Genomic DNA, 57,671 nt, shown 5'->3' with positions numbered 1-57,671 from the left:
GGTGAGCATTCACCAACTTATCAAGCAGCCGATAGAGCGCGAGAGTTTGCCCATGAACAGAGGCTTTTCCATTGTGTGTGGGCTGAACCAGCTCTCGGTTCATATCCCACTTCACGTATTCAATATTGTTTTCGGTTAGCAACGTATCTAGGCACTGGTAGAGGTAGTCAAAACACTCTGTGATTTGCAGGTTCAATACGTATTGGTAACGGCCTGTTGGCTGTGTATAGCCATTGGTACGCAGCATCCAATCAGGGTGCGAACGAAACAGTTCTGACTCTTCGTTCACCATCTCTGGCTCCACCCAGATACCAAAAGACATACCCAATCGATTCACTTGCTCAATCACTGGCGTGAGCCCATTGGGGTACTTATCAGTATCGAGTGTCCAATCGCCCAATGAGGTTTTGTCGTCATTTCGGCCCTTGAACCAACCATCGTCGATGATGAAACGTTCCACACCGATGCTGGCCGCTTCTATTGCCATCTCACTAATATAGTCAGGATCATGATCGAAATAGATGCCTTCCCAAGTATTGAGGTGAACCGGGCGAGGCTTGTTTCGTTCAAAAGGAATGATGTTTTCACGCACGAACTGGTGACTGTGGCGACGAATGCCATTAATACCCTTGGCGCTGTAACTGGCAAACAATTCAGGCGTAGAGTAACGCTCACCTTGACCGAGAATCACCTCGCCAGGTAGCAGTAACTCTCCAGCTTGAACAAATCGACGACCGTCACTTTTCACGTCTGCTCTCAGCTGATGGTTACCACTCCAACCTAAGTGGAATGCCCAAATTTCTCCGGTTTGCTCTTTGAAGCCTTGTTGGCCAACCAGACACCCAGGAAAATACTCATGAGACGTGCGCCCACGGCGGTTTTCTACCTGCCATGCATTATGTGTTAAACGCTGACGCTGAGCCTGAAACTCTCGACTCCAGCGGCCATGGTAGCTTTCCAGCTCAGTCGCGCGCTGCGGGACCGGTAAAGTCAGTACAAGCTTGTTTAAGCAGTAATTCGCTTTGGCTTGGTTCTCAATGGTCAGTTTTTTGCGCAGAACCCCAGACGAAGCGTTAAGAGTGAGCGAGATGGTCAGCCTTAACTGCGCTTGGGTATCTTCACAACGAATCTCGGTGCGGCTATCGAGAGAGTCCAGTTCAACGCTATGTGACACATAACTGAATCGAGGCATACTATTCAGACCATCATGATGGCCCTCTATGCCCGATGAACCAAAACTACCTCGACCCAGATCAGGGCAAAGCGTTAATGGAACATCATGATCCAAACGCGCTTGAGGCACGGCTCGAACCTGGCTGATAAGCAAGGCATCAAATCGCTCATTATTCAGTGGGGCAATCGCTTTTCCCCAATAAATGATCTCAGGTGCAGGCGTGAGTTTAATCACGACAGAAACAGGCTGACTGTGCAGTTGAATAAATGGTGTCATGTAGAATTCGTCCTTTAAGCCTTAAATTGCAAACTCAATTCATAGCGATAGCGTTGCGCGTTCAATAGGTATTCTTCATGAACGCTTGGTGTCCAAGAATCATCACCACCAACCCCCATGTGGAAACCATCAATACGAACATAGACGGCGCCATCTTTAACGAGGTCGCATGTGTGCTTCGCTTGAGCCAAGTTATGTTGGCTGTACTCACTGACAGAGAAATGCACATTGCCATGTACGTTCAGTTCGCCAACTTGAAGGTGAGACACATCGCAACGAAGGCCATTGTCTGCAGGGAAGATGTAGTCTGTATGCATTTGATTCAGGCTTGATTGGTACAGACCGAGATGCGCTGACTCTTTTCGATCGGGGTAATTCTCGTGGGGCCCGCGTCCATGCCATTGCACATAACTGACATCATCGCTCAGTTGTGCATTCACAACTGGGCTCAGAACTGGACTCAGAGCCAGCTCCATGCCGATTCTTGGCAATGACGGTAAACCTTTCGCCAGTTTTACATCGACGTCGATGGATACTTTTCCTTCAGCATCAATGTGATACTGCCATGCCGATGTCAGCAGCACTCGCCCTTCAAACAGATACGCCGTGCGCGTGTGGATGTCGACGCCCGTTGAATCGGTTTGCCATTGGAATTCAATCGATTCACGTTCAAGTTTAGCCAAGCCAATGGCCTGCCATCGAGCAAACCACGAATTCGGGTCCAACTTATTAGCTTCACTGGTACCAATGTCGTTATCCAATGGCGCGCGGTAGAAGTTATCAAACAGTGGCAACTTGAGCTTTTCCGTGCCATTCAATTGCCAACTCGACAACGTGCCCAGTGATTTATCAAACTGAATTTGAAAATCGTCACCACACACCACGAGAAAATCATGGCTGTCAGAGATCTCGGCTTGCCACAACGGCGCCGATTCTGGCAGCCGCAACTCTGGCAGAGATTCAATCTCAAACTGTTCCGTTGCCGTGACGTGCCCCGCCTCAGCCCAAGGCGTTGATTCGCCAAGCTCCACAGCAATGTTAAGGTGATAATCACTCCCTGATACCGTCGAGAATTGGGTAGAGAGCTGGGTATTTTCAAGCGTTAATTCAATCGACTGGTTTGGCTTAATCAACAGCTCTATCTCACCAGCTTCAACGGAATGTCCGTCTTGCAACACACACCACTTCAGCACCTCGGCCGTGTTCGATTCGAACACATTTTCATTGGTGATTTTTAACGTTAATGGCGACTGTGATACCAGCTCAAATTGATAAAACTGCTGGGCTTTTTTGACTTCATAAATGGTTGGATGAACCGTTCGATCAGGGAAAATCAGTCCATTGATACAGAATTGACGATCATTGATTTCATCACCGAAATCGCCGCCGTAAGCCCAGTATTGTTCACCTGAGTCACTTATCTTCGTTAGGCCTTGATCGACCCAATCCCAGATAAACCCGCCTTGTAAACGTGGATTGTCTCGAAAGGCCTTCCAGTAATGAGTAAAGCTCCCCAAACTGTTGCCCATCGCATGCGCATACTCACACAAGATCAATGGGCGATCTTCATTTGGCAGTGCAATAGACTTTCGAATGCCCACCCTTGGCGTCACGTCTGGTTGATGCGCAATGACGGGGAGATCCCAGTCAACGCGAGCGTACATTGGGCAAATGATATCGGTGGCAGCGGTCATTGCGCCGCCCCCTTCATACTGGACGGGGCGAGAAGGATCGCGCTGTTTCACCCATTGGTACATGGCATGGTGATTCGTCCCTATGCCCGACTCGTTACCCAATGACCAAATAATGATGCTTGGGTGATTCTTATCTCTCTCTACCAAACGAGTCATTCTTCTCATGTAGCTATTGAGCCATTCGGCATCGTCTGAGAGCCGACACATAGGAAACTGCCCATGCGTTTCAATATTGGCTTCATCGACTAGATACAAACCGTACTCGTCACAGAGCTGATACCACAGAGGATGATTGGGGTAATGCGCGGTTCGGACTGCATTAAAGTTGTTCTGCTTTAACAGTTTAATGTCGCGAATCATATCCTCGCGTGTCATCACATGCCCAAGCTCAGGGTGATGCTCATGGCGGTTTACACCACGGATCAACAGCGGTTGGCCATTCACTTTCAGCTGCCCATCACTGATTTCAACACTGCGGAAACCGACCGAATAGGCTTCACAATCCACCAACTCCCCCGCGTCGTTGATGAGACTCACGACCGCACGATACAGGTACGGAGACTCAGAGCTCCAACGCTTAGGTTCGGTTATTTTAAGGCTGTGAAGTGTCCTATCGCTCCAAGGGCCTTTTTCATCGACAAACTGAACGCCTGATTGCGTCTCTTGCTCTGCAACCAATCGTTGTTTCGCGTCATAGAGCCGAACTCTGACACGATAAGGAAGGTTTTTAAGCGATAGAGTGGTCGTCACCTTTAGCACGGCATCTCGATAGCTCGCATCCAGTTCTGTGTTTACCTCAACATCTCGAATATGGATCGCCGGTTTTCGCGTTAGTGTCACGTCGCGGAAGATACCACTGAGCCACCACATATCTTGATCTTCTAAGTACGAGCCATCACTCCATCGAATCACCATCGCCGTGAGTTGGTTTTCACCGCGGACAAGATATTGGGTTAGGTCGAACTCGGCGGGCAATCTCGAGTCTTGCGAGTATCCGACCCATTTCCCGTTGCACCACAAATGAAAGGCGCTGTTCACACCATCAAAGGTAATGCTCGTGCGTTTATCGTTAAGCTCTTGCTCGGAAAGCTGAAAGGCCGTGCGGTAGACCCCAGTTGGGTTTTCACTTGGCACGGTCGGTGGCGTGTCCGGAAATGGGTATTTCACATTGGTGTAGATTGGCTTGTCAAAACCTTGCAGCTGCCAGTTACTTGGAACGGTTATAGCGCTCCAGACGCTGTCATCAAAACTCTTATCAACACTCTCTGCTGGTACGCTTTCTGGTTTATCAAACAACTGAAACTGCCACTGGCCATTCAAGCTGGTTTGATTCATCGAAGAAGAGGCTCCTCCGAGGTTAAAGAAATTTAACGCGTTCTCTTCACTTTGAAAGGCATGAAGAGGAGCATGAGCAGGCTCAACATTATGGTGAACAACATGTTGGTTTTCCCACTCACGCGCAGCAATGATTTGTGCAAAAGTTCTCATCAAAGCACCCTATGAGATTGTACGGAAAGGAGATTAAGGTTGAATGTGACTGGGCGACTTTCGTTCGCCCAGCCTGATTAGAGTTGAACCCAGTAACTACTTAAAGGTTCGCTTGCTGACTTTATCCAGTCTCTTCAAGATCTTCTCAATACGATCAGGGTGAACCATGAACTCTTGGAAGCCTTTCATGCCCTCTTTCGCCATTGCAGGATCGGTATCACGGTCATAGAACTGAGCCGTACCCTGAGCTTCTGCTAGCATCTTCACGCCGGTATTTAGGAACGGGTCATCGGCAGCTTTCGCTTTATTGTTGGTCGGAATCTGAAGAATAGACCCGTTGATCTTCTCTTGAATATCGGCTCGCGCGACAAATTTTAGGAACTTGCGTGCGTCTTCTTTGTTCTTCGCTTTAGATGGGATGTGGATAGTATCCATCGGCGCATCTTCCGCGACAGGTACCGCTGGGTCGATGATTGGGAATTGGAAGAAGCCCATGTCGCTTTTCACACTGTCAGGGAAGTTAGGCGCAATGAAGTTACCAATCAGGTACATTGCCGCTTCGCCGTTATACAGGAACGGTTGCGCTTCTTGCCATGAGTATGAGGCGTGGTTTTCAAGGAAGTAGCCTGGCTCAACAAGTTGGGCCCAGTTAGCAAAAGTTTTTTTAACGCGCTCATCGCTGTATGGCACCTTGCCGTCCATCAGGTCAATATGGAAGTCTAGGCCGTTAGTACGTAGGTTGATGTAATCAAACCAACCCGCTGCGGTCCAAAGGTACTTAGTTCCGATAGCAAATGGAGCAACACCATTCTCTTTTAGTGTTGCGGAAGCGGCGAGTAACTCATCCCACGTTTTCGGCTCTGAGATACCGTATTGAGCAAAGATATCAGAACGGTAGTAGATACCCCATTGGTAATACGTGTAAGGCACACCGTATTGTTTATCATTGACGGTCATCGCCGGTGCGGCAGTCGAGAAGTCTTGCTTCATGTTGTTCTCGTTCCACAGATCGCTGACATCTTCAAATAAGCCGCGGTCAACGAAGGTCTTCATACGGTTACCCGCATACCAGAAAACAACATCGGGTGGCGAAGTCACCAGCCAGTTACGAATCGTGGTTTTATACGCCTCTTTATCATAGAGGTTATATTCCACCGTTATATCCGGATTCTCAGCCTCAAACTGCTTGACGATTTCAGCCCAAGCCGCTTTTGGTGCAGGGTCAGCTTGGTCAGAGTTAATGACCAATGTTCCCGCCCAAGCAGAGGTGGAGAGTGCTGCCCCTAATACAGCAGTAGCAGCAAGATGTTTCACGTATTTCATAGTCAGGTCCTTATTAGTGAGCTTTCACTCATGAGTCCAATTGTTGTTTTTCTAGTTGCCTTACTAAAAGCGCTGTTTAGCCTAAGGTGGGGACCTAAGGACAAACAACGAAAGTGAATATGTTTAACCTTTTGTCGCCCCAAGCGTTAAGCCCGCAATAAAATGTCGTTGCATAGTGAAGAACAGCACAACCGGTGGGATCGCTGCGACAACGGCCCCTGCAGACATCAACTGCCACGATGCAAGCCACTGCCCTTGCAGAGAGCTTAATCCAGCAGTCACCGGACGCACTTCATCGCTTTGAACCAATACCAGTGCCCAGAAAAAGTCATTCCAGATAAAGGTGAAGACAAGAACAGCCAATGCCGCCAATGCAGGTCGCACTAAAGGCAATACGATATGCCAGAAAATCTTCCACTCTGACACCCCTTCGACTCGCGCCGCTTCTATTAGGGCATCTGGAATGCCGACAATGAAGTTCCGCATGAACAAGGTACAAAACCCGGCCTGGAACGCGATATGGAACAAGATAAGCGCCAGATGTGTGTCGTACAAACCAAAGGTAATCGTTAAATCTCGAACAGGAATCATCAAGATTTGAAACGGAACAAAGTTACCCGCGATGAACATCGCGAAGATCCAAATGTTCGCTTTAAAGTTGTATTTCGCCAGCGCAAAGCCCGCTAAAGTAGACAATGCAACCGCGCCAGCAACCGCAGGTAGGGTAATCATCAAACTGTTGACGAGGTATTGCCCCATCGATGTAGAGGTAAAGACCTGAGTGTAGTTTTCGAAAAACTTAATCTCAGTTGGCCACCCCCAGTAGTTACCGGTGTTAATGTCTTCCATGCCTCGGATGGACGTCATCATCACGGCGATCAGTGGCAGTAGCCACATCACGATAGAAATAGGCAGCGCGACGCGATAGCTGATATTGGTAAAGCGTCCTGATTTTTGAATCGGTTGCGGAAACATTATTTTTCACTCCTTAACATACGCCACAAGAAGTACGCGATATAGATATCCATGATTAAGAACAGCACAACTGACACCGCAGCACCGTAACCCATTCGGTAGTTGAAAATTGACTCTTCATACATTTGGTAGGCAAGAACTGTTGAGCTACCCCAAGGGCCACCCGCCGTCATGGTGGCAACCAAATCGAAGGAACGAAGTGCGCCAATGACCGTAACAACAACGGCAATGAATGTGGCAGGGCGCAATTGAGGTAACACGACATACCAAAGCATGCGCCACTTCTTCGCGCCATCGAGGCGTGCCGCTTCTAACTGCTCTGGGTCTAGGTTATTCAATCCTGTTAAATACAAGATCATGCAGTAAGAAATCTGCGGCCATAAGCCGGCGACGATGATGCCGAAGGTGACGTAATCTTCGTTTGCGAGTATCGAAATAGGCTCAACGCCAAACCCACCTAAGACAATGTTGAATAAGCCAAATGAAGGGTCATAGAACCAGGCAAACACCAAGCCGACCACCACTTGCGAGATAACAAATGGGAAGAAGAATAAGGATTTAACAACACGAATCCCACGAACTTGTTGATTGAGAAACAGCGCAATGGCGAGTCCGATAGGTGGCGCGAGCATAAAGAAAATCAGCCATAAGAAGTTATTCTTTAGTGACGTATAGAATGCTTCTGACTCGAACAGCTCTCTATAGTTACCAAGCCCAACCCACTCTTTCTCGCCCAAACCATCCCATTCAAAGAAACTTAACCAAATACTGTCGAGAATTGGGTAAACCACATAAATGGAAAAAATGACAATGGCAGGGGCTAAAAACAGCCATGGGGAAAGCTTCGCACTGACCCGCGATTTACGTCTGGTAGAGGGGAGACGATTTTCTGGGTATATCGTTTTCACAGATTGCTCCATTTCGTGTGACTCCTTGTCACATCCTGTTCATTCATTTATTCGGATACGTTCAACAAATGTAGACCAAATAAATTGAAAAGATGATGTTCTATCTATCATACGAGTAAATACTAATAACTATGACGAATAAATACACAGCTGAACAATCATTTTGTAAACGTTTCCACAAAAATAGTTAAATTTTGGTTAAAATGCATGATCAAGATCTACATTTGCTCGTTATCTGGTAACAAAAAACAATTTAGAGCGTATCTTTTATGTACAAAGTTCTCGAATTCATAATCGAGTCATCATCTCGATAGAAATCTATCCGTTTAGCAAGCCACATTGGCAAGGAGTTCATATGGCTGATATCAGCTTAAAACAGGTCATCAAGCGTTTTGGTGATGTTCAAACCATTCATGGTGTCGATCTCGAGATCGAAAATGGAGAGTTTGTTGTTTTTGTTGGGCCATCAGGTTGTGGTAAGTCAACATTGCTGCGTCTAATCGCGGGGTTAGAAGAGATAACGGATGGGGAAATATCGATTGGTGATGAGGTCGTCAATGAGGCCGACCCTGCTGAACGCGGCGTGGCAATGGTATTTCAGTCTTATGCGCTTTACCCGCACATGACCGTTGAAGAGAACATGGGCTTCGGCCTCAAAATGAATGGCGTGGCGAAAGAGATCATTGATAAACAGGTCCACGGCGCAGCCAAAACACTGCAACTAGATAAGCTATTGGATCGCAAACCTAAAGAGCTATCTGGTGGTCAACGTCAACGTGTTGCTATCGGACGTGCGATCGTTCGTAACCCGAAAGTCTTCTTGTTTGATGAGCCACTGTCTAACCTTGATGCGGAACTTCGTGTCGATATGCGCCTGCAAATTGCTAAGCTGCACCAAGATCTGCAAAACACCATGGTCTACGTAACCCACGATCAAATTGAAGCGATGACACTGGCCGACAAAATTGTCGTATTGCGCGATGGTCGAATTGAGCAAGTAGGCTCGCCACTCGAGTTGTACCATAAACCACAAAATGAGTTTGTTGCTGGGTTCATCGGTTCGCCAAAGATGAACTTCATTCCAACTCAAGTGGAAACCAGCAATGAGTCATCTCTGGTGCTAGTAGGTGTAGACGGTACGTTATTCAATTTGCCACCAGTGAAAAAATCTCTGACTTCTGGCGCAACGGTTGTACTGGGTATTCGACCTGAGCATTTAGAGTTTAACCATGATCAACCAGTGAAGCTGACCTTCCAAAGCGAAGTGGTTGAGCGATTGGGCAACAGTACTTACATGTATGGTCAAGCGTGTGGCATTGATGGCTTCAAGGTTCATTTACCGGGTGATCAAGAAGTCACTCGATTCCAGACCGTTGAGCTAAGCAGTCGCCAAGAAGATTGCCATCTTTTTGATGAAGACGGTTTGCGCATCGAGTAGTTATGCTCCATGAATAGCCGATAATTAGTTTCACCATCAGGCATCTAGATTTGATCTAGGTGCCTTTTTCACCGTTAAGAATAGACAAATAAGGTTATTCGAGCGTTAGCAGTGTCTCTCCTCTATCTCATCCTTTAAAATGGCGCGTTCCCTTTCTTTGAGCGATTTACATGCCAAACACCGACTCTACAATGAACAAGCGAATGGGTATTGTTGCCTTAACTTGGCCAATATTCATCGAGATATTACTGCGGACGGCTCTCAACACCAGTGATGTGTTCATGCTCAGTGGATACTCAGATAAAGCCGTATCGGCCGTTGGCGTGATTGGGCAAATCTCTTTCTTCTTGATCATCGTATCGTCAATGATCAGCAGTGGTACTGGCATCCTCATTGCGCAGTACAATGGGTCTTCTCGTCAGCAAGACGCGGCTTATGTCGGTGTCGCCAGTATTGCTTTGTCCATCGTTCTTGGCATTGCGTTGAGCCTCATTGCCCTACTGGGTGCCGAGTATTTTCTTCCTCTCTATAAGCTGGAAGCGCAAGTCGAGCAGTATGGGCATGAGTACCTTGTCATCAGTGGAGCCATGACGTTCAATTTAACGATTGGCATCGTACTGGCCACGATTTTACGCAGTCACGGTTATTCACGTTCTCCCATGATCATCAACCTGATTGCGGGTGCGATCAATGTCTTGGGTAACTACATTGCCCTCTATCAGCCATTTGGGTTGCCCGTCTATGGGGTCGAAGGGGTAGCCATAGCTACCGTGACGAGTCAGGTCATTGCTACCCTCATGTTATGGGTCGTATTAAAGCAAAAAAGCATCGACCTACCGCTGAATCAATATCGTCAAATTCCAAGCACCATCTACTCGAAAATCATCAAGATTGGTGGCATGAACGCTGGTGAAGTGCTGTCGTATAACATGGCGCAAATGGCGATTGTCTATTTTGTGGTGCAGATGGGCACCTCCTCACTCGCCGCGTTTACTTATGCGCAAAATATTGCGCGTGTGGCGTTCGCTTTTTCGCTCGCACTGGGTCAAGCCACACAAATTCAAACAGGCTACTACGTTGGAAAAGGCTGGGCGGACAACATTCTTGTTATGGTGCAAAAATACTTTGTCGTCGGCTTCATCGCCTCAACAACATTAATGATGATCATCTATGCCTTTCGATTCGATCTGATTGACCTTTTCACCTCAGAGCCCGAGATCGTCGTCATTACAGCAAGTTTGCTTACCGGATCAATTTTTCTGGAAGCTGGACGTGTCTTTAATCTTATCTTTATCTCGGCGCTAAAAGCCGCTGGCGATATAAAATTCCCTGTTCAAATGGGGATATTAAGTATGTGGGGAATTGGCGTAGGATTTAGCTATTTATTCGGTGTTCACTGGGGGTATGGTGTCCTAGGGGCTTGGATGGCCATTGCACTCGATGAGTGGTTCAGAGGCGTGATCATGGCAAGACGATGGCGTAAAAAAGGCTGGGTGAAATTTGCTCTTTAAGGAAACGTAAATGAGGTTTTATTTTTCTAACCCTAACCTAATGACAAAAACATCAATTAAATTCAACTCCTTATAACACGGGCGTTCAATGGCTTAATTTGGTCTACACTTTGTAGTAAAGACCACCTACTTAAACGTGTATGAATCAAATACAACTTCCGAATAGAATATTGCTCTCGGCGATATTCATCGGCTGTCTATTTTTTAGTTTTAACACCGTGATGACTCGTGGCGATTCATTGTGGATGTACGATTCTAAACGCCTTTTTGTCTGCGCGATCATCGTTGTTTTCTGTTTGGGGCTAGCCTTATTCAAAGAGCATCGGCTTCAATTCTGGTCCAGTTTCAAGACTATCTCGCCCTTATGCGGCATCTTGGTCATGAGCCTTCTTACGTTTGCTGCTATCGCGAACTGGCAACGGGTGTATGTTTGGACCTCTCAGGAAAACCTATTTTACATAATCGGTCTCTCCCTCGTTTCCGCGTGTTTAGTGCCTATCGTTCGCCACCATAGAGTGTTGGTTTATCAGTATTTTTCATGGATATCCATTTTCCTGTTTCTCTCTATTGGCTCGGTATTTTGGTTTCGAGCGTACATGCAACTTCCCGAATCGATTCATACCATTTTAAACCCTCGATTTATCAATCAAGTTCAGATTTGGCTTCTGATCCCTATTTTTTATCTCACGATCATCTGCACGAGAAAACACTACTACCACTATGCGATGCAAGCCGTCTGCGCCCTGAATGTCACCACTATTTTAGCCACCGACGCACAAGGTGTGGCGACTGTCGGCGTACTCGCCATACTCTTATGGGCATGGTTAGAAGCCAATTGGCGTAGAGAGATCATTGTACTACTGGTGCAGTCGATCATTTTCGGCTCGATCTTCAAACTCCTTCTCCTCTCTCCGGTTCCTGAATGGCTTTTGTATGGCAATGCCTTTACATGGAACACATTGAAAACAGAATCGTCTGGTCAAATTGAAATCTGGTTGGAAGCGTTTTCTCTGACGAGCTTTTGGGGGCTAGGCGGTGATTCATTTTTATGTATGAAAGAGAGTTTTTCACAACCGCAAAAATGGCCACAATGGACCCAAATCAGCTGGGGTGTTATCCCGCTATTCGCGTACATGACATTGTTGCTCTATGGTTTCTATTCGGTCATGAGAACGAAGAATCAAGTCGTCCGAGTGACAGGGCTAAGCTTAATGATTGGCCTTAGTTATGGTCTCGTGTCTGGAGTGTTAGATTCACCAATCAGTCAATTGCTGGCCGCTTTCAGTCTTTCTATGTTCTGGGCCAGCATAAAACCCGAGCCAAAGCTCATCTCTCACACCTCGTATTTTCAACACTTTGTTATCATGACTCTGTCACTCTTGTGCATCTTCTTTGTCACGAACAAGGTGAAACAGCGCGTCGATATCTACCCTCAAATAGAACAAGCCAGCCAATTAAAAACCCAATTGTGGTTGGGTTATCAATGTCTACTTCCTGAGACCCCGAACTCCTAATTAGGCTTTTATTTAGCGACTTTTGAGCCTTATTTTGCCCCTTCTTTTTAGACTTAGCTTCACGCTTATTTTCAGGCTTGGCTTCTCTAAACGAGCGTCATCACGACCTGATGAATGCCGTCGATGCTGAGTAATGTGGTCTATGCTAAATAGTACAGGGGCAGTTTGGCAGCAAAGGAGTGAGTCATACTATGGACGCAACGCCATCTAGAATAGATTGGAGAAGTCAATGGTCTGATATTAAGCTCGCACTGAGACAAGATAGAATTATCTACTGCTACGTGTTATTCACCTGTGTCAGCCTGTACCTGCTCTCACGATTCACGGATCATGACCTTGATATCAAGTACGACATTTTTTCCTATTTAAGAAGCTTGCTCAACATGTGCTACGTCTCCTTCCTAACCTGGAGCGTCTATTATTACTGTTACCTGCTTTATCACCGCGCCTCTCACCCTTTGGTCAAATACGTTAAAAAGATCTTTTCGTTTTTTCAGCCAATTTCGAAGGCTCTCTCTTTTATTTTACTGATCTTAGTGCTGAATTTTACGCTCTCTAGCTACACCTATTTAAAGACTATCATCCCCGACTTGCACCCATTTGAGTACGACCTTGCCTTCTATGAATTTGATAAGTGGTTGCATTTTGGCGTATCGCCTTGGGAGCTCACTCATGCCGTTTTTTCTCATCACTACGCGACTTTTGTGATCAACTTTTTTTACCACCTGTGGTTTTTACTCATGTGGGGCGCTCTGCTCTTTTTTATCATCGATAGAAAGTCCAAACGACTGCGAGACCAATACCTCTTGAGCTTTCTTTCTAGCTGGCTCATTGTCGGAGGGCTGTTGGCAACGATACTCTCTTCTGCAGGGCCATGTTACATGCACCTGCTCAACCCTGAACACACCTACTTTCTTCCATTGATTGACACGCTGAGAATACAAAGCCGAGAGTTAATGGAAGTGGGGTTTCCTCCTGTCTGGGCAATTGATGTACAAGACAGTTTGTGGCTGAGGCATCTCAATCGTGAGGGCGGTGTGGGAGTGGGAATATCAGCCATGCCAAGCATGCATGTTTCCATCGCGGTGTTGATGGCGCTCGGCGCCAGTCGAAAGAATAAATGGTTAGGGAGAGTGATGTGGGCCAATGTGGTGATGATTCAAATTGGTTCGGTGCATCTTGCCTGGCACTACGCGATTGATGGGTATGTCAGCGCCTTCGCGACCGTCTTAATATGGAAAGGCACAGGCATATTGCTGGATAAGATCGATAGCTTTTCTTCTCGCCATTAGACGCCAATGTACTCTCTGAACAGCGACGGCCTAAACGACTGCTGTGAGAGTGGCTACCACCTAAAACTGTTGCCTGACGACATTATCTTCGGCCTTTGCTCACCACCTCATAGACGAGTGTTCGTAACCAACGATTTTTTTCGTCTTGCTGTTTGCTGCTTTTCCAGAGCACAGAAATGTCAAAATCTGGCACCTCTATCGGTGGTGGTGTTGTCGTAAGATGATCGCGAAAGGCCTCACTTCTCGCCATAAGCTCAGGCACAATGGCAATCAAGCGTCGGGTATTCAACAAGCTGCGAATGGTTAAAAAATTCCTTGAAGCAACCGTCACTTGGCGTGTCATCCCTTGCTCTTTCAAACGCTTATCCACTTGAGTTGAAAGCCGACCATCAGCGCTCACTAGGGCATGGTCAATATTCGCAAATTGTTCTATGGTCAGCCGCCCCTTCACTTTGACTTGCTGCGGATCAAACAGGCAAACATGCTTTTCGGTGTAAATCTTCTTGGCTTCAAACGCATCATCGACCAGAGCAATACTGCCAATCACGGCATCCAGCTTTTCTTGCTCGGCAACACTCACGTAATTGTTTCTGTTCACATTGATAAAGCTCACTTGTGCTTTGGGTGCAAGGCGGCGAATCGAATCGTACAGCAGAGGCGCAAAAATAAACTCTGCGTAATCCGTTAAGCCAATTCGGCAAACGCCCGAATACATCTCAGGGTTAAAAGGCTCTTTAGAGAGCAACTGAGTTGAAATGGCATCAAGCAAGTGGTGTACGACGGGGGCGATTTGGTGCGCGTGTTCTGTCGCCTCCATACTGTGGCCTTTGCGCTCAAATAAGGGATCATCAAGCAACTGTCTCAATCGCGCTAGGCTATGGCTCATTGCTGATTGGCTGACGTGACTCTTTTCTGCCGCGACACTCACACTTCGATATCGATAAAGCTGAGAAAAAGTCACGAGCAAATTTAAATCGATGTTCTTCCAGTTGATCTCATTCATGCTCTGTTTACCCACTGATGCATCAAGTAATCCTATTTTATTCATAGATTAGATTAAATCTATCAATTTGAATCATTTTAGTTCATTTCGTACAGTAGCGACGAATTCAATCAATGAACACGCATGTAGAGAAAAGCGATGCTATCTATTTTTAAAATATTCTTTGCCTTAGGCTGGATAAGCTTTGGTGGGCCAGCCGCACACATTGGCTACTTCCGCAGTACCTTTGTTGAAAAAAAGAAATGGCTTGATGACAATGAATACGGTCAAATTGTTGCGCTCAGTCAGTTTCTTCCTGGCCCAGGTTCGAGCCAGGTCGGGTTCGCCATTGGCTATAAACGAGGTGGACTAGGCGGAGCCTGCATGGCTTTTTTTGGTTTTACCTTACCGTCTATTCTTATCATGCTTGCGCTTGCCGCATTAAGTAGCCAACTCACTGACAATTCCGTGTTCCAAAGTGTGATTCATGGTCTAAAGTTGCTCGCTGTGGTCGTGGTGGCGGATGCCGCGTGGGGAATGTATAAGAATTTTTGCAAACAGACTTTAACCGTCGGTTTATGCGTAGTGACCGCTATAGCACTCCTATTGCTACCCAGTATTTCAACCCAAATTGCAGTCCTTCTTATTGCCGGCGCGATTGGCATGCGTTTTTTAGCGAACACATCAGAACAACCGAGCAACACACCGTTTAAACCGGCTTTGTGGCCTCTGTTGCTTTTCGTGGGCTTGCTGTTCGGGCTTCCACTATTAAGCAACATGGCTCCGAGCATTGGCTTGTTTAGTGATTTCTTTCAAGCCGGTAGCCTCGTCTTTGGTGGCGGTCATGTCGTTCTGCCTTTGCTGCAAAACATCGTTGGCGACCAGATAACACCAGACGCCTTTCTAACCGGTTATGCCGCAGCGCAAGCCGTTCCAGGGCCAATGTTTACCTTTGCAACCTACATTGGCTACGAAATGCTGCCTGGAGCCCCTTTGCTTGGTGCAGTGATCGCGACGATTGGCGTGTTCTTACCAGGGTTTTTGTTGCTACTCGGCGTACTCAAAAACTGGCAACAACTGGCCAATAAGCCTCGTGTCGCAGGAGCCATCTCTGGGGTAAACGCCTCGGTTGTTGGATTGTTGATGGCAGCGCTGTACCAACCTGTTTTTACCAGTGCCGTCGTCAATGCGCTGGATATTTCATTGGTACTGATTGGCTTCTTTCTATTGAAGCAACTTAAATTGCCTATTGTTTGGATGGTCGCTTTCTTTATGCTCGCTGCCACTGCCACTGGGTTTCTCTAGTTTTTAGTTTCTTGTTTGTTCCTTTCCATCGCACTAAAAAGGAGAGCCTTGGCTCTCCTTTTTCTTTGAATAGACGTTAACCGCTATTCAGCTTTAACATCTATCGGCTCTTGCACCGTGTTCGCTCTCACCTCGGCTAACGCCCTCTCTAGGTTTTCATTCGCCACTTTGTAATACGAAGGCTTTTTATCGATAGCCTGCTGCAAGTAAGGAATGGCCTTGTCTGGCTTGCCTTGAAGAATCAAAAAGTAGCCAACGTTGTTGAGCGCTTCTGCCGCTTCCATTTGTCGCATAAACACATTGATGGCGCGTTTTATTTCCCCTCGGCTCAGATAAATAAGAGCCAAGTTGTTCTGTGCTTTTTCATTATTGGGCTCTTGCTCTAAGGCGGAAAGGGTGTACTTCAGCGCGGTTTTATAATCACCCGACATGTAATACGAGTAACCCGTATTGATTTGCACTTTCACCGAGCGAGGCTCAATGAGTAGTGCTTTTTTATAAAAGGCCTGAGCTAGGGTGTGATTGGCTTTAACATCGGTTAATACCCCTAGTCCCATATACGCAGTCACGGGAGAGTCATTATCAATCTGCAGTGATTCCACCTCTTCTGGTTTCACAAGATCATCTGGGTTGAGCGTGTTGCTGCTATTAAGTCGAACTTGATCGGCATTCAAAGCACGCAGAAAGTAACTGTACCCTAGCTCGACATCGCCCGACTTTGCGTATATGCCACCTAGATGCTCTAACACTTGAACATTATTAGGGTTCTCTTCCAGTGCAATGGAATAGGCTTTCTGAGCTAACGGTAAATTGCCTCGTGATTCATGTATGCGACCAATGTTGTAGAGTGACTTGTCATGATACTGCCCATCTGGAAACGATAGAGAGCGAATGTACTCGTAAAGGGCCAAATCTATATTGTTCTTGCTGAGGGCGATATCTCCTCGCATGATGGCTTCTTTTTCATTCAGTGGCGGGGCATCTGAGGTCAGCGTGTCCACAGGAAGACCATCATACAAAGCAGAATCAAAGCCTGGCTTTTCTGGCTCAGTAGCGCACGCTGTCAACATGAGTGATAACGTCATAACAACGAATCGCTTGTATCCTTTCATAAATACTCCTTATTTTCCTAACGTTGCAGTCAGACTCAGCATGGATGGCCCGATAGCAACGATAAAAAAGCATGGCCAGATAAAAAGTAGCAGAGGGAAGATCATCTTGGTCGGAATTTTTGCAGCGATCTCTTCGACTTCCTGATTGCGTCGATCCCTAAAGTCTTCGGTGTACTCTCTCAACGTCTGGGAGATACTGCCCCCAATACGAGATGAGTGCGCAAGCATCTTAACGAGACCGGTAATTTCAACCACACCAGTCCGTTCTACGAGATCTTCAAACGCATCTGACATTTCAACACCCGCTTTTATTTTCGCGCACACTGTATCAAGCTCATCAGCAAATTCAGGGTGAGAAATCATAAGTTCATCAGCGACCCTTCTCAGCGCCGAGTTAAACCCAAGACCAGATTCGGTACAAACCACCAACAGATCGAGTGCATCAGGCACTCCTCCTCGAATCTTGGATTGGCGTTTTTTCACAATACGGTTGAGCACAATATTCGGTAAGAATAACCCCGTGGCAATGCTCCCGATTATTGCCAACCTTAGATTTTTCAAATCTGGTGCGAAGTAATAGAAAGCCGCCGCCGCCATGAGTCCAATGATAAAACTGAAGATTTTTAACGCATAGAAAATCGTTAAGGCATCGGCATCATGGTAACCCGCATGCATCAATTGATGACGGACACTCTCACGCTCTTTTGAGCTTTTGGGCGTCATCATTGGCGCGAGCGACTCTAGAGTATTATCAATCTTGCTGTTCTTTTTCAGCTTATGGGAGTCGGCCCCTTTTCTTATCTCGTCCAGTTTTCTTTTTAGCGGCGACTTCACACCAAATACAATAAACGCAACCGTCATGACCGCCAGACTCGTTGAGACCATAATGAAACCCAAGAAGAAAAGCTGCTCATTCACTTCAAATTGGTTAAGTAGTTCTAGAAGGTGCTCCATGCTACACCTCGAAATTAATGATGTTTCTGATCCATATAGAACCAAAAAATAAGCTGACAATACCACCACTCACGAGTGTCATTCCTCGGGGGTCTTCGTAAAGTGGCTCCACATAAGTGGGATTGATGACCGACATAAAAATAAACAAAATGAACGGAGACAAAACCAGAATCCATGCCGATAAACGGCTTTCTGCTGAAATGGTTTTGATCTTCCGCTGCAATTTAAAACGTGCTCTTAATACGTGCGATACTTTTTCTAAGTTCTCTGAAAGGTTCCCGCCCGTTTCTTTTTGAAGTAGCACCGCACTCGAAAAGGCCAGCATTGACACTGTTGGTGTGCGGTCGGCCATTTGCATGATCGCCAAACGCATATCGTAGCCATAGTTCAGAAGGTTAAAGGTATTTTTAAACTCAATACCAATGGGCGCAGGCATTTCATTGCCCACCTCGTTAAAGGCTTGTGTGACGGGTTGCCCGGCTTGCAACATTCGACGCATGATATCGAGCGCGTCAGGTAACTGCTCTTCAAACGCGGATAGCCTTTGAGATATTTTACGTTGAATCATCATGTGCATGAGCACCCAGGTACCACAGAAAGAGGCAATTTCAACGAACCAAGGCTGACCAATAACAAGCAGTATCAACGTGGAGATAGTGGCGATTAAGAAAGTCACGGTCAGCGTTTGAGTCAGAGACCAGTCATAGCCCGATAACTCAATGTTCTTTTTCAGACTGGAAAAAATCTTTATCTGAACCAGTTTCCTATCCGTTGGCGTCAGGCTTTTCAGATAATGCTCATGTAACAGTGAACGGGTTTCTTCATCTAAATTGGATTGTGACTCTTTCAACCTTTGTGAAAGCTCTTTGTGTTTCGCTTTGCTACCTGCGGCGGGCAGTATCAATGCCTGGGAGATAAACACCACGGCAAAAAAGAGCAGTACATAAAAGAGCGTCGGATCTTGTCCCATGACTTGCCACTCCTATTGGTATGTCTCGTTAAAAATCTCGAAGGGCATATGCAGCCCTTTTTTTGACAATTGATCATGGCACGCGGGCACAACACCGGTTGCGGTGAAATAGCCGATGACTTTGCCATCTTCATCCATTCCTTGTCGTTGAAACTTAAATATTTCCGACATGGTGATGACTTCACCCTCCATGCCATTGATTTCAGTAATGCTGGTCATTCGACGCCCACCATCTTCTTGACGTTCCATTTGCACAACCAAATGGATAGCCGAGGCGATTTGAGAGCGTAGGTTTTTGGTCGAAATATTCCACCCCGCCATCGAGAACATGTTCTCAACTCGGCTCAGCGCATCTCGTGGAGTATTGGCGTGTATGGTGGCTAGAGATCCATCATGCCCCGTATTCATGGCGGCTAGCATGTCGACGGCTTCACTGCCCCGCACCTCTCCAAGAACGATTCGATCTGGCCTCATACGGAGCGAGTTTTTCACCAGATCCCGCTGAGTAATTTCACCTTTGCCTTCCAGGTTTGCTGGGCGAGTTTCCAACCTCACAACATGGGGCTGTTGCAACTGAAGCTCGGCGGAATCTTCTATGGTGATGATTCGTGCGTCACTAGGAATAAATCCAGAGAATATGTTTAATGTGGTGGTTTTTCCTGAGCCTGTCCCGCCAGAAATCAAAATATTTAGCTCACCATGAACGGCGGCTTCAACAAACTTCGCCATCGGTTCCGATATTGAGTTATAACCGAGTAGGTTTTCCATATTAAGTTTATCAACGGCAAATCGACGAATAGAAACAGAAGGCCCATCTAGCGCTAAGGGAGGAATAATCGCATTAACACGCGAACCATCGGCCAGTCGTGCATCTACCATTGGCGAGGCTTCATCAATACGACGCCCAACCTGGCTAACAATTCTATCGATTATATTTCTAAGGTGACGATCATCGAGAAAGGTATAAGGAGTGGATTCAAGCTTGCCTCGACGTTCAACAAAAACACTTTTCGGCCCATTGACCAGAATATCAGACACCGTTGAATCATGAAGCAGCGGCTCGAGTGGACCAAGGCCAAAGACCTCATCTTCAATTTGTACAATGACACGTTTTCGACCTTCAGCACTCAATGCATGCGTTTGATCATCCGCCATCAATTGAACAATGGCGTCATGCAAATCTTTCTTTGCACGCTCTTTTTCTAGGCTGGCTAATAATCCTAAATCTAAGGTTTCGAGCAGACGTTGATGATAGTAATGCTTGGTTTCTAATTCTTGTTCGAGCTGCTTTTTCGCATCATCAACCGCTTTGTCTCTGTCTTGTATCTCTCTGGCTTTGCGCTCAGCAATATTACCCGAGGCGTCATCATGTATCGCGTCGCCATACTCATCGGTAAGCGCTTGTTCACCTACGGATTCATCAAAATTATGCTCTGCATTCGCCAACTTTTCTTGCAATTCAGGGTTAATATTTTTTCTTTTAAAAAACATCCTAGTTCCCTATTCCATTAAGAAAACAGACTCTTAAACCAACCTTTCTTTTGCTCTGGTTCTGGCATCATGGTCAACGTAAATTCCACCACGGATTTGGCTAAAGCAGTCTTTCTTTTCGATTCAATAAATGGTCGACCTAAATTGGCACTTTCAATCGCCACTTTGAAATCGTTTGGAACCATATGCACTTTGACTCCCACTATGGTTCCTTCAATATCTTTTAGCTTGATCGACTGACGTTTTTCATAACGATTGACTACGACCTCTAACTGCTCTTTGCCTATACCGAAATCTAATGCCAATAACTTAGCAATTCGAGTGGTATTTTTTATCGACACCAAGTTTTGCTGAGTCACCAAAAACACTTTAGTGACAGGTGCTAACACCGGAGCAAACAGTCGGTCTATTCCCCTTGAAAGGTCGACAATCACATATGGATAAAACTCTCTAAGTATAGGTAGCAATTTATTTAGGTGCTTCGCTTTATCGTAATTATCATGGGTGTTTTCATGCTTAAAACCGAGCACATGCAGCCCTGAAGCGTGCTTCGTGACAAGACTTGCAAGAGAGACTTCATCCAAGTCAGAGACACTGGCTATCGCATCAGAAAGGCTGTACGGGGAAGAGACGTTAAGGTAGTCCTCGATCACTCCAAACTGCAAATCAAGATCGAGAAGTAAGACTTTGTCTGGAAATTCTTTTGCTATGGTCATCGCGGAATTTAATGCCAACGTGGAGGCACCTGCACCACCTTTAGAGTTAACAAACGCATACATCTCACCAAGATCGCGATTGGCGATCTTCTCTTCCGCCACGTTTTTCAACATAGGAATAAGAGAATCAATTTCTGACTTATCAGACACAAAATCCGCGGCGCCGATTCGAAGCGCAATTTTGAGCGCACCGTTATCACTTTCATTACCGAAAACAATCAGTGACGCTTCGTAGCCATCGGCAACCGGGCCTTCGTACTGCTGAAGTTCGACAATCTTCTGAGCCCAATTTGGCCCTGTTTCAACAAAGATAAGATCGGGTGCGGTAAATTGAGCGAGGTTTGCTACCACAAGGCTATGTAGAGATATGGTCTCGAAACTAATACTTTGGCATTTCGCCAGCTCTTGACTTATATGCAATTGAAATCGATCACTGGAATAAAAAACCCAGACATTAAGGCTGGTTTTCAACCTGATCTGTTCGCCATCGTTTCTGGTTAGCTTCACAGCTTCTCCCATAGATTGTCCCTCTAACAGTCTGTGTCTGTCGTCGAACCTCTAATTTCTCCTAAGTTCTCTCTTGGCAAAATCGTTTCAAAGCTTGGTACGGCAATCACACCCTGCATAAACGACAGTAAGCCAGAGAACTGGTAGTCAAAATCAACCACTTCCGCTCGAACATACCGAATAGTTAAAAATACATCCTCATCCGCAGTAGGATCACCAACGATGGGCGTGCCCGTGCTGTCTAAATAATCTAACGACAAGTTAGTAGCAGTAAAGCCACCCGGTGCGTTGCTAGGTACTGCTAACGCAGGTATGTCGTCCTGATCACTCACGTTGCACACCACACCAAGCCTAGCGGCAACTCGGGTCATTTCATTGATCAGTTGGAGAGAATACATATAGCGTCCAACTTCAATGACCCCCAATATTAAAACCAGTAACGCCGTTGAAATGAGGGTGAACTCGATAATAGTGATCCCCGAATCTCTTCTCATGGCGCCGTCCTCATCATGGCTGACGTATTCAGCGGCACACCAAAATTAAAACCTGAAGAAAACAAGCTCGTTATAGGAGTATAGGTATGATTTATCGTTACTGTGACATATTGATTTGCATGGACGATCGAAATGTCACTTGGGGATAAGCCATTGATTAATGCGCTGCTTGAGTCACCAATGGCTGTGGTGCCATACACCACCATATTTTTAATCTCAGTTTCGTCCGCGATTTGATCATAGGTAGCCGTTCCCGTGACTTCCGTGGTCGCGTACCTCGCGCCATTTCGGGCCATCTTATTAAGCGTGTTGTATTCAATCAATGCATTACCAAACTCAGTGACCGCACCAATAATTAGCAATAAAACAGGCACGGTAATAAGAAACTCAACCGCCGCTATCCCTCTTTGTTTCATAGGCTTATTCATATTAAGACTCCGTACTCAAAGGGTCTTTATAAAGCACTATTTTGTAAGGCCCATCAGTATCATCTCCCTGACCCGGTACGCCACCGGTGACTGTACAATCTTCTATGAACTCACCAAATACAGGTTGTTTACTACCATTGCTGGTTGGCGCTTCTTGTAGCAAGAAAAAGCAGCCAATGGCTTCAATGTTAAAGCTTGTTGTACCACCACTCGCGGTGCTGCAATCAACAACAGGAATCGGCAATATTCGACGCCCAACTTGACCGCCTTGATCGATTCGACAATCCGCATCTCCAGAGCAATCTGGTAGCGCTGCTTCATAATCTGTGTAGCCCCACGGTTGCCCGCTATCACCGGAAGTATCGTCATAGGTAATCACACCCGCATTGTCCATTGTGGCGGGGTTCACGGGCTGCCTGATGTAGACATCTGAAGGATGGTCGGTGGAACTTACGCCACCACCACTGTATTGATCAAAACGAGTATTCAACCCCTGTCCAACTGGCCCAACAGAGTTACCCGGCTTGGTTGTTACGGGATCATTGATGTTGATGGTCTCATCAAAGCCGCCTGCGAGCGCGTCTCTCACCGTATTGGCACCGGAGCCAAAATCCAAAAGCTGGAAGTTCCCTGCTCCCATTTCACTCTGGTTTTGATCTGCTAATTTGAGCGCATACACCTCCCCTTCGTCGTAGCCATTGGTTCCAGTGTCATCGCCTTCACACACAGCAATGGGGACAATGTTTGCTAATAACGGTTCAGGAGGACTCGGGCCCGCGACTGCACTGGCTGAGATTTCTTTTGACATACCAAACATTTGAACAAAAAATTCTTCAAGCTCGTAGCCGGAAACCGATATTCGAACGAACGTATCTTCCGTTGCAGTATATCCAGCATCTGGGAATGTCGTCGGGTCATTGGAGTATTCAACCGTTATGGTTGCAGAAGAAAAATCCATCTCAGCGTTGCCTGTCGCACTCGCGACATTGGTGAATGTGGTATTGGCGACGGCCGTTGCTTCAGTCGTCGTTCCATCATTGTCGATGACCAAGGCAGCCGCTAAAACGGCGGCATCCACCCCGTTCTGTAAACGTGTCTTGTTCATCAATGAGTGGTTAACATCGATCGACAACGCGGCAACACCAATCAAAGCGGCCATCGCTACGGTGACCATGACTAACACTAACCCTGACTGGTTCCCCCTATTTCTAATAATTCCATTACGTACAACCATCTTGCAGTCCTTAAGGGCTATTGCGCGAACCCATCTAAAACTTGACTATTGGTGCCTTTCAAACTGTCACTTTGTATCCCTGTATAGGTTTGATAAGCCCCTTCCATTCTTTCACCACTGCCTAAAGGTATGACTGATTCGTTTTCTTTCGTTGCATTCGGGTTATACACTTGCTCTGAGCGCACACTGGCAACGTGATGCCCGAGTCGCGCTTCATTGGCACAACCGATTAATACTCCGACGCCCAAAAGGATGATCGTTATTCTTATCGTATTCATGTTGCTCCCCTATAAACTGTGTCCAAATGAACCTTCAGATCCACCTTGTGAGTGCTCCATAAACTCAGCGGCATTATCTGGCGTGGAGTCACGGTGTTGATCGGGTTCGGCGATATAGGCTCCTTGCCCCAACAGGTAATATTTGACGTCGTTTGGTTCGACAAATGAATCGGTTGGTAGCGAGACTTTGTTTCTATCAATCGGTTTCGCAAGCCTTGGGGTCACCAAAATGACCAGCTCAGTTTCACCCGAGACATACTCTTGGCTATTGAAGAGCTGCCCTAGTACAGGAATGTCTCCGAAGCCAGGCATTTTAGTCGCAACATCACGAACATTTTCACTTAATAGGCCTGCAATCCCAATGGTTTGGCCATCCGCTAATTCAAGGGTCGATGACGCACTTCTTCGAGTGATCGGCGGAATAACATAGGTACCGTTGGTTTCACCCGGGCTTAAAGTCAGTGAGCTTGAATTGGCTATTTCACTGACATCCACCGCGAGGTTAAGGTTGATTTTTTTATCGCTGAGAACCGTCGGTATGAACTTCAGCCCCACACCATACTCTTTGTATTCAATGGTAATGCCATTTTCATCGGGAACAGGAATAGGAAATTCACCACCGGCTAGGAACTCAGCTCTTGCGCCACTTAAAGCGGTAAGATTTGGCTCGGCGAGTACTTTTGCTGCGCCCGTTTGCTTAGCGACATCGAGAGCAAAACTGAACAAGGTGTTACCGTCAGCGAACGCCCCTAGCAGCCCATAATCACCACTACTTGGGAGTTCGAAGATCGGGGTTGTTCCTGAAATCGCACTTCCTACAGACGCGCCCCCCCAACCAAATTCCGAACCGCTACTTTGGAAGAAATGGAAATTAGCATCAAACTTTCTCACCAAGCTTCGCTGAACTTCCGCCACTGTGACTTCAAGCATGACCTGTTGAGCACCGCCAATCGACATCAGGTTTATCACCCCTGTCTTCTTCACTTGCTCGCTTAGAGATTCTTTCGCTTCATCGGCTTCTTGGCCTACGGCATACGTTTCCGCAACGCGTAACGCCACATTCATTTTGTCTTGTGAGCTGATTTGGCCACTGAGTATCAAGCGATTTTGCGCACTGTGAACTTTGACATTTTCATCGGGCAAAAACTCATACAGCTTCGCTTTTAGGCTGTTGAGATCATGGGTGACTTCAATATTGATTGACTCAATAAGTTGCCCTCGACTGTCCCAGGCCATCAGGTTGGTTGAACCGAGCTTTTTACCTATCAAAAAGAGCTCATCAGACTTCAGCATGACGATGTCTAACACCTCTGGGTCTCCCAACGAGACGCGTTTTGCTTTCGCCGAGAGATTCACATGTGTCGATTTGTGATGAGGAACTTTGACGATTTTCCCAGTTTGAGTCGACGCGGTCACCACTGCGGTCGAACTCATTAGGATAAGCGTGAATAGTATTATTATTCTCATAATGGCCCCTTAATCCTTCACTCTAATATTGGAAGATTCCGTCCCTTTGATGATCGTGACACTTGGAGCAGCGCGTCGTTTGACGACTTTCTCCTCGGGCTCATGTGGGTTTCGCAGCGCTAACTGAATAATACCCTTGCTCTTCGCTGTTAGTAGTTTCTCCGCGTCCTTAGGGCTGACTTCTAGCGTCACAGCACGCACGACGACGGGAGAATTTTCTTGGGTTTTAGCGGTCTGGTCTACGGCCAGCACTTTGATGTCTTTTAAAACCGTCGAGGTATTCGTATAGGTACCGCTGTATTTAACCGTACTGAGGATATCGACCCGATTGCCCGGCAATAGAAAGCCGGCTACCCCAATGACATCATCGACTCGAATGGTTACTGCTCGCATGTTTTCAGAAATCAACGCAGCCAGAGTTGAACCCACCGCACCTGAAGTCACTCGCAGGGGATTGATTAACTCTCCTTGAAAGATGTCACTTTCCGCAATGAGGCCAACGACTAAAGCTTCATCGACATATTGCGTATCCTCTCTCCAATCGACTTCGAGCAACTTAGAGGTGATATGCTGCTCTTCGATGGTGGTTCCAGCTGGAATAGGTTGTGCGGCAATGACGACAGGCTCCCGCTCGACCACCTCAGTTTCAATGGTCGGTTGCACCTGACTGTCCATCCATTGCTTAGCGAAAAAGACAGCGCCTAAGCCAAAAATTATGGACAACATGAAAAACAATATGACTTGTTGCTTGCTCATCTAGCTCCTCCCCCTTTACCGTCTGCGGTAAAGTAGACTTCCCATGCCCGTGATAAGACTTCTGGCGTAATAACGGGCTCTATGTCTTCAAATGCTATGATATCTCGGCTGATGCCCACCATATCCTTGGGCAAGCAGGGATAAAAACCCACGCTATGTTGACGATGTAAACTGAACAGATTTTCAAACACAGAAGGGGCAATGGTTAGTTCCCTACCCTGCGCAATTTTTTCCCACAACGCTTGATACTCACTGTCTTTCAAAGGATAAAACTGAATCTTATAGCCGAGGCGTCGTAGGAAGGCGGGATCACTGATTTTTTCAGGATCCAAATTACTCGAAAAGGCGAGCGTTAAAATGAATGGAATTGTTATCTGCTGGCCATTTGGCAGAGATAAGTGATCAAAGAAATACTCCATTGGCACGATCCAACGGTTGAGTAAGGTATCGACAGGCATGGGTTGGCGACCTAAGTCATCAATGATGAAAATGCCATTGTTCGCCATCATTTGAAGGGGGGCCATCCATACCCGATTGTGTTCACTGTGGTTAACCTCAAGCATATCCATGGTTAACTCACCACCGACCTGAATATTAGGGCGTTCACTCAGTACCCACCGGCGATCATATTGCTCTTTAAACAGTAAGCTCTGCTGTTGAAGGTGGCCATCCACACGCCGATGGTGCTGTGGGGAAAAGACTTTAATGATGTTCCCGGCGGCATAGACAGAATAGGGAATGTAAACCGAGGTGTTGAGAGAGTTGAGTATTCGAGTCGCCACAAAGGTTTTACCTGTCCCTGCATCCCCATAGAGCAACAATGCCCGACCAGAGTTAATCGCAGGACCCAGCACGGATATCATGCGCTCAGCACCATACACATCGCTAAGCGCATGAGTGACATCGGCTTTGGTCACGACCTTGGCGCGAACATCTTGATCTTTTACCATCTGATCATAATCACGAAGCGAAACAGGAGTTGGGCCAAGGTAAGCATCTTTCGCAAAGGCAGCGTCAGCCTCTTGCATACCCGTTTCCGATAAGCCATAGCGCACTGTTCCAGAGGCCTCTTGAGACATAAACCCTTCACTGGCCGCTTGGAACACTTCAACTAGGGATTTTTTACGCAGATTTGCAATCATGTCTTCAATCAAATGACTGTTAATGCACATGAGTTTTGTGAGATTAAGAATGTCGGATTTAGGAAAGGCAGAGATATGCTTAATCAATAAGTTTTCGACAACCGCTCTAGGGACTCCGATGTCTTCAAAGGAAGTGGGTACTTTCGGTGCTTCCGCCTGAGGCGTGAGTTCTTCTCTATGTAGACCGTCACTTGATGTCGTGTTCACAGAGACCCCTTATTCTCACTCCGTTGAGTGAGTCCTTGATTTCGTAAGAATGATCTAGAAATAGTTCTGCATGGCCAACCCAATAACGACCACGGGGGCAAATGGCATTCTAAGCATGTCTGAACGCTCTTTTGTTATAGCGCTTACCGCTGGCTTAGCACCCTTACCGTATGCAAAGATCATCGTGTATTTTTTCGCCATAAGCTGTAGTGTCTCAGGCTCTTCTGCAAATCGAATTGCACCGTACAACCCACCAACCAAAACCGTCGAAATGGCTATCCAGAAAGTCGTGCTCAAAAGCTGCCCCCAGCCGACAATGAAACCCACTACACCCAACAATTTGACGTCGCCAGGCGCCATCGCACCGGCGATATGCATGATCAGTGAAATGACAAACATGATTAAACCCGCGAGCAAGGAAGTGCCCACAAGTGCCAAAGGATCAGCAGATAAAGAATGGTGGATTAAGGTGACAATAAGCAGATAAAGAAGTGCCAAATTTGGAATGCGATTCTCTCGCGCATCGGTGGTTGCAACAGCAAGCAAGCCTGCCCAAATTAGATACTCCATGATGTCCATTCCTAGAAGCGTTATTGACTAGTCAAATATAGAATCGAACTCGTCGGTCAATATTCCGTAAACGACTGTAAATAAACCAGAAAGCCCTATAATCATGGCCCCTGCGCCTACTACATATTCAACAATCGTTAGTCCTTCCTCATTTTTAAAAAAATCTTTCGAATAATTGAGAAAATGATTCATATTAGCCTCCTAGCAATAATACTGACTATTTATCAACAATCGAATGCATAAAAAAAGTCAGTATTATATAGCGTAGACGGCAATTTTAACTCTTGCTTACTTTTATAATAGTGAGGTTACTTCCTAGTTAAATACACTAGATAGCTCATCTTCAAGTATACTACTGAATGCGCCAAATATACCCGCAAGTCCAGCAACCAATAAGCCTGCACCCACAACATATTCGACAACCGTTAGGCCTTCTTCATCCTGCATAAAGTTCTTAACATTATTAATTAAATTGTTCATCATTTGGTCTCCTTCCAAAAAAGCAATGTCTATCTAATTGCTAACTAATAATTTAGTTAGTTATAAAGTCAACAGTTAGGACTTTCTTGCTTCATTTTGGTACTTTTTTGTCCAATTAAAATAGATTTATTATTCTAATTTATAAGTAAAATACCCCTAATTAGACGACAACTGCGATAATCTGTAATTTATGTAAACAATGTTATTCCCTCTAACTCTCTATTAATAAAGCGCTTCATAAAAACCAAATAAACGGGAACCGCTTTACTACCAATAAAGCACTCAAGTCTCAATGTTGATACTTGACGACGGATTTTAAGCGACTATTTGTGAACTAACATCACAATAACGCACGCATACTAAAAACACATCTATCAGTAAAAATGAAAATCTGATCGAAATCTTGACGTTCATAGATCAGCGTCTAGCCTTAAACTAGTTATTTAGATTGAGTGTCACTAAGTCTGAAGAGTTAGGATAAAATCGGTTTACGCTATGGAAGTACTGCATACAGGCCACTGGATTGGTCAATCGATCTCATATATTAATAGAGATACTCTTTTCACCATTGGACAATATTTCAAAGTTATTGAAGATGGTCATGACGTGTCCATTATTAGTGATCCTAATGTTCAGTTCTGTTTCTTTTTTTACGATAAGAATAGTAATCATTCTCTTCTAATTACAGCCATTAAATTATGTCAAAACCTACATAAACAACTCATTATTATATACAAAGTTAATATAGATGAAGACATTATTAATTTAGATGTGGTATTTGACCATTACAACCTATCCAGTTTTGATATTAGTAATTGGTGTGAACAGCTGAGTAAAAATATTTATTTTAGATTTACTGATCACCAGTCTGTTTTAGATATATACAAGATGGAATTGGATCTTACAGAGCATAAAATAAGTAAGGATATCGTTGAGATATTAAAGTATATCGATGCAAATATAGCAAAGACAATACGCGAAGAAGACATAGCCGACTACTGCCACTATTCCGTCAGTTACTTTTCTAAGCTTTTCCATAAATCCGTTGGTATTAGCTTTCGAGACTATCTGACGACCAAACGAATCGAACTGGCGAAGAAACTGTTGCAAGATGATAAGAAAAACAAAATTGCCGTCATCGCCTACCAATGTGGGTACAACGATGTTTCCTACTTTTCACGTATTTTTAAGAAGAAGACCGGGATTTCTCCCGGTGTTTTCAGGCAGTTCCATTAGATAGATCACTCTAATTAACTAAAAATACATCGTTAGCTTTTCACTCTCCCGGTGAACATGCTAGTGTTAACATGTGATTAACAATAAGCCAACATAATAATAAATATGTCATTTGTTTTACATGGAGTTAGAGAATGATTCAGCCTAATCAAACAACCAATTCAACGTGTACCCTCCCCCCTCCTAATGAGTTGATTTTAAAGTGGGCCCAAGAGCGCCCTGATGAAGTCTACTTAAAGCAGATCATTAATAGAGAATTTGTCGAGTTCACTTATTCAGAGGTGGCCGACAAAGCCTTGCGACTAGTTAGTGCACTCAATAAGCTCGGCGCAGCCCCTGGTGATAAAGTCGCTCTGGTTTCTAAGAATTGTGCAGAATGGTTCATCTGCGATCTCGCAATGACACTGGGCGACTTTATTAGTGTCCCTATTTTCCCAACCGCAGGCGCTGAAACCATTGAGTACTGTGCAACTCACAGTGAAAGTAAGTTCCTCATTGCAGGCAAGCTAGATGATGCCACAGCCACTCAACAGGTCTTGGATAGATTAGATAGCGTAATCAGCATCGCACTCCCTTACGACAGTGCGCCAAACTGCCAATATCTATTCGATGACATTATTGAAGAAGCAGAGCCTTCAACTTTTCGTCCTGAACATTATGACGATAAGCTGATGTCTCTGGTATACACATCAGGTACATCTGGCCAGCCTAAAGGGGCGATGCTCACGTATGGCTCATTTAGCTGGTCTGTTCAAATGCTGATTGAACTCATTAGCATTAAATCCGATGACCGTCTGTTCTCGTATCTTCCACTCGCTCACATTACTGAACGTGTCTATATATACGGATCTTCCATTGCAGGAGGCGTGCTCACCGCTTTCCCTGAGTCTTTAGATACCTTTATTGAAGATGTGAAAATGCATCGTCCGACCCTATTCATTTCTGTTCCAAGGCTTTGGACGTTATTCCAACAGCGCATTCAAGACAAACTGCCACAGAAGAAGCTCAACATCTTGCTCAAGATTCCGTTCGTTAACTCGCTAATCAAGAAAAAGTTGGCGGATGGACTCGGGCTTGATCAAGCGCGTGTACTTGGTTGCGGTTCAGCGCCAGTTTCACCAGCTTTACTCAATTGGTACCACAGTGTGGGTCTGAACATTACCGAAGCTTGGGGCATGACCGAATCCTTCGCTTACAGCACGTTGAACTACCCATTCCGTGAAGACAAAATAGGAAGTGTGGGTAATGCAGGCCCTGGAATACAGCTTAAAATTGCCTCTGATGACGAAATTATGGTTCGTGGTAAAGGGCTATTTTCTGGCTATTACAAGAATGACATTGCAACGCAAGAATCTTTTGATAATGACGGATGGTTGCACACGGGTGACATCGGTGCCATCGACAGCGAAGGCTACTTAACAATACAAGGGCGTAAGAAAGACACATTCAAAACCGCGAAAGGGAAATTTGTTGCCCCTGTTCCGATTGAGAAAAAGTTGTTCGAATACAGCCGTGTTGAGATGATGTGCTTGATTGGACTAGGATTGCCTGGGCCAATTCTCTTAGTGGTTCCACACGACTTCCCTAACTTTGATCGTGCTCGCTATGAGCGAACAACGAAGCGTGTCGTTGAGAAGATGAATAGCCAACTCGCATCTCACGAGAAGATAAAAGGGGTATTGATGATTAAGGAACCTTGGAGCATCGAGAACAATGTTCTAACCCCTACCTTAAAGATCAAGCGACATATTCTTGAGCAGAAATACCATGAAATCGGTCATAACTGGCCTAAAGATAAGTTGGTTGTTTGGGAAGACTAAAACCTGATCAATTTTAATAAAGGCATGCAATTACTGGTTAAAAGTAATGCATGCTTTTTTGTTCCGGCTGCTTCTTACCTTCTGAATGCCAATAAAAAACCTCAGCGCAAATAAAGAACGCTGAGGTGCTGCCAGACAGGAAGGTTAGCAAGTAAATCTGTTCGTTTGATTATCAATCCCAGAAAGGGCGTTCGCTCTCGATCAGTGCTTCTCTATCACTCACACCAATATCATTCAGTAAGTGTTTTGGTAATGATGCAAGCTGCTTTCTAGAACGCGATTTCGCCAACCATTGTTTCATTAAAGGAAAGATTGTCTTAATCCAACTGATTGAAACACTTCGATTGGTCATTGGGGTGCTAATGATTGAAGTCGCCATATCTCTTTCTCTCCCTTGGTTAACTCTGTTGACAAGATTGATAATCAACCATTATGGTTAACTCTACAAACGATACGATTTGTCATTGAGTTAAGGAAAACTAATGTGAAAGATCGAATGCCGCCTTTCTTAGGAATCTACTATTTTTACACCGCAGCCGAGCTAGGCAGCTTTAAAGCCGCGGCGAGTCATTTGTATGTCACCGCCGCCGCAATCAGCCAGCAAATTCGTTTTCTCGAAGAATGGATAGGCACAGATCTGTTTATCCGCCAACATAGACAGGTTGTATTAACCCATGAAGGTGAAACCCTCTATGAGCAAGCTAAAAAAGGGTTTGCACATCTTCAAGATGGTATAAGGCAGATAAATCAAGATCCCAACCCCAATCAACTGTCTATATCAACCCTACCGTCCTTTGCTCAACATTGGCTTGTCCCTCGCATTGGACAATTTAAAGAAGCGCATCCAGAGTTGGGCATGCTTATCGAACCGACCAATCAGGTCGTCTCTTTTCAAGACTCGAGTGTCGATATTTGCATTCGCTACGGTGAAGGGAACTATAAGAATGTAGAAAGTCGCTGGTTAATGGACGATGTTATTTACCCCGTCTGCCACCCTCTCTACCAGGAGAAACACGGCATCTATTGCGTTGATGACCTGCATAAGGCGGAGCTCATCGAGGATCGCTGGCCAGACATGGATTGGCAACTCTGGTTAGACTGTGTCGGCGCTAAGGCGGGTAACTCCACGCTTCAGTATGATGGCTCTCACTTTGTTTTAGAAGGCGCGTTAGCAGTACAAGGGGTCGCTCTTGTCAAACACAGTTTGGCTTTGCGTTATATTAATGAAGGCAAACTTGTGCGCATCAGCAACATTGCCCTCAAACCTCGCTATAGCTACTACCTATGTGCACCGTCAGGTTACTTTCGCCGTGAAAAGATAATCATGTTTGAGCATTGGATGAAGCAGCAGGTTGATCTTTTCTCGCCATTAGGAAAGGAAGGCTTAGATATTCGAGAAAGTGATTATTCATTAAAATGGCAAAGGTCGAAGTAGCGGAGAGTTGCTATAATACTGGCAATACCCAACTGTGATATTCACTGAGAACACATGACACAAGAAAATAACCCGCTTCACGGCATCACCCTACAAAAACTGCTCACTGAACTTGTTGAGCACTATGGGTGGGAAGAGTTAAGCCGCATGGTTAATATTAACTGCTTTAAAAGCGAGCCTAGTATCAAATCAAGCCTCAAGTTTTTACGCAAAACAGAGTGGGCCAGAACTAAGGTTGAACAAATTTATATCGACCTAAAACGCTAGAAAGTAAAGAGCGAGGGTGCCTCCTAACTTGCCTTCAAGTGTTATCCATTCGCTGTTAAAAACAAAAAGCCCCACTAGCATTCACTAGTGGGGCTTTTAAGTTAGAGATAAAAACGATTATTTCTTAGCGTTTTCTTCTTTAACTTTAGCGATTACTTCTTCAGCAACGTTCATTGGACATGGTGAGTACTGTAGGAACTCCATAGAGAACTGACCACGGCCTGAAGTGATAGTACGTAGGTGACCGATGTAACCAAACATTTCTGATAGAGGAACGTCTGCTTTAATACGAACACCAGTAGCACCAGCTTGCTGATCTTTGATCATGCCACGACGACGGTTAAGGTCACCGATAACATCACCAACGTGATCGTCTGGAGTGAACACGTCAACGTTCATGATAGGCTCAAGAAGTTGAGCGCCTGCTTTAGGCATAGATTGACGGAATGCGCCTTTCGCTGCGATTTCAAATGCGATTGCAGATGAATCGACTGCGTGGAAGCCACCGTCGTATAGTTCAACTTCAACGTCTAGAGTTGGGAAACCAGCAAGAACACCGTTATCCATCATTCCAGCGAAGCCTTTTTCAACTGCAGGCCAGAATTCTTTAGGAACGTTACCACCAACAACAGATGAAGAGAACGTGAAGCCAGAACCAGCTTCGCCAGGCTTGATACGGTAATCGATCTTACCGAACTGACCAGAACCACCAGATTGCTTCTTGTGCGTGTAGCTATCTTCAATTGCTTGAGTGATAGTTTCACGGTAAGCAACTTGAGGAGCACCTACAGTTAGGTCAACGCCGTAAGTACGCTTAAGGATATCTACCTTGATGTCTAGGTGAAGTTCACCCATACCTTTCAGGATAGTTTCGCCAGTTTCTTCGTCAGTTTCAACTTGGAAAGAAGGATCTTCTGCAACCATTTTACCGATCGCGATACCCATTTTCTCAGAACCGCCTTTATCTTTTGGAGATACAGCGATAGAGATTACTGGCGTTGGGAAGATCATTGGCTCAAGTGTACACTCGTGCTTAACATCACATAGAGTGTGACCAGTTTGAACGTTCTTCATACCTACTACAGCGATGATGTCACCCGCTTGTGCAGAAGTTAGTTCGTTACGCTCATCTGCTTGCATCTCAACCATACGGCCGATACGCTCAGTTTTACCTGTTGCAGCGTTAAGGATTGTATCACCCTTGTTTAGTTTACCAGAGTAGATACGGATAAACGTTAGAGCACCGAAACGGTCGTCCATGATCTTAAACGCTAGAGCACGTAGTGGCTCATCAACAGAAACAGTTGCTACTTCGCCAGTTGGCTCACCAGTTTCTTTGTCTGTTAGTGGTTGAGGATCTACTTCTGTTGGAGAAGGTAGGTAATCAACTACAGCGTCAAGAACGATTTGAACACCCTTGTTCTTAAATGCAGAACCACAGAATGTTGGGAAGAACGCTAGGTCACGAGTACCTTTACGGATACAACGCTTGATGTCTTCGATAGAAGGCTCTTCACCTTCCATGTAAGCTTCCATTAGGTCATCGTCTTGCTCTACAGCAGTTTCGATAAGCTCTTCACGGTATTGCTCAACGTCATCAACCATGTCAGCTGGAACGTCTGTAATTTCGTAGTTTTCTGGAAGACCAGTGTCATCCCATACATACGCTTTCTTGCTTAGTAGGTCTACAACACCAACGAAATCGTCTTCACGACCGATTGGTAGAACCATTACTAGCGGAGTTGCGCCTAGTACGTTCTTAACTTGATCTACAACGCGGAAAAAATCTGCGCCCATACGGTCTAGTTTGTTTACGAAGATCAGACGAGATACTTCTGATTCGTTCGCGTAGCGCCAGTTAGTTTCTGACTGAGGCTCAACACCGCCAGAACCACAGAATACGCCGATACCGCCATCAAGTACTTTAAGAGAACGGTATACTTCAACTGTGAAGTCAACGTGTCCAGGAGTATCGATAACGTTTAGACGGTGGTCGTTCCAGAAACAGCTTACAGCTGCTGACTGGATAGTAATTCCGCGCTCAGCTTCCTGTTCCATAAAGTCAGTTGTTGATTCGCCATCGTGAACTTCACCAGTCTTATGAATTTGACCAGTTAACTTTAGGATTCGTTCAGTGGTAGTTGTTTTACCCGCATCAACGTGCGCGAAAATACCAATGTTTCTGTACTTCGATAAATCTGCCATTGTCTTACTCTGTTAATAGGATATAAATTGCGCGCAGAGTATACCACAATCCGTCAAGACTGATACCCTCGCGAGTGGTTGGACATAAAAAAATCCATTTAAGCGGAACTCACACTTAAAGAATAGACATATTTAAGCCAATGAATCGACCTTTAGTCAAGTAAACACGTTAACAAACTGTTGCGTTACACTTGTGAGACAAAATTCCTATCTGCAGGTAAGGCATCAAATTCAAACACGTGATTCCAATTGTGCTTCATTGACACTTTAAAACTGCGCGTAGATGGAAGGGATAAGTACGCTTTTAGTTTGGAGTCGAAGTCGTAATCATACTCCTGCATACGGTCATCGTGATGGATAAACCCAGTCACTGCATTCTCATTGCTATTGACCCATTCAATGAGCGGAATATCGTGAGCTGTGTTTCCGACGGCTATCACTGGAATAGAATCATATTTCTGTTTGAATTGAATCACCTTTTTCTCGCCGACATTCACGTCAAGGGGCTCCCGTTCATTCTCACTCGAGCGGAATGATCCTAGAACATCTTGAAAATCAATGTTGAGTACCGCTAAGCAACATGCCGTTAAGAAGTCATGGGTACTGCCCGAGTTAATAATACATCGAAATCCGTGCGCTTGAAGTTGCTCAAGAAGCGCCTTCATCGGCAGGTAAGCCAATTCGCTAAGGGGCACATTGAATCTTGGATGAACCGCGTTATTAAACCATGTACGTACTTTATCCTGATATTGCCCAGACGTTTCGTGTTCAAAAATTCGGTAATACAATCGAGCAGCCTCTGCGACCACGGACTTGGTCTCACTTTCTACGCACACAAGCAAACGGTCGATTTCCGAATGGTGATGCGCATACTCAACGTTCTGTTTCACCGCACCTAACTCATGGATCCAAAATTCGACCTCTGTAATCAGCGGCTTCTCACACCAAAGCGTTCCATCAAGATCAAATATCGCCAGTCGTTTTGAAGGCGGCAGATATTCAATGTGTGACGGATCTGTCCACTTTTCTAATGCCACCTGAATAGCTTCGAGAAAAGGAGCGTTATGCCATGATTCTAGATTCACCATTTTTACGCCTTCTGAAAATCTTTGTTCAGCACCATTTATTGTTACGGTTTTTTAATGATCAAATATCGAACATAAAACGACCAAATTGTGTGTGCAATTTACTCATGCGAGTGCAGATATTTGTCTCTTCTTTAACTTCTTATTTACGTACATTGCTTTATCAGCAGCCTGCACGGCTTGTTGTGAACGTTCATAATCTTCAAAGTGAGCACTGCCAAAACTGACGCCGACGTCACTGGTGAAATCTTGATGCAATGCCAATTCAACCACCTTGATGGCCTCTACCACATCATTGAGATGAGCTTTCAAAAAGACCAGACCAAACTCATCACCAGAGATACGGTATAACTGACAATTCGGTACTAACTCTTGATGTAGCTTATTACTGAACGACTTTAACAATCGATCGCCCATTTCATGGCCATAATGGTCATTACACTGTTTTAGCCCGTCCAAATCTATATAAATGAACGCTTCCGTTTCCTTCACTGACGCTAAACGTTTTTCTAATGCATAGCGGTTAGGTAACTGGGTCAAGGGATCGGTGCGGGCAATCATCAGCGACACTTCCGCCTCAGCTAACGCTCTCGATTTATCACTCTCTAGCATCGTCATCTGATAAGAGACAACGCAAGATAAGAACAACACTTCCAAGGCAACGGCTAGTAAACCAATGTGGGACATGTAGATGGTTTGCAAGCCATCTATTTGCTCTTGCGAGATGGCTATCCCTCCTAGAAGAACAAACCCAATATTTGCTAACAGATAGAGCCTAGCGATGGTGCTGCCTCTAATGCTCTCAACGATGCCACAAGTGATGCCGAATAATAGAAAGATTCCAACCCCTAAACGATTCAACTCATTTTGCCACTCGGGATAAAACAGAGATGAAACAATAAAAAGACTGAATAGAGAGATGATCGAGACTCCTGCTCGCCATAAAACTCGGTTTTTGTGCTTCGATATTTTAAGCAATGACATCACAAACACAATGTAGGCAATGTTAGAGAAGAGTATTGGCCAGCTTCCTCCACTAAACCAAGCGAGACCAAAGACATCACGACTGACATGTAAGGTCGTACAGTTAAAGATTATGTTGCCAAGGATAAACATCGCATAGGTAAAATCGACCGTACTTTTTCGAGCAAATGAGATAACAATGTAATAAAAGAAGAGACCAACCAGAATGCCTAATGTTGATAAGACGAACGCATTTCCCAGACGGATCTCACCAAAATATTCCGCGTCACTCATAACAAAAGGAGTCGGAGGGGCAATATTGAACTGGGATTGTTGTGTCGTCAGTAGCTGATAGTGACCAGCTGCTAAATGGATTCGATGCCCATTACGAAGAAAAAACTGAGAGGGCTCTGTCTGATACAGTCCCCCATTCATCGACGTTAAAAGCTGCCCTTGAACATCAAACAGTCGGTGTTGGTATTGGCCAATAAAGTTAGAGTTTCGGAAATCAATGACATAAGAAGCCGAATCTAATACTTCAAACTTCAGTAAGCTCGTTTGTTTCTCTCCGATCAAACTAAACGTTGAACGAGCAGACAGGCTCTCTAAGTGGCTTTCCAAAGGTCCGTTGTTTGAGAACGTTCCACCGGCATACCATTGAAACGACTCTTCGCTCCAAATACCTTGACCAGACTGCCCAGAAAAAACTGGCTGAGCAATCAGCATCAACCAGAGTACTATCCAATGCCGTAACATCTTAACTCCTTTTAAGACAACGAACGCTTCTTTGAAGCAGTGTGCAGCCAATTTGTGACTTGTCCTTTCACTGACGGGTAACTGACTTAGCTGGCGTCAGTTAACTTCGCTCCCTCACAACTCATCAAATGCTTGCAAGGCATCTGAGAGCTTTTTCACACCATGGATTTGCATCCCTTCCACCCCATTCTTGGGCATATTCGCCGCTGGAACAATGGCCTTTTTAAACCCGTGCTTGAACGCTTCCATTAATCGTTCTTGCCCACTGGGTACGGGGCGAATTTCCCCAGCTAAGCCAACCTCTCCAAATACTACGACATCTTTAGGAAGTGGGCGGTCTTTAAAGCTCGAGAGCAGTGCCATCAATAATGCAAGATCAGCGCTGGTTTCCGTCACTTTCACACCACCAACGACATTGACGAAGACATCTTGATCGGCCATTTGCAAGCCGCCATGCTTATGTAGGACAGCCAATAATAAGGATAAACGGTTTTGATCTAGCCCCACTGAGACTCGACGCGGGTTCGCAAGTTGCGAGTAATCCACTAAGGCTTGAATCTCTACCAGCAATGGGCGCGTGCCTTCCCAAACCACCATGACAGAGCTTCCAGACGTCTCTTCTTCACCACGTGACAAGAAAATCGCAGAGGGATTGCTCACCTCTTTTAATCCCTGACCAGTCATGGCGAACACGCCGAGTTCATTCACCGCACCAAAACGATTCTTGTGACTGCGCATGGTTCTGAAACGGCTGTCAGTGCCTCCATCAAGCAACACTGAACAGTCAATAATATGCTCGAGCACCTTAGGACCTGCCAACGTACCATCTTTGGTTACGTGACCAACGATAAACACGGCAACATTATTTTGTTTGGCATAACGCGTCAGCATCGTCGCAGATTCTCTTACCTGCGCAACGCTACCAGGGGATGACTGAACGTCAGCCACATGCATCACCTGAATCGAGTCAATCACCATTATTCTCGGCTGCTCTTTCTCAGCAATCTGACAGATCTTGTCAACGTTCGTCTCAGACAACATCTTTAAGTGATCTTTCGGCAAACCTAAGCGTGACGCTCTCATCGCCACCTGCTGTAAGGATTCCTCACCAGTGACGTAGAGCGTTGGCATTTGAGAAGAGAGCAAACACATAGTTTGGAGCAATAGTGTTGATTTACCGGCACCAGGATTACCGCCGATGAGAATAGCCGCTCCAGGAACAACACCTCCACCCAAGACGCGATCGAGCTCTTTGAATCCGCTAGAGAATCTCGGAACTTCTTGTAAATCAATCTCAGAAAGCGTTTGTACTTTGGTATCACTGCCAGTGCCTGCATATCCAGAAAGTCGTTCATTTCTCGCCACCGTTGGAGATGCAGCAATGCGAACTTCTGTTATCGTGTTCCACGCCCCACAAGCGTTGCATTGTCCTTGCCAGCGGGGAAAATCCGCACCACAATCATTACAAACGTATGCTCGTTTTGCCTTAGCCATGTTTCCTCAATTTACTAAACTGTATAAATAAGCACGTAATTAGGTGCGTTATTAAAATAGCGTGACTCATAAAACGGTGATATATACCATTCAGTCACTTAGAGCGTTAACATTCGGTTAAAGATCAAGGCAAGCCCGCCGATGTTAATGTAACGGACTACTCTAACAGAAAACTATGCAGCAATCTGAAATTCTATCTATCGCAGAGAGACTTATCCCCGCTTTCCATTCGGAGGATTTTGACTACCTTTTATCTCAAATGACAGAAGGCGAAGCCCCGTCGGCAAAACTCTTAGTCAAGATGGAATTAAATCGAGTCATGGCACCTTGCACAAAGCCAATCGACTTACGAGGCCGTGTTCAAGGAGAGTGCCGTGAGTATGAACTTGATGGCCTTAAGCACTGGCTAGATGATGTGGCCTTTAATGCTTACCACAAGAACTTCAAAAAATATAATGGCTATACAGAGGGCATGTGGGAAGCCTTAATCAACACGAAGAACAATTTCAGGGTGATGAAGAAAAATGGCATCGCAACCCAGAAAGAGATCTCTGAAGAAAGCAGTCCATTTCACGTTGAGCCCATCACGCTTGGATACGATCTAAAACGGCAAGAAAACCGGTTAAAAGTGTACTCTCAAGTCGAGATTACCCTACAGAGTAAACAACTGGTTCACGCGGTTAGTATTGACCTCTCCCCTTCTGGCGCTAAATTCAAGGTGCCAACGGCCTTCAATTATAAATTGGGCGAGATGATCTCCGTATCGTTCGTTGAGCTACAAAAAACATCGGAAGTTGAAGGCATACATCAAGCGGTTAATTACCGCATCGTCGGTATCGATGACAGTTATGAAAATGACGCCGTAAAATTCATTCGAGCGCTTAAAATATCAGAATCCAATGTCGTCAATGAACTGATCGAAGAGTCTCTGCAAAGCAGTTCGCAAAAGATTCGACACGATAACCAAGATAAGATCATACGAGCAAGAACTCGTGGCTACGAACATACTTACTTAAAACACACCTGTAACCTCCCGCTTTTTTTTAGTGGCAGTGAGCTCAAGCTCGTACTGATGACGGAAAACAATCTGCCAATCTGGAACTACTGGCAAGATGAGCGAAACCAACAGGCTTTGGGTTCTCTTTTCCATGAGCAACGCATTTCTTTGCTCGCTACCGCGGGAGTGCGTGGCAGCAGCAATACGATCTATTCGTTTACCCACGACCATGACGACAAAAAGCTATTCTTCTCAATGCTCATGCCTGAAGCCAAAAGAGAAGAACGTCAGCTATTTTGGCACGTTGGAGCGAGGCGAAAGAGCTGGAAAGCTTTTAAGATCTCCGTTTTTGAGTTATCCGATCCTGAGTGTCAACAGCTGGCACAGCATGCCAGTGAACTAGGGATCGATACCAAAGCACTCTCACATTGTGGTATTTTGCAAGAGATCGCCGATACCGACTCGGCAGCCGATTATCTTTTTACCGAGAAACCAAAACTGCCAAGTAAGACACTCAATCGCTTCCGTCATACTCGTCAAGTGATCGGCAACCCGACATCGATCTATTTTGATGCAAAATCCCGTCGTAAAGAGCCACGTTATCAATTCAAATCACCAATTGAACTCAAAACAATTTCAGGCAATGTGTATACCGGATCCACATTAGATCTTTCAAAGCATGGCTTAAGCATCAAGCTCGATAACCCAAATGCTCTAAAAGCAGAAGAAGCGTGCAGTATCCACCTGAGGGAGCTGCAGCTGTACGACAAGTCTTTGCCTTTAACCGAAGTGCCATACAAGGTGATACGAGTCGGGGCCGACAATCAAACGGTTCAAATGAGTATTGATGAATCACCAGCTAGTTATAGAACCATTTCGTTCTTTGATCGTTTAATCAAACACAATCAGCAAAAATTGCCTCAGAAGAAAGAATTACTCCCGAGTAATGAGCTGTTAGAAGGGCTCCACAACATTCTGCTCGACAAAATGGTGAGTAACCCGGTCTTCATTGAAAAGATCAAAGGGTCATTAGTACCCATGGTGATCGGTGTTAACTACCCGCTGCCAGCTCACATGGTATTGATGGCAAGATTGGGAATCGAAAAACAGTTCTCACTTGAGCCGATTTACAAAGGCAGAATGAATACCCTACTTTCGGTGCCAATGAAACGGTTAGAAGGTGCTGAGCCTCAGTATCATGAGATCTACATTTCAGCCCTAATTTTTGGGAATCGAATCCAATCACTGCAAACCAAGTTAAGCAGTGATTTTGAGAACATCAAAGAAAGGCTCATCTTTATAAAGAAAGCAATGAGTGTTGGAGATTTCTATGTCTTACGAGTATCAGGGGCACCGATCTTTGAACCACTGACCAATTTACTCAAAGCCGATATAGAAGAGCTGACGCAAATCAGCATGCATCAGGCCAGAAGCCTTGAAAAAGAGATAAGTTCCACGGTGGGTTACGGAGAAATTGTCGATATCACAGATGAAGTATTGGTGAGACTGGAACTAACAAAATAATGGCGAGAACCAACAACAGTTTCTCGCCTTTATTTATTATGTATAGCCTGATTGAGCCATTTCTTTGAGGGGGATATTTGATACCTTTCGCGTTATGGTTGCGCGTTAAGGTTGCGCTTTCCAGCTCAGCTTCTGCTGCTTAACTAAACCGGCCGAAAGAATACAAAGCACGCCTCCTAACCCAGAAAATCGCACTGCTGACTGAGCTTGCTGTTCAACTTTAGGTTTTGCATGATAAGCGATGCCTAGCCCAGCCGCGTTCATCATGACGAGATCATTCGCACCATCTCCCACTGCAACGGTATTGTGCTGTTCAATGTCGTACTTTTCGGCTAATTCAAATAGAATATCGGCCTTAGTCTGCGCTGAAACAACGTCCCCGAGCACTTTGCCCGTGAGCTTCCCATCGATAATTTCAAGTGTATTCGATTGAGCATGATGTAGGTTTAACTCCTCTTTCAAATAATCAGAGAAGTAAGTGAACCCACCTGAAGCGATAGCCGTCTTCCAGCCCATCGTATTAAGCGTACTGACCAGTTCTTTTAAATCCGGCATGAAGGGGAGTTCGCTGCGCACAGCCTCAAGTATCGATTCGTCAGCGCCCGCTAGCTTTGCCACTCTTTGACGAAGGCTTTGCTCGAAATCCAATTCACCTTGCATCGCACGTTCTGTTACCTCAGCAACTTCCTCTCCGACGCCTGCTAACTTAGCTATCTCATCAATGCACTCAATCTGAATAGCGGTGGAGTCCATATCCATCACGATCAGTCCAGGCTTTGAAAGGTCTGGGACTTCATCTAAGCTTGCGTAATCTAGCCCCAGTGCTTTGACTATCTCTATATGGGCTTCCGTTAACTTCCCTGACATCAAAGCCACTTCGTAGTGGCCTACTTTCCATGTCTCTAAGATAGGGGTATACGTGCCCGTGTAGGCATCAATATCTTCAAACTGTTGAGAATACAGGTGCTCAGAAAATACGATCCAATTCGCTTTCTTTTTCTCATGCTGTTGAGCACTGAGGGTTTCGGGTAATCGGGTTAATAATGAGGTGTGTTTTCTTATTGAGAGTTTCTTTAACGTGTCCATGTTTGTAATCCTTGAAATAACTCCACAACGTTAACCTATTGCAATTTAAAAACGCAAGCATCAATATGAACGAAAGCAAAATAATTCTGAGTAGGAATACCATGAATCAGTCATTATTTTCATTTCGAATAGCGATTAAAGTGGTTGCTGTTTTAACGTTGCTCGCCATGGTTGCTGTCATTGCTATTAACAGTGTCAAAATCAGTAAAGGCAATGAACGCATTCAACATAACCAACTTGAGACACTGACTAAAATACTAATCTCTCAAGCGTCTCTTTCAGCGGCAGAAATGATTCTTCAACAGGATCAAGAAAGACTATTGATGCTGGCTAATCAGCTGGCACACAACGCTCTGGTCTTTGACGCAACGGTTTATAATACAGAGGGAGTGAAGCTTGCGGGAAGCGATGAATCGCTAACGGCAAGAGAAGTTCTAGGTATCGATACACCACTATCGACGGCTCGGATCGGTCGACAACAATTGGTTGAGCCTGTCATGCATGATTCCAGCATCATTGGGTTTGTGAGAATAACGTTTGAAACTGGGCGAGTCACCGCGATTTCTGATCATCACTATCGAAAGAGCGATCACTATATGTACACCATGATTTTCATGGCCTTCATCGGTGGGGTTTTAATGCCTTTACTGATTCGTAAAAAACGCAAGAATAAGGGTGAGAACCTACTACTTAAAGACAACTGATCTTTAGCCTCAAAGCAACAAAACCTCAGACTAAGCTGAGGTTTTGTTTTTTAGGGGGAATAGGAGCACCTATGAAGGCGAGTGTTACTCTTCGTCACCAAGCAAAACAGAGTCCAATGCAATTTCCATCATTTCATTAAACGTCGTTGCACGCTCATCTGAGGTGGTTTGCTCACCGGTCTTGATATGATCAGAAACCGTACAAATAGCCAGTGCTTTCGCGCCGTACTCAGCCGCCACACCATAGATACCTGCCGCTTCCATCTCTACACCAACAATGCCGTACTTATCCATCACATCAAACATGTCTGGATCGGGTGTATAAAACAATTCAGCAGAGAATAGGTTACCTACTTTCACCTCGATACCACGCGCTTTTGCTGCGTCTTCCGCTGCACGTACCATCTTGTAGTCAGCAATAGCAGCAAAGTCATGATCCTTAAAGCGAATTCGGTTTACTTTAGAGTCAGTACAAGCGCCCATGCCAATCACAACATCGCGTAGCTTGATATCTTCACTGACCGCACCACAGCTACCAACACGGATAATTTTCTTCACACCAAAATCTTTGATCAGCTCAGTGACATAAATCGAGCAAGATGGGATACCCATACCGTGGCCCATCACCGAAATTCTGCGACCTTTATACGTGCCAGTGTAACCGTACATGTTGCGAACATCACAAACCTGAACGGCATCATCTAGAAACGTATCAGCAATGTACTTAGCGCGTAGCGGATCACCCGGCATTAAAACAACGTCAGAAAAGGCGCCGTTCTCGGCATTAATGTGTGGAGTTGCCATTATTTATTCCTTCTTACGTAGGCCTAAAAGCACCTTTTAGGCCTGAACATGAAATTACAAAAAGCTCTTACCGTACTCCATTGGAGAAGTACCGAAATACGTCGCGAGGCTTTGACCAATGTCTGCAAACGTGTCACGTAAGCCCAATGAACCTGCAGGTACATTTTGACCATAAACAATGACAGGAATGTGTTCACGCGTATGATCACTGCCCGGCCAGGTTGGGTCACAACCGTGGTCAGCTGTAAGAATCAGTACGTCATCTTCTTCCATTAGCTCGATCACTTCATTCACTCGACCGTCGAAATACTCCAGCGCTGCCGCATAACCCGCAACATCACGGCGATGCCCATAAGCCGAGTCAAAATCAACGAAGTTAGTGAACACAATGGTGTTATCGCCCGCTTCTTTGATCGCTTCTTTGGTTGCTTCGAACAGATCTGGAATGCCTGTCGCTTTGGTCTTCTTCGTGATCCCACAGCCAGCATAGATGTCTGAAATCTTACCTATTGAGTGTACTTGACCACCTTTTTCATCAACCAACTTTTGCAATACGGTTGCTGACGGCGGCTCTACCGACAAATCACGACGGTTGCCCGTACGAGCAAACTCACCCGCTTTAGCGCCAACGAATGGACGTGCGATAACACGACCAATATTGTAGTCACCAAGCTCTTCACGTGCGATTTGGCAAAGCTCTAATAAGTTATCAAGTCCGAAGGTCTCTTCGTGACATGCGATTTGGAAAACAGAATCACCCGATGTATAGAAAATAGGAAGACCTGTCTTCATGTGCTCTTCACCCAGATCATCAAGAACCTGTGTGCCTGACGCATGGCAGTTTCCTAAGAATCCAGACAGACCGGCACGCTTCAAAATACGATCCGTTAACTCGGTTGGGAAGCTGTTCTCTTTATCTGTAAAGTAACCCCAATCAAATAGGACGGGAACACCCGCAATTTCCCAGTGCCCAGAAGGAGTATCTTTACCAGAAGACAGCTCAGCGGCATGGCCATAAGCCCCGATCACGTCGACATTACCTTCAAGGCCAGCAGCAAACTGACCCGTTGACTCTTTATGCGCCATCGCAAAGCCAAGCTTTGATAAGTTAGGCAGTTTTAAAGGGCCATTACGCTCAGCATTGTTCGCCAAACCTTTGCTGCACTGTTCAGCAATGTGACCCATCGTATCTGCGCCAACGTCACCAAATTTGTCGGCATCAGCAGTTTCACCAATACCGAATGAATCTAATACTAAAATAATTGCTCGTTTCATTTTCTCACCAATTCTTTGCTTTTATTAGATTAAAAGCGATTTACCAGCTTATACATCTTCCGAACGGATCTGACGATATACATCTGGAGTCGGTTGATAGTCTCCGCCAACAGTGATGGCACTTCGTAGTGCATTTGCGGCCTCTTGCCATTGCTCTTCATTGCGAGCGTGGATAACAGCCAGCGGTTTGTCCTCTGACGCTACCTCACCAAGTCGAATAAAGTTATCAAACCCTACTGCGTAATCGATCGTATCGGTTGCAACACGGCGTCCACCGCCCATTCCAACCACAGCCATTCCGATCGCACGAGTATCCATTGCAGAGATAACGCCAGTTTCCTGAGCGTAAACAGGTTTAATAATGTCTGCTTTTTCTAAGTAGTTATTATAGTTTTGTACAAAATCTTCAGGTCCACCAAGGCCGGTAACCATTTTTCCGAAACACTCCGCAGCTTTGCCGTTATCAAGGACTTCCATCAACTTCACTCTAGCCTCATCAGAGTCTTTCGCTAAGTTGCCCAACACCAGCATTTCTGCGCATGACGCCAAGGTAATATTCAATAAACGAGGGTTGCGATATTCGCCCGTTAGGAATTGAACCGCTTCGCGAACTTCCACCGCATTACCCGCCGAAGAAGCAAGTACTTGGTTCATATCCGTTAAAATAGCCGTTGTCTTTGTGCCAGCGCCGTTAGCCACAGCAACAATAGACTTAGCCAACTCTTCAGACGCTTCATAGGTTGGCATAAATGCGCCAGAGCCTACTTTCACGTCCATCACTAGAGAGTCTAAACCTGCGGCGAGTTTCTTCGATAAAATGGAAGCGGTGATCAATGAGATGTTATCAACGGTAGCCGTAATATCTCGAGTGGCATAGACACGCTTATCGGCTGGTGCAAGGTCGCCCGTTTGACCAATAATCGCAACACCGGCGTCTTTCGTCACCTGACCAAACACATCATTAGTTGGAGTAATGTTATAGCCCGGGATGGCCTCTAGCTTATCAAGCGTTCCACCAGTATGGCCTAAACCACGGCCTGAGATCATAGGAACAAACCCACCACACGCAGCCACCATTGGGCCTAGCATGAGAGAGGTTACATCCCCTACACCACCGGTTGAGTGCTTATCAACAATTGGGCCTTCAAAGTTCATATGGTCCCAGTCGATAACCATGCCAGAATCACGCATTGCACAGGTAAGGGCAATTCGTTCAGGCATCGTCATTTCATTAAAGAAAATCGCCATGGCAAAGGCGGCTATTTGACCTTCAGAGACGGTATTTTTGGCAACACCTTGAATAAAGAAGTTAATTTCTTCTGCGGACAGGACTTCGTTATCACGTTTTTTTCGGATGATTTCTTGAGGTAAGTACATTAGATCCTCCCATGCTCATGTGAGCGATGGTTGTCAGGTAAAGAGGTAAATTAGGGTGATGCTTCACCACCCTAAATTAATTCAGACGTTATTTTTTATGAGTCATACTCGAGACAATTGCTGCCGCAGCCCGTTGACCGTTTTCTTGAAGAAAATCGAAGTTCAATCCTAACAAGCCTATACAAGCTCTTTGATTAGGCTGAACTTACGAGGTCACAATACTGCAGCGTCAAATTTGACGGGTATGTTAGTAGGCTGCTGGATCAGCAGTCTCGTCTGTAACTTCTAATGTATTTAATAGGTTAGTCAGTAGGCTTGAAGCACCAAAACGGTAGTGCATGTTATCAGCCCAGTCCGAGCCAAGTAGCTCGTCTGCCATACCTAGGTAAGCTTGAGCATCTTCAGCAGTACGAACACCACCCGCTGGCTTAAATCCAACTGTTTTCGCTACGCCCATGTCACGGATAACTTCAAGCATCATTCGTGCGTATTCTGGTGTTGCGTTTACAGGCACTTTACCCGTTGATGTTTTAATGAAATCAGCACCGGCTTCAATACAGATTTGAGATGCTTTTTTAATCAGCGCTTCTTCTTTCAGTTCGCCTGTTTCAATGATGACTTTAAGAAGAATGTCACCACACGCTTGTTTACATTGCTTAACAAGCTCAAAACCCACTTCTTCATTTCCGGCGATCAAAGCTCGGTATGGGAACACAACATCCACTTCATCAGCGCCATAAGCAACCGCAGCTTTCGTTTCAGCGACTGCAATAGCAACATCATCATTACCGTGTGGGAAGTTAGTGACAGTCGCAATACGAACTTCTGGAGTGCCTTGCTCACGAAGTGTTTTCTTCGCAATTGGAACAAAACGAGGGTAAATACAAATTGCAGCTGTATTGCCTACTGCGGTTTTTGCATCACGACACAGTGAAATGACTTTTTCATCAGTGTCATCGTCGTTCAGTGTTGTAAGGTCCATTAATTTAAGTGCGCGTAGTGCTGCTGCTTTTAAATCGCTCATTTCTATCTCCGATCAATATATTCAATTCATTTACCACTGAGAACATCTATGGGCGTTAGCCTGATATCCCAGCAGCCTTAAATGAACGGACTTGGTTCCTTGAAGACTCAATACATACAGCGAACATGTATTGATTGCTATCCTTGTCACCGCACAGTACCAAATGGTACATAGCAAACCAATCATGATTGGCGTGCCTGCGTAGGCAAATCATTTGCCTGTTTGAGATGTTTGCCGTTCAATAACGTTTTATCACTGAAACAGCGGTGCTTTGTATAACCTATACAGTATAGATATTCATCGCAAAACTGTAGTACCAAATAAAACGCAAACGGTTTGTATCTCAAAAATTTCACGCTGTCTTTTAAAATACGATTTCGTTAGCCTCAAAAACAAAAAAGCCCCGCAGCAATTTCTTGCTACGGGGCGATGTATTAAGGCGTCTATATATTAATTACCGAGTTCTATTAAAGAGCCGCAAGGCTTAAACAGAAACCAGCAATTGTCGCTGCCATTAGGTTTGATAGCGTACCAGCGGCAACAGCTTTCATACCCATGCGAGCAATTTCTTGACGACGTGTAGGAGCAAGGCTACCTAGACCACCAAGTAGAATCGCAATAGAAGAAAGGTTTGCGAAACCACATAGAGCGAATGAGATGATTGCTTTCGTCTTCTCAGAAAGAACAACCTCAGCGCCTTCAGCCAAGTATGGTGCGAATGCAGAGTAAGCGACAAATTCGTTTGCAACGATCTTCTGACCGATGAATGAACCCGCAAGCGTTGCTTCAGACCATGGAACACCAATAACAAACGCTAGTGGAGAGAAGACCCAACCAAGAATCAGCTCAAGCGTTAGGTGAGGCATACCGATCCAGCCACCGATGCCACCAAGCATACCGTTAACTAGAGCAATTAGACCGATGAATGCGAGTAGCATTGCACCAACGTTAAGAGCCAGTTGTAGACCCATTGCTGCACCGCCAGCGGCTGCATCAATTACGTTAGCAGGCTTGTCGTCACCGCCGTCAATATCAGCGCCTAGATCTTCTAGAGGCTTATCTGTTTCTGGCATGATGATTTTAGCGAACAGTAGACCACCTGGTGCCGCCATGAATGACGCTGCAACTAGGTATTCGATTGGCACGCCCATACCAGCAAACGCTGCTAGTACACCACCAGCGATAGAAGCTAGACCACCACACATTACTGCGAATAGTTCAGACTTAGTCATCTTAGGTACAAACGGACGAACCACTAGAGGTGCTTCTGTTTGACCAACGAAGATGTTTGCTGCAGCTGACATAGATTCCGCACGAGAAGTACCTAGCGCTTTCTGTAGTGCACCACCAAGGATCTTGATAACCCACTGCATAACGCCAATGTAGTAAAGTACAGAGATGAATGCTGAGAAGAAGATTAGCGTTGGAAGAACGCGGAATGCGAAGATGAAACCACCGCCTCCAAATACTTCAAACATTTTGTTAGATACAAGACCACCGAAAACAAATTCAGTACCTTTGTTACCATACGCGATTACATTTGATACTCCGTCAGAGAAGCCTCTCAGCAGCTCTTGTCCCCAAGGGACGTAAAGAATAAATGCACCTAATACAAATTGAATTGCAAATGCACCACCTACAGTGCGTAGATTGATTGCTTTGCGGTTGTCAGATAATAGAACTGCTAGTCCTAGCAGTACGAACATCCCGACGATACTCATAAACAGGCTCATAGTTTATGATTTCCTTATTAGTTATTTATTGGCGTGTTTCAAAGTGGAGCTAAAAAAGCTTGGTAATTATACGCACCACAAATGAGATAAAGTAATGCCACCCTCACACTTTCTATTAAGACTCACACTTCATTCATTAGTAAGTGTGATTGAGATCTCAATAACAAAGAGCTTCATTCACCAATCGTACATATTCTTTAGAATTCATTCACAAATAGAAAGGAGCTTATGGCTGTTTTTCCACAACGATCGCGCAATCGTTTGCTCTGATTCTTTTTTGAGCAAAGCCAGTTCTGACAACACTTTCGGGAGCATTTTGGGGTGATTCGGCTGCCCTTGGAAACCATGCATTGGCATATCCGGTGCGTCCGTTTCAATGACCAAAAATTCTAATGGCAGTTGTGAGACAGCCACTCTTGTTTTATTGGCTCGTGGGTAAGTGATCGTCCCGCCAACGCCAATGTAAAAACCTAATTCAATGTATGACATAGCTTGTTGAGCGCTCCCCGAAAAGCCATGCAACACCCCGCCTTTCAGCAAAGGATAACGTTTTAGCATCGGTATCAGCCGATGATGAGCCTTACGGCAATGCAGAATAACAGGAAGATCGTATTGCTGAGCGAGTTCTAGTTGCATCGACAAATAGCTTTCTTGCCGATCCGATGGCGTGTCAGTCATAAAATCGAGCCCACATTCACCAATAGCGACGCACTGAGAAGACCGCTGCTCTAGGGCTTGTACTAACGAAGGCAAGGCTTTGGCAGGTTGAGAAGGAAGAAACCACGGATGAAAACCCAATGCGTGATATATCTCAGGGTATTGATAAGATAGTTGTTGAACAGCTAACCAATTGTCTTCATTAACGGACGGGATAAGAAACCGCTCAACACCTTGCTGTTTTGCCGCAGAAAGTTCTGAATCAAAATCACCGCCAAATTGGCGAAAGTCAAAATGGCAGTGAGTATCAAACAGAGCGGTCATTGAACTTACTTAACCTCTTGTTTAAGAACTTTCTTACAAGAGGGTTCTTGCTTGTAAGGGACACAACTGCGCTTATTTTCTGGAGTTAACCCCATTGACTGGCACCAAGCATCGTATCTATTGAGTAATGACTTTAGCCAATTCCACACAATCGTTATCCTCTTACCGTTTTGAATCATTCATTATTGCTTAATGATTGATCGTTACTGCTCGTCACGTTTAAACACAAGCTCTTTGTCGGTGGACTCAGCTTCAACGAAGTAATAACCCGCACTATCGAAACCTTTTAGAGCTTCTACCGAATCCACTTTGTTCTCAATCATGTAACGCGCCATCATGCCGCGTGCTTTTTTGGCATGAAAACTAATCACTTTGTACGTACCGTTTTTGCAGTCTTTGAAAACGGGCGTAATCACTTGAGCGTCCAGCGTCTTAGGTTTTACCGCTTTAAAATACTCATTCGACGCTAAATTAACCAACACCTTATTATCTTGAGCACTGAATACTTCATTTAACTTATCCGTAATCAGGTTGCCCCAGAATTGGTATAAATTGGTTCCACGCGGATTGGCAAGCTTGGTGCCCATTTCTAAGCGATAAGGCTGCATCAAATCCATGGGTTTTAGCAGACCGTATAATCCTGACAGCATTCTCAGGTTCTGTTGAGCATACGCTAAGTCATCAGCAGAGAGAGAAAGCGCATCAAGACCAGTATAAACATCGCCCTTAAAGGCATAAATGGCCTGACGAGAGTTTTCAAAAGAGAAAGTTTCACTCCACTGCTCAAATCTGGCGACATTCAGTCCAGCGATCTTATCACTTACTTTCATAAGTGCACTTATATCAACAGGAGTCAGCTTGCGGCACTCTTGAATCAATTCCTTAGAGTGTGCAATAAAGTCTGGCTGTGTGGATTCCTGTGTAGGAAGCACAGACTCATAGTCTAATGTTTTGGCTGGAGAGATAACGATCAGCATAGTTTGATTTCCATATTAATTTGTCTTACCTAGGTTACAAAAAAAGCCATGCAATGTCTGCATGGCTTTTCAATTACTCTAATAGGAAGAATTAATTGGATTTCTTACTATTGTCCCAAATGCCTTCTTCAAGTTGAGACTGAAGCTCAGGGAAGTCATTGGCATCAAAGGTCGGTACTTTGCCTGCGTCTAGCTGTCGATTGTAATCTTTGGCTAGCTTAATCACGATGCCAGACAGCAAGATGATAGCCACTAGGTTCACAATGGCCATTAGCCCCATAGAGACATCGGCCAGCGCCCAAACCGTCGGCAGTGCCGCCAATGAGCCGAACATCACCATGCCAAGCACAACCAATCTAAAGAAGACCAGGCCTTTCTTATTGTTGTGCTCAAGGAAGATTAAGTTCGTTTCTGCGTATGAGTAGTTGGCAATAATAGAGGTGAAAGCGAAGAAGAAAATCGCCACTGCAACAAAAATACCCCCCCAGTCACCGACTTGTGCGGTTAACGCACGCTGAGTCAATTCGATACCTGTGATTTCACCGTGCGGTACATATTCACCAGACATCAAAATAATAGCGACCGTACATGAACAGATAACAATCGTATCGGTAAACACACCAAGCATTTGCACATAACCTTGTGAGGCTGGGTGTGGCGGGTAAGGGGTTGCCGAAGCAGCAGCATTAGGCGCAGAACCCATACCCGCTTCGTTTGAGAACAAACCACGCTTGATACCTTGAATCATTGCTTGAGCAATCGCATAACCTAGGCCACCCGCAGCCGCTTCTTGAAGACCGAATGCGCTCTTGAAGATTAGGCTCAGCACATCAGGCACTTTATCAAGGTTCGTGATCATCACGTAGAGAGCAATCAACAAGTAAGCAAGCGCCATGATTGGAACAATCAACTCAGCAGTACGAGCAATCTTGCGAATACCACCAAAGATGACGAATGCTGAAATGATGACGATCGCAATTCCAACGTACATTTCTTCAAAGCCGAACGCATTATTCATCGCACCAGCAATCGCATTCGCTTGAACCGCGTTAAATACCAAACCAAACGCAATGATAAGGAAAACAGAGAACAACACGCCCATCCAGCGCATGCCCAAACCTTTTTCCATGTAGTAAGCAGGGCCGCCACGATAGTTACCGTCAGCATCACGTGTTTTGTATAGCTGTGCGAGCGTACTCTCGGCAAATGACGTCGCCATACCCAACATAGCAATCAACCACATCCAGAAAATAGCACCAGGGCCACCTGCGGTTAACGCAACGGCGACACCCGCCATGTTACCAGTACCGACGCGAGCAGCTAAGCTTGTACAAAGGGCTTGGAAAGAGGAGATACCCGCTTTATCTGCTTTGCGGCTATTCTTTAGCACGCTGAACATGTGGCCAAAATGGCGAAACTGGATGAAACCTAAGCGAACGGTAAAATAGATACCCACGCCAACAAGTAGGTAAACAAGAATGGAACCCCATAATAGGTCATTCATCAAATTAATTAAGTCTGTCACAAGAACCTCTCTCGGTGTTGCACCACTCTTAGCTACGAAAGCTTAGCTCTAAACACACCACGTCGCGCTGCGATAGCAGGCAAAATTTGTCTAAGAATTTATAGTGGCGTTGTTTATGTTGATCCCAAGAAACCCTGGAATTCAAAATAGTGAATTTTTGACGGCGGGGATGATGCCGCGTGGTTCAGCAAAAATCAATACTCAACCAAGCTCACACAATAAGCATTCTGTACTGCAAATCAAAGCACTTTTAACACAATAACCCTACATTTACTTACATATACAACACATAGATAAAGCGCCTTTGCAACATTAACACCTCGTTACATCGCCAAGCTACTTCCCACTCCCGTAAAGCGGCTCACGGCAATGACACAAAGGAAGACAAGCTTCTTCACTCATTTGGACAAACGCATTAAGCCTGCCTTCATTTCTAATCAGCTCAAAAAGCAAATGTTAACTGCCATCACCATTTTTTAGTTTTCAGTCTAAATGCCAAATCTAAGTAAATTTAATCGATTGCTCGCGTTCGTTTGCCTATCATTTAACCACTAATATTCAACGATTTGTGATATTCAGTCGGGAAACCACATAAAACATTCATAAAAAATAAACAAATGAGAAACAAATCAAGGATAGGCTTAGGCAAAAGTGATATTAAAAAGATCCTGGTTCAGGGCATATTCGAATAAATAGAGGTGGCTTATGGAAGGCATACAGTTCGACGAAGTTATGGAAACATCTTTCCCTCGAGGTAAAGCAGCGCGTTCTAAACCTGTAAAGCGTAAATGGCGAGAAATAGAAGCAATAAAAGATCGTCAACGCTTACAAAAAGAGCTACTTGAAATGGATATGAGCCTTAAAGTCGAAGATCTCGATATCTAGACGCACGTTAGGCTTAAAAATAATGACTACAATGTAAAAAGGCGCTGCATACACAGCGCCTTTGGTATTTGAAAATAAGTAGAAATAAATCAAACGCACTCTATATCTTGCTGCGCCATCCTTTTTGCCAACTGTTGATACTTATCCGCAATCTGATCGCCAAAGAGCGGATCGTCTTCGTTAACATTCCATAACGCTTCAACCGCTTTCCAATCATCCTCATTAAATGTTCGCTTAATCAGCGGCAGTATTGATGACTCCTCGACCTCTAAATGACGTTTTTGAGCCAACATAAACTCTTCCAGCAATCCAAGGAAGAGATCTTGAGGAATAACCGCGTCTTTCAAAATCATATCGACCACATCAACAAAGTCGTGCGTCTTTTGAGAGAGTTGCTGATGCTCTGACTCAAGGTTACTGATCTCAAATTGCTGTCCGTAATGAGTGAGAAAGTAACGATAAAGAATGTCTTCCTTAGGGTGATGGACCTTCTCTGAGTGATTAGCCAAATAATCCACAATATCGCGCACCAGCGAATAGCTGATGGTTTGATCGTCTTTTAGTTTGGCCGCTTTGCTTTTCAAAATCGCCAAGAGGCGAATCATATAACCATGTTCTCGTCGAATCCTTTCAATCATCATAGTCTTCCTCCTAAACACCTACTTATTACAAGTGTATACGAGACTGATCCGTTATGTCTTGAGCTTGTTCAAAAAACACTCACACGATAATTCAAACGACGTTCACACGGTTCTGGATACACGTGTTAACCATGGCTTCCGTTAGCGTTGACTGTATGTATAGGCTAATTCAGGGTTTAAGACTAATTGAATTAAGAAGAAGTGATCGCCCAGTCTATTGGTGTCCTGCCCTGCGTTCGCAAAATATGATTGGCTTGTGAAAAGTGCTGGCAACCTAGAAACCCACGATGCGCCGATAGCGGAGATGGGTGTGGGGACGTAAGAACATGATGTTTATCTCGATCAATAAATCGCCCTTTCTTTTGGGCGTGTGCTCCCCATAACAAAAACACGATACCCTCATGATATTGGGTAATCTTATCAATCATGTGATCGGTAAAGGTTTCCCAACCTACCTTAGAATGAGAGTGAGCTTTGCCCTGCTCAACAGTGAGAACCGTATTGAGCAACAAAACACCTTGATCAGCCCATTGACCAAGAAAGCCATGATTCGGAACCACAAAGCCATCGATATCTTGGGCGAGCTCTTTATAGATATTAACCAGTGAGGGCGGTGTTTTTACTCCAGGAAGAACAGAGAAACTTAAGCCGTGTGCTTGATCTGGCCCGTGATAAGGATCTTGTCCTAAAACAACAACCTTCACTTTATCAAAGGGTGTCCGTTCGAACGCACTAAAAACATTCTTTTGCTCAGGGTAAATGTTCTTCCCCACCGCTCGTTCACTATCAATAAAGGTCATCATCTGCGAGAAGTAATCGAATTTTGTTTCAGCTTCGATGAAATCACACCATTGCAGAGAGCTTGGCATTTTGTATCCCCATAAATTGCAGTTTTGTTCATTTTATACGGAACGCATGCAATTTACAGGGATTCAGGTTAACCACTATGATTTTTGTGGGGTTCTGAAGCGGCCACCTTGGCCTGTAATGTGGCGGTTAGGTGTAGGCATTCTTGGTGTCTGTGTAATAGTTGGCATAATGGCACTCCTCATAACGACTCAGTACACATCACCTTCTATGGATTGAAACTAAAACTCATCAACATTCATAAAGGTGACTCTCATTAACAGTAATGAAAGATCAGTGCCAACTTTGAAAGATCGCCCGTTAACTTATTGAGTCTAAATGAAACTTTCTCATTACGTTAATTTCCTGGGGCCATAAATTCTCATCAATTGTCTCTAAAATCAATGGGATACCATCAAACCTAGGATCCTTTGCAATGTATTCGAAGCAATCCCAACCAATCTCTCCTTGCCCCAATGAGTGGTGTCGATCCACTCGGCTTGCGAGTTCTACTTTAGAATCATTCACATGCATTGCACGAAGGTAGTGCATACCAACGATTCGATCGAACTCATTAAAGGTGTTATTACACGCCTCTTTAGTGCGTAAGTCATAGCCTGCCGTAAAGGTGTGGCAAGTATCGATACAAACCCCGACTCGGCTTTTATCCTCGACCTTCTCTATAATCTGGGCTAAGTGCTCAAAGCGCCAGCCCAAGTTTGTTCCCTGACCTGCGGTGTTTTCGATCACAGCAATAACGTTCGGGACAGCTTCATGTGCCAAATTTATCGACTCTGAAATCAGCTCTAGACATTGATTCTCAGATATCTTCTTTAAATGACTCCCAGGATGAAAATTAAGAAGCGTTAAGCCAAGCTGCTGACAGCGCTCCATCTCATCGATGAATGCCGCTCGAGATTTGAGAAGTTTCTCTTCTTCAGGCGCCCCTAGATTTATAAGGTAAGAGTCATGCGGGAGAATGTGACCCGTATCAAAACCAAGCATTTTGCAATTCGCTTTAAAAGCGCTGATCGTTTTGGCTTCTAGAGGCTTTGCTTTCCACTGCCTTTGATTCTTAGTAAACAACGCAAAGGCATTCGCCCCTATCTCTCTTGCTCTCATTGGAGCCAGATCCACTCCACCAGCGGCCGATACATGAGCGCCTATCAGCTTATTGCCATACTCTTTTACTTTCATTGTCATAAACTCACTGTCTAATGGATAGCTTATCGTTGCTATCTCTGCTGATTTCCATCGTTTTATAGCCTTTTTACGCCTAAAAATCATCTTTTGGTTTTGTTGTAAAATTACAACAAAGATCACGTTAAAATTTATTTTAATATAT

General features: G+C 45.1%; 51 protein-coding genes (1 of these 51 running past the window's edge). 12 read left to right on the top strand and 39 right to left on the bottom strand.

The window, feature by feature from the left end; genetic code table 11:
- From BCU12_RS13795 to BCU12_RS13775, 5 genes are all read right to left on the bottom strand, one after another.
- Positions 1-1,450, bottom strand: partial view of an alpha-galactosidase gene (locus BCU12_RS13795; protein ID WP_102404830.1) — the 5' portion only. Its footprint begins 686 nt before the window's first position; only the first 1,450 of its 2,136 coding nucleotides appear in the window; it begins with the start codon at positions 1,448-1,450; its stop codon lies off the left edge, out of view.
- 14 nt (positions 1,451-1,464) lie between these two features.
- Complete coding sequence (locus tag BCU12_RS13790; RefSeq protein WP_102404829.1) at positions 1,465-4,632, bottom strand: beta-galactosidase; 3,168 nt, start codon at positions 4,630-4,632, stop codon at positions 1,465-1,467.
- 96 nt (positions 4,633-4,728) lie between these two features.
- Positions 4,729-5,955, bottom strand: a complete 1,227-nt coding sequence (locus BCU12_RS13785) for an ABC transporter substrate-binding protein (RefSeq protein WP_102404828.1) — start codon at positions 5,953-5,955, stop codon at positions 4,729-4,731.
- Between the two features lie 123 nt (positions 5,956-6,078).
- Positions 6,079-6,930 carry a carbohydrate ABC transporter permease gene (locus tag BCU12_RS13780; RefSeq protein WP_102404827.1) on the bottom strand — a complete coding sequence of 284 codons (852 nt, stop codon included), beginning with the start codon at positions 6,928-6,930 and terminating at the stop codon, positions 6,079-6,081.
- Positions 6,930-7,850: a sugar ABC transporter permease gene (locus tag BCU12_RS13775; protein ID WP_102404826.1), complete on the bottom strand. Its 921-nt coding sequence runs from the start codon at positions 7,848-7,850 to the stop codon at positions 6,930-6,932. The genes BCU12_RS13780 and BCU12_RS13775 overlap by 1 nt, the downstream gene beginning before the upstream one ends.
- A gap of 343 nt (positions 7,851-8,193) precedes the next feature.
- Here BCU12_RS13775 and ugpC point away from each other — a divergent pair, with 343 nt between their 5' ends.
- From ugpC to BCU12_RS13755, 4 genes are all read left to right on the top strand, one after another.
- Complete coding sequence (ugpC, locus tag BCU12_RS13770) at positions 8,194-9,276, top strand: sn-glycerol-3-phosphate ABC transporter ATP-binding protein UgpC (RefSeq protein ID WP_102404825.1); 1,083 nt, start codon at positions 8,194-8,196, stop codon at positions 9,274-9,276.
- Positions 9,277-9,446: 170 nt separating this feature from the next.
- Positions 9,447-10,787: an MATE family efflux transporter gene (locus BCU12_RS13765; protein WP_102404824.1), complete on the top strand. Its 1,341-nt coding sequence runs from the start codon at positions 9,447-9,449 to the stop codon at positions 10,785-10,787.
- A 140-nt stretch (positions 10,788-10,927) separates the two neighbouring features.
- A complete protein-coding gene (locus BCU12_RS23625; protein ID WP_241909838.1) occupies positions 10,928-12,301 on the top strand; it encodes a hypothetical protein in 1,374 nt (457 codons plus the stop codon).
- Positions 12,302-12,492: 191 nt separating this feature from the next.
- Positions 12,493-13,593 carry a phosphatase PAP2 family protein gene (locus BCU12_RS13755; protein ID WP_102404823.1) on the top strand — a complete coding sequence of 367 codons (1,101 nt, stop codon included), beginning with the start codon at positions 12,493-12,495 and terminating at the stop codon, positions 13,591-13,593.
- A gap of 82 nt (positions 13,594-13,675) precedes the next feature.
- Here BCU12_RS13755 and BCU12_RS13750 read toward each other — a convergent pair whose 3' ends face one another.
- On the bottom strand, positions 13,676-14,596 hold the full coding sequence (locus BCU12_RS13750; RefSeq protein ID WP_102404852.1) for a LysR family transcriptional regulator: 921 nt from the start codon (positions 14,594-14,596) through the stop codon (positions 13,676-13,678).
- A 138-nt stretch (positions 14,597-14,734) separates the two neighbouring features.
- Between BCU12_RS13750 and chrA the strand changes: the two genes are divergently transcribed.
- Entirely contained in the window at positions 14,735-15,880 is a 1,146-nt protein-coding gene (gene chrA / locus BCU12_RS13745) for a chromate efflux transporter (protein ID WP_102404822.1), read from the top strand.
- A gap of 83 nt (positions 15,881-15,963) precedes the next feature.
- On the opposite strand, the gene BCU12_RS13740 is transcribed toward chrA, so the two are convergent.
- The 15 genes from BCU12_RS13740 to BCU12_RS13675 all read right to left on the bottom strand — a co-directional run bounded on the left by BCU12_RS13740 (position 15,964) and on the right by BCU12_RS13675 (position 28,686).
- Positions 15,964-16,992: a tetratricopeptide repeat protein gene (locus BCU12_RS13740; RefSeq protein WP_102404821.1), complete on the bottom strand. Its 1,029-nt coding sequence runs from the start codon at positions 16,990-16,992 to the stop codon at positions 15,964-15,966.
- 9 nt (positions 16,993-17,001) lie between these two features.
- Positions 17,002-17,946 carry a type II secretion system F family protein gene (locus tag BCU12_RS13735; protein ID WP_102404820.1) on the bottom strand — a complete coding sequence of 315 codons (945 nt, stop codon included), beginning with the start codon at positions 17,944-17,946 and terminating at the stop codon, positions 17,002-17,004.
- Position 17,947: 1 nt separating this feature from the next.
- Positions 17,948-18,916, bottom strand: coding sequence for a type II secretion system F family protein (locus tag BCU12_RS13730; RefSeq protein WP_102404819.1), 969 nt, complete (start codon positions 18,914-18,916; stop codon positions 17,948-17,950).
- Between the two features lie 12 nt (positions 18,917-18,928).
- Positions 18,929-20,407 (bottom strand): CpaF family protein, encoded by a 1,479-nt coding sequence (locus BCU12_RS13725; RefSeq protein WP_102404818.1) that lies wholly within the window; start codon positions 20,405-20,407, stop codon positions 18,929-18,931.
- Between the two features lie 17 nt (positions 20,408-20,424).
- The gene (locus BCU12_RS13720) at positions 20,425-21,642 is read right to left on the bottom strand and encodes an AAA family ATPase (protein WP_102404817.1); all 1,218 of its coding nucleotides are present in this window, start codon (positions 21,640-21,642) and stop codon (positions 20,425-20,427) included.
- An 11-nt stretch (positions 21,643-21,653) separates the two neighbouring features.
- Positions 21,654-22,124 (bottom strand): TadE family protein, encoded by a 471-nt coding sequence (locus tag BCU12_RS13715; protein ID WP_102404816.1) that lies wholly within the window; start codon positions 22,122-22,124, stop codon positions 21,654-21,656.
- The gene (locus BCU12_RS13710) at positions 22,121-22,552 is read right to left on the bottom strand and encodes a TadE family protein (protein WP_102404815.1); all 432 of its coding nucleotides are present in this window, start codon (positions 22,550-22,552) and stop codon (positions 22,121-22,123) included. The genes BCU12_RS13715 and BCU12_RS13710 overlap by 4 nt, the downstream gene beginning before the upstream one ends.
- Before the next feature lies 1 nt (position 22,553).
- Positions 22,554-23,786, bottom strand: coding sequence for a pilus assembly protein TadG-related protein (locus BCU12_RS13705; RefSeq protein WP_241909837.1), 1,233 nt, complete (start codon positions 23,784-23,786; stop codon positions 22,554-22,556).
- Between the two features lie 17 nt (positions 23,787-23,803).
- Positions 23,804-24,064, bottom strand: coding sequence for a hypothetical protein (locus BCU12_RS13700; protein ID WP_102404814.1), 261 nt, complete (start codon positions 24,062-24,064; stop codon positions 23,804-23,806).
- 9 nt (positions 24,065-24,073) lie between these two features.
- A complete protein-coding gene (locus tag BCU12_RS13695) occupies positions 24,074-25,531 on the bottom strand; it encodes a type II and III secretion system protein family protein (RefSeq protein WP_102404813.1) in 1,458 nt (485 codons plus the stop codon).
- 9 nt (positions 25,532-25,540) lie between these two features.
- On the bottom strand, positions 25,541-26,287 hold the full coding sequence (cpaB, locus tag BCU12_RS13690; protein ID WP_102404812.1) for a Flp pilus assembly protein CpaB: 747 nt from the start codon (positions 26,285-26,287) through the stop codon (positions 25,541-25,543).
- The gene (locus tag BCU12_RS13685; protein ID WP_102404811.1) at positions 26,284-27,636 is read right to left on the bottom strand and encodes an AAA family ATPase; all 1,353 of its coding nucleotides are present in this window, start codon (positions 27,634-27,636) and stop codon (positions 26,284-26,286) included. Before BCU12_RS13685 ends, cpaB begins: the two co-directional genes overlap by 4 nt.
- Positions 27,637-27,690: 54 nt before the next feature.
- Positions 27,691-28,206, bottom strand: a complete 516-nt coding sequence (locus tag BCU12_RS13680; RefSeq protein ID WP_157939883.1) for an A24 family peptidase — start codon at positions 28,204-28,206, stop codon at positions 27,691-27,693.
- 27 nt (positions 28,207-28,233) lie between these two features.
- Entirely contained in the window at positions 28,234-28,398 is a 165-nt protein-coding gene (locus BCU12_RS23485; protein WP_198599333.1) for a hypothetical protein, read from the bottom strand.
- Positions 28,399-28,521: 123 nt separating this feature from the next.
- Positions 28,522-28,686: a fimbrial protein gene (locus tag BCU12_RS13675; RefSeq protein ID WP_102404850.1), complete on the bottom strand. Its 165-nt coding sequence runs from the start codon at positions 28,684-28,686 to the stop codon at positions 28,522-28,524.
- Positions 28,687-29,181: 495 nt separating this feature from the next.
- Between BCU12_RS13675 and BCU12_RS13670 the strand changes: the two genes are divergently transcribed.
- Together BCU12_RS13670 and BCU12_RS13665 are read left to right on the top strand one after the other, a co-directional pair.
- Positions 29,182-29,922: an AraC family transcriptional regulator gene (locus tag BCU12_RS13670; RefSeq protein WP_102404809.1), complete on the top strand. Its 741-nt coding sequence runs from the start codon at positions 29,182-29,184 to the stop codon at positions 29,920-29,922.
- Positions 29,923-30,056: 134 nt separating this feature from the next.
- The gene (locus BCU12_RS13665) at positions 30,057-31,742 is read left to right on the top strand and encodes an AMP-binding protein (protein ID WP_102404808.1); all 1,686 of its coding nucleotides are present in this window, start codon (positions 30,057-30,059) and stop codon (positions 31,740-31,742) included.
- Between the two features lie 172 nt (positions 31,743-31,914).
- Here the strand turns inward: BCU12_RS13665 and BCU12_RS13660 are convergent, their stop codons facing one another.
- Positions 31,915-32,121 (bottom strand): DUF1127 domain-containing protein, encoded by a 207-nt coding sequence (locus tag BCU12_RS13660; protein ID WP_102404807.1) that lies wholly within the window; start codon positions 32,119-32,121, stop codon positions 31,915-31,917.
- A gap of 105 nt (positions 32,122-32,226) precedes the next feature.
- Here BCU12_RS13660 and BCU12_RS13655 point away from each other — a divergent pair, with 105 nt between their 5' ends.
- Together BCU12_RS13655 and BCU12_RS13650 are read left to right on the top strand one after the other, a co-directional pair.
- Complete coding sequence (locus BCU12_RS13655) at positions 32,227-33,177, top strand: LysR substrate-binding domain-containing protein (protein ID WP_102404806.1); 951 nt, start codon at positions 32,227-32,229, stop codon at positions 33,175-33,177.
- A gap of 54 nt (positions 33,178-33,231) precedes the next feature.
- Positions 33,232-33,444: a VF530 family protein gene (locus BCU12_RS13650; RefSeq protein ID WP_102404805.1), complete on the top strand. Its 213-nt coding sequence runs from the start codon at positions 33,232-33,234 to the stop codon at positions 33,442-33,444.
- A 117-nt stretch (positions 33,445-33,561) separates the two neighbouring features.
- On the opposite strand, the gene fusA is transcribed toward BCU12_RS13650, so the two are convergent.
- From fusA to radA, 4 genes are all read right to left on the bottom strand, one after another.
- The gene (gene fusA, locus BCU12_RS13645) at positions 33,562-35,649 is read right to left on the bottom strand and encodes an elongation factor G (protein ID WP_102404804.1); all 2,088 of its coding nucleotides are present in this window, start codon (positions 35,647-35,649) and stop codon (positions 33,562-33,564) included.
- A gap of 185 nt (positions 35,650-35,834) precedes the next feature.
- Positions 35,835-36,737, bottom strand: coding sequence for an HAD family hydrolase (locus BCU12_RS13640; RefSeq protein ID WP_102404803.1), 903 nt, complete (start codon positions 36,735-36,737; stop codon positions 35,835-35,837).
- A gap of 102 nt (positions 36,738-36,839) precedes the next feature.
- On the bottom strand, positions 36,840-38,453 hold the full coding sequence (locus BCU12_RS13635) for a diguanylate cyclase (RefSeq protein ID WP_102404802.1): 1,614 nt from the start codon (positions 38,451-38,453) through the stop codon (positions 36,840-36,842).
- Positions 38,454-38,567: 114 nt separating this feature from the next.
- Positions 38,568-39,947, bottom strand: coding sequence for a DNA repair protein RadA (gene radA, locus BCU12_RS13630; RefSeq protein WP_102404801.1), 1,380 nt, complete (start codon positions 39,945-39,947; stop codon positions 38,568-38,570).
- A 175-nt stretch (positions 39,948-40,122) separates the two neighbouring features.
- Here radA and BCU12_RS13625 point away from each other — a divergent pair, with 175 nt between their 5' ends.
- Positions 40,123-42,468, top strand: coding sequence for a PilZ domain-containing protein (locus tag BCU12_RS13625; protein WP_102404800.1), 2,346 nt, complete (start codon positions 40,123-40,125; stop codon positions 42,466-42,468).
- A 105-nt stretch (positions 42,469-42,573) separates the two neighbouring features.
- Here the strand turns inward: BCU12_RS13625 and serB are convergent, their stop codons facing one another.
- Positions 42,574-43,554 (bottom strand): phosphoserine phosphatase, encoded by a 981-nt coding sequence (gene serB, locus BCU12_RS13620; protein ID WP_102404799.1) that lies wholly within the window; start codon positions 43,552-43,554, stop codon positions 42,574-42,576.
- Between the two features lie 101 nt (positions 43,555-43,655).
- Between serB and BCU12_RS13615 the strand changes: the two genes are divergently transcribed.
- Positions 43,656-44,258: a YtjB family periplasmic protein gene (locus tag BCU12_RS13615; RefSeq protein ID WP_102404798.1), complete on the top strand. Its 603-nt coding sequence runs from the start codon at positions 43,656-43,658 to the stop codon at positions 44,256-44,258.
- A gap of 84 nt (positions 44,259-44,342) precedes the next feature.
- Here BCU12_RS13615 and deoD read toward each other — a convergent pair whose 3' ends face one another.
- From deoD to BCU12_RS13575, 9 genes are all read right to left on the bottom strand, one after another.
- Positions 44,343-45,062, bottom strand: coding sequence for a purine-nucleoside phosphorylase (gene deoD, locus BCU12_RS13610; RefSeq protein ID WP_102404797.1), 720 nt, complete (start codon positions 45,060-45,062; stop codon positions 44,343-44,345).
- Positions 45,063-45,116: 54 nt separating this feature from the next.
- Positions 45,117-46,337, bottom strand: a complete 1,221-nt coding sequence (locus tag BCU12_RS13605) for a phosphopentomutase (RefSeq protein WP_102404796.1) — start codon at positions 46,335-46,337, stop codon at positions 45,117-45,119.
- A 48-nt stretch (positions 46,338-46,385) separates the two neighbouring features.
- Positions 46,386-47,714: a thymidine phosphorylase gene (deoA, locus tag BCU12_RS13600; RefSeq protein ID WP_102404795.1), complete on the bottom strand. Its 1,329-nt coding sequence runs from the start codon at positions 47,712-47,714 to the stop codon at positions 46,386-46,388.
- Between the two features lie 247 nt (positions 47,715-47,961).
- Positions 47,962-48,738 carry a deoxyribose-phosphate aldolase gene (gene deoC / locus BCU12_RS13595; protein ID WP_102404794.1) on the bottom strand — a complete coding sequence of 259 codons (777 nt, stop codon included), beginning with the start codon at positions 48,736-48,738 and terminating at the stop codon, positions 47,962-47,964.
- A gap of 467 nt (positions 48,739-49,205) precedes the next feature.
- Positions 49,206-50,471, bottom strand: a complete 1,266-nt coding sequence (locus BCU12_RS13590; protein ID WP_102404793.1) for a NupC/NupG family nucleoside CNT transporter — start codon at positions 50,469-50,471, stop codon at positions 49,206-49,208.
- Between the two features lie 204 nt (positions 50,472-50,675).
- Positions 50,676-51,452: a TatD family hydrolase gene (locus BCU12_RS13585; RefSeq protein WP_102404792.1), complete on the bottom strand. Its 777-nt coding sequence runs from the start codon at positions 51,450-51,452 to the stop codon at positions 50,676-50,678.
- A gap of 5 nt (positions 51,453-51,457) precedes the next feature.
- Positions 51,458-51,601: a DUF5363 family protein gene (locus BCU12_RS23330; RefSeq protein WP_198599332.1), complete on the bottom strand. Its 144-nt coding sequence runs from the start codon at positions 51,599-51,601 to the stop codon at positions 51,458-51,460.
- Between the two features lie 54 nt (positions 51,602-51,655).
- Positions 51,656-52,429 carry a peroxide stress protein YaaA gene (gene yaaA / locus BCU12_RS13580; RefSeq protein ID WP_102404791.1) on the bottom strand — a complete coding sequence of 258 codons (774 nt, stop codon included), beginning with the start codon at positions 52,427-52,429 and terminating at the stop codon, positions 51,656-51,658.
- 91 nt (positions 52,430-52,520) lie between these two features.
- Positions 52,521-53,954 (bottom strand): sodium:alanine symporter family protein, encoded by a 1,434-nt coding sequence (locus BCU12_RS13575; protein ID WP_102404790.1) that lies wholly within the window; start codon positions 53,952-53,954, stop codon positions 52,521-52,523.
- A 705-nt stretch (positions 53,955-54,659) separates the two neighbouring features.
- Between BCU12_RS13575 and BCU12_RS13570 the strand changes: the two genes are divergently transcribed.
- Positions 54,660-54,839 carry a DUF3545 family protein gene (locus BCU12_RS13570; protein ID WP_102404789.1) on the top strand — a complete coding sequence of 60 codons (180 nt, stop codon included), beginning with the start codon at positions 54,660-54,662 and terminating at the stop codon, positions 54,837-54,839.
- Positions 54,840-54,928: 89 nt separating this feature from the next.
- Here the strand turns inward: BCU12_RS13570 and BCU12_RS13565 are convergent, their stop codons facing one another.
- The 3 genes from BCU12_RS13565 to nfo form a co-directional block, all read right to left on the bottom strand.
- Positions 54,929-55,480: a hemerythrin domain-containing protein gene (locus BCU12_RS13565; protein ID WP_102404788.1), complete on the bottom strand. Its 552-nt coding sequence runs from the start codon at positions 55,478-55,480 to the stop codon at positions 54,929-54,931.
- A 191-nt stretch (positions 55,481-55,671) separates the two neighbouring features.
- Positions 55,672-56,349: a uracil-DNA glycosylase gene (gene ung / locus BCU12_RS13560; protein ID WP_102404787.1), complete on the bottom strand. Its 678-nt coding sequence runs from the start codon at positions 56,347-56,349 to the stop codon at positions 55,672-55,674.
- A 298-nt stretch (positions 56,350-56,647) separates the two neighbouring features.
- Entirely contained in the window at positions 56,648-57,529 is an 882-nt protein-coding gene (nfo, locus tag BCU12_RS13555) for a deoxyribonuclease IV (protein WP_102404849.1), read from the bottom strand.
- Positions 57,530-57,671: the final 142 nt, after the last annotated feature.

This window comes from Vibrio sp. 10N.261.55.A7, from assembly GCF_002877365.1.
Lineage (GTDB): Bacteria > Pseudomonadota > Gammaproteobacteria > Enterobacterales > Vibrionaceae > Vibrio.
This window is presented reverse-complemented; position numbering and strand designations above follow the sequence as displayed.

Excerpts from the sequence above, each read along its gene's own strand:
- BCU12_RS13790 (WP_102404829.1), bottom strand. The coding sequence starts at position 4,632 with ATGAGAACTTTTGCACAAATCATTGCTGCGCGTGAGTGGGAAAACCAA.
- BCU12_RS13785 (WP_102404828.1), bottom strand. The coding sequence starts at position 5,955 with ATGAAATACGTGAAACATCTTGCTGCTACTGCTGTATTAGGGGCAGCA.
- BCU12_RS13780 (WP_102404827.1), bottom strand. The coding sequence starts at position 6,930 with ATGTTTCCGCAACCGATTCAAAAATCAGGACGCTTTACCAATATCAGC.
- BCU12_RS13775 (WP_102404826.1), bottom strand. The coding sequence starts at position 7,850 with ATGGAGCAATCTGTGAAAACGATATACCCAGAAAATCGTCTCCCCTCT.
- ugpC (WP_102404825.1), top strand. The coding sequence starts at position 8,194 with ATGGCTGATATCAGCTTAAAACAGGTCATCAAGCGTTTTGGTGATGTT.
- BCU12_RS13765 (WP_102404824.1), top strand. The coding sequence starts at position 9,447 with ATGCCAAACACCGACTCTACAATGAACAAGCGAATGGGTATTGTTGCC.
- BCU12_RS23625 (WP_241909838.1), top strand. The coding sequence starts at position 10,928 with ATGAATCAAATACAACTTCCGAATAGAATATTGCTCTCGGCGATATTC.
- BCU12_RS13755 (WP_102404823.1), top strand. The coding sequence starts at position 12,493 with ATGGACGCAACGCCATCTAGAATAGATTGGAGAAGTCAATGGTCTGAT.
- BCU12_RS13750 (WP_102404852.1), bottom strand. The coding sequence starts at position 14,596 with ATGAATGAGATCAACTGGAAGAACATCGATTTAAATTTGCTCGTGACT.
- chrA (WP_102404822.1), top strand. The coding sequence starts at position 14,735 with ATGCTATCTATTTTTAAAATATTCTTTGCCTTAGGCTGGATAAGCTTT.
- BCU12_RS13740 (WP_102404821.1), bottom strand. The coding sequence starts at position 16,992 with ATGAAAGGATACAAGCGATTCGTTGTTATGACGTTATCACTCATGTTG.
- BCU12_RS13735 (WP_102404820.1), bottom strand. The coding sequence starts at position 17,946 with ATGGAGCACCTTCTAGAACTACTTAACCAATTTGAAGTGAATGAGCAG.
- BCU12_RS13730 (WP_102404819.1), bottom strand. The coding sequence starts at position 18,916 with ATGGGACAAGATCCGACGCTCTTTTATGTACTGCTCTTTTTTGCCGTG.
- BCU12_RS13725 (WP_102404818.1), bottom strand. The coding sequence starts at position 20,407 with ATGTTTTTTAAAAGAAAAAATATTAACCCTGAATTGCAAGAAAAGTTG.
- BCU12_RS13720 (WP_102404817.1), bottom strand. The coding sequence starts at position 21,642 with ATGGGAGAAGCTGTGAAGCTAACCAGAAACGATGGCGAACAGATCAGG.
- BCU12_RS13715 (WP_102404816.1), bottom strand. The coding sequence starts at position 22,124 with ATGAGAAGAGATTCGGGGATCACTATTATCGAGTTCACCCTCATTTCA.
- BCU12_RS13710 (WP_102404815.1), bottom strand. The coding sequence starts at position 22,552 with ATGAATAAGCCTATGAAACAAAGAGGGATAGCGGCGGTTGAGTTTCTT.
- BCU12_RS13705 (WP_241909837.1), bottom strand. The coding sequence starts at position 23,786 with ATGGTTGTACGTAATGGAATTATTAGAAATAGGGGGAACCAGTCAGGG.
- BCU12_RS13700 (WP_102404814.1), bottom strand. The coding sequence starts at position 24,064 with ATGAATACGATAAGAATAACGATCATCCTTTTGGGCGTCGGAGTATTA.
- BCU12_RS13695 (WP_102404813.1), bottom strand. The coding sequence starts at position 25,531 with ATGAGAATAATAATACTATTCACGCTTATCCTAATGAGTTCGACCGCA.
- cpaB (WP_102404812.1), bottom strand. The coding sequence starts at position 26,287 with ATGAGCAAGCAACAAGTCATATTGTTTTTCATGTTGTCCATAATTTTT.
- BCU12_RS13680 (WP_157939883.1), bottom strand. The coding sequence starts at position 28,206 with ATGGAGTATCTAATTTGGGCAGGCTTGCTTGCTGTTGCAACCACCGAT.
- BCU12_RS23485 (WP_198599333.1), bottom strand. The coding sequence starts at position 28,398 with ATGAATCATTTTCTCAATTATTCGAAAGATTTTTTTAAAAATGAGGAA.
- BCU12_RS13675 (WP_102404850.1), bottom strand. The coding sequence starts at position 28,686 with ATGAACAATTTAATTAATAATGTTAAGAACTTTATGCAGGATGAAGAA.
- BCU12_RS13670 (WP_102404809.1), top strand. The coding sequence starts at position 29,182 with ATGGAAGTACTGCATACAGGCCACTGGATTGGTCAATCGATCTCATAT.
- BCU12_RS13665 (WP_102404808.1), top strand. The coding sequence starts at position 30,057 with ATGATTCAGCCTAATCAAACAACCAATTCAACGTGTACCCTCCCCCCT.
- BCU12_RS13660 (WP_102404807.1), bottom strand. The coding sequence starts at position 32,121 with ATGGCGACTTCAATCATTAGCACCCCAATGACCAATCGAAGTGTTTCA.
- BCU12_RS13650 (WP_102404805.1), top strand. The coding sequence starts at position 33,232 with ATGACACAAGAAAATAACCCGCTTCACGGCATCACCCTACAAAAACTG.
- fusA (WP_102404804.1), bottom strand. The coding sequence starts at position 35,649 with ATGGCAGATTTATCGAAGTACAGAAACATTGGTATTTTCGCGCACGTT.
- BCU12_RS13640 (WP_102404803.1), bottom strand. The coding sequence starts at position 36,737 with ATGGTGAATCTAGAATCATGGCATAACGCTCCTTTTCTCGAAGCTATT.
- BCU12_RS13635 (WP_102404802.1), bottom strand. The coding sequence starts at position 38,453 with ATGTTACGGCATTGGATAGTACTCTGGTTGATGCTGATTGCTCAGCCA.
- radA (WP_102404801.1), bottom strand. The coding sequence starts at position 39,947 with ATGGCTAAGGCAAAACGAGCATACGTTTGTAATGATTGTGGTGCGGAT.
- BCU12_RS13625 (WP_102404800.1), top strand. The coding sequence starts at position 40,123 with ATGCAGCAATCTGAAATTCTATCTATCGCAGAGAGACTTATCCCCGCT.
- serB (WP_102404799.1), bottom strand. The coding sequence starts at position 43,554 with ATGGACACGTTAAAGAAACTCTCAATAAGAAAACACACCTCATTATTA.
- BCU12_RS13615 (WP_102404798.1), top strand. The coding sequence starts at position 43,656 with ATGAATCAGTCATTATTTTCATTTCGAATAGCGATTAAAGTGGTTGCT.
- deoD (WP_102404797.1), bottom strand. The coding sequence starts at position 45,062 with ATGGCAACTCCACACATTAATGCCGAGAACGGCGCCTTTTCTGACGTT.
- BCU12_RS13605 (WP_102404796.1), bottom strand. The coding sequence starts at position 46,337 with ATGAAACGAGCAATTATTTTAGTATTAGATTCATTCGGTATTGGTGAA.
- deoA (WP_102404795.1), bottom strand. The coding sequence starts at position 47,714 with ATGTACTTACCTCAAGAAATCATCCGAAAAAAACGTGATAACGAAGTC.
- deoC (WP_102404794.1), bottom strand. The coding sequence starts at position 48,738 with ATGAGCGATTTAAAAGCAGCAGCACTACGCGCACTTAAATTAATGGAC.
- BCU12_RS13590 (WP_102404793.1), bottom strand. The coding sequence starts at position 50,471 with ATGAGCCTGTTTATGAGTATCGTCGGGATGTTCGTACTGCTAGGACTA.
- BCU12_RS13585 (WP_102404792.1), bottom strand. The coding sequence starts at position 51,452 with ATGACCGCTCTGTTTGATACTCACTGCCATTTTGACTTTCGCCAATTT.
- yaaA (WP_102404791.1), bottom strand. The coding sequence starts at position 52,429 with ATGCTGATCGTTATCTCTCCAGCCAAAACATTAGACTATGAGTCTGTG.
- BCU12_RS13570 (WP_102404789.1), top strand. The coding sequence starts at position 54,660 with ATGGAAGGCATACAGTTCGACGAAGTTATGGAAACATCTTTCCCTCGA.
- BCU12_RS13565 (WP_102404788.1), bottom strand. The coding sequence starts at position 55,480 with ATGATGATTGAAAGGATTCGACGAGAACATGGTTATATGATTCGCCTC.
- ung (WP_102404787.1), bottom strand. The coding sequence starts at position 56,349 with ATGCCAAGCTCTCTGCAATGGTGTGATTTCATCGAAGCTGAAACAAAA.
- nfo (WP_102404849.1), bottom strand. The coding sequence starts at position 57,529 with ATGACAATGAAAGTAAAAGAGTATGGCAATAAGCTGATAGGCGCTCAT.